Annotated in this window: 57 protein-coding genes (2 of these 57 only partly in view); 22 read left to right on the top strand and 35 right to left on the bottom strand. The window is 49.0% G+C overall.

What is annotated here, in order from left to right; all coding sequences use genetic code 11:
* On the top strand, positions 1 to 98 hold the 3' portion of the coding sequence (locus B153_RS0111890; RefSeq protein ID WP_020596934.1) for a 3-keto-disaccharide hydrolase. 694 nt of this gene lie to the left of the window's left edge; 98 of the gene's 792 nt are visible here — the last part of the coding sequence; the start codon falls outside the window, past its left edge; its stop codon occupies positions 96 to 98.
* A 345-nt stretch (positions 99 to 443) separates the two neighbouring features.
* Positions 444 to 878 (top strand): VOC family protein, encoded by a 435-nt coding sequence (locus B153_RS0111885; protein ID WP_020596933.1) that lies wholly within the window; start codon positions 444 to 446, stop codon positions 876 to 878.
* 79 nt (positions 879 to 957) lie between these two features.
* Here B153_RS0111885 and B153_RS0111880 read toward each other — a convergent pair whose 3' ends face one another.
* Positions 958 to 1260, bottom strand: a complete 303-nt coding sequence (locus tag B153_RS0111880) for a hypothetical protein (RefSeq protein WP_020596932.1) — start codon at positions 1258 to 1260, stop codon at positions 958 to 960.
* Positions 1261 to 1440: 180 nt separating this feature from the next.
* Here B153_RS0111880 and B153_RS0111875 point away from each other — a divergent pair, with 180 nt between their 5' ends.
* Positions 1441 to 2757 (top strand): MFS transporter, encoded by a 1317-nt coding sequence (locus B153_RS0111875; protein WP_020596931.1) that lies wholly within the window; start codon positions 1441 to 1443, stop codon positions 2755 to 2757.
* Here B153_RS0111875 and B153_RS38550 read toward each other — a convergent pair whose 3' ends face one another.
* On the bottom strand, positions 2758 to 3249 hold the full coding sequence (locus tag B153_RS38550) for a DUF6169 family protein (protein WP_020596930.1): 492 nt from the start codon (positions 3247 to 3249) through the stop codon (positions 2758 to 2760).
* The gene (locus B153_RS38215; RefSeq protein WP_211221667.1) at positions 3182 to 3337 is read right to left on the bottom strand and encodes a hypothetical protein; all 156 of its coding nucleotides are present in this window, start codon (positions 3335 to 3337) and stop codon (positions 3182 to 3184) included. The genes B153_RS38550 and B153_RS38215 overlap by 68 nt, the downstream gene beginning before the upstream one ends.
* A gap of 311 nt (positions 3338 to 3648) precedes the next feature.
* Between B153_RS38215 and B153_RS0111865 the strand changes: the two genes are divergently transcribed.
* The 3 genes from B153_RS0111865 to B153_RS0111855 all read left to right on the top strand — a co-directional run bounded on the left by B153_RS0111865 (position 3649) and on the right by B153_RS0111855 (position 7039).
* On the top strand, positions 3649 to 5445 hold the full coding sequence (locus B153_RS0111865) for a M61 family metallopeptidase (protein ID WP_026262093.1): 1797 nt from the start codon (positions 3649 to 3651) through the stop codon (positions 5443 to 5445).
* Between the two features lie 251 nt (positions 5446 to 5696).
* On the top strand, positions 5697 to 6401 hold the full coding sequence (locus B153_RS0111860; RefSeq protein ID WP_020596928.1) for a glycine zipper domain-containing protein: 705 nt from the start codon (positions 5697 to 5699) through the stop codon (positions 6399 to 6401).
* A gap of 182 nt (positions 6402 to 6583) precedes the next feature.
* Positions 6584 to 7039 (top strand): YybH family protein, encoded by a 456-nt coding sequence (locus B153_RS0111855; protein WP_020596927.1) that lies wholly within the window; start codon positions 6584 to 6586, stop codon positions 7037 to 7039.
* A 70-nt stretch (positions 7040 to 7109) separates the two neighbouring features.
* On the opposite strand, the gene B153_RS0111850 is transcribed toward B153_RS0111855, so the two are convergent.
* A complete protein-coding gene (locus B153_RS0111850) occupies positions 7110 to 8345 on the bottom strand; it encodes a Bcr/CflA family multidrug efflux MFS transporter (protein ID WP_020596926.1) in 1236 nt (411 codons plus the stop codon).
* 216 nt (positions 8346 to 8561) lie between these two features.
* Between B153_RS0111850 and B153_RS34965 the strand changes: the two genes are divergently transcribed.
* Positions 8562 to 9440 carry an arylamine N-acetyltransferase family protein gene (locus B153_RS34965; protein ID WP_020596925.1) on the top strand — a complete coding sequence of 293 codons (879 nt, stop codon included), beginning with the start codon at positions 8562 to 8564 and terminating at the stop codon, positions 9438 to 9440.
* On the opposite strand, the gene B153_RS0111840 is transcribed toward B153_RS34965, so the two are convergent.
* From B153_RS0111840 to B153_RS0111815, 6 genes are all read right to left on the bottom strand, one after another.
* Positions 9397 to 11274 (bottom strand): M1 family metallopeptidase, encoded by a 1878-nt coding sequence (locus B153_RS0111840; RefSeq protein ID WP_051097267.1) that lies wholly within the window; start codon positions 11272 to 11274, stop codon positions 9397 to 9399. The two genes, B153_RS34965 and B153_RS0111840, sit on opposite strands and share 44 nt — an antisense overlap.
* Before the next feature lie 160 nt (positions 11275 to 11434).
* Positions 11435 to 12073 (bottom strand): YciE/YciF ferroxidase family protein, encoded by a 639-nt coding sequence (locus tag B153_RS0111835; protein WP_020596923.1) that lies wholly within the window; start codon positions 12071 to 12073, stop codon positions 11435 to 11437.
* A 181-nt stretch (positions 12074 to 12254) separates the two neighbouring features.
* Positions 12255 to 12989, bottom strand: a complete 735-nt coding sequence (locus B153_RS0111830; protein ID WP_020596922.1) for a hypothetical protein — start codon at positions 12987 to 12989, stop codon at positions 12255 to 12257.
* Positions 12990 to 13054: 65 nt separating this feature from the next.
* The gene (ggt, locus tag B153_RS0111825) at positions 13055 to 14797 is read right to left on the bottom strand and encodes a gamma-glutamyltransferase (RefSeq protein WP_020596921.1); all 1743 of its coding nucleotides are present in this window, start codon (positions 14795 to 14797) and stop codon (positions 13055 to 13057) included.
* 40 nt (positions 14798 to 14837) lie between these two features.
* Positions 14838 to 16154: a gluconate:H+ symporter gene (locus B153_RS0111820; RefSeq protein WP_020596920.1), complete on the bottom strand. Its 1317-nt coding sequence runs from the start codon at positions 16152 to 16154 to the stop codon at positions 14838 to 14840.
* 46 nt (positions 16155 to 16200) lie between these two features.
* Positions 16201 to 16953, bottom strand: a complete 753-nt coding sequence (locus tag B153_RS0111815) for a DUF3108 domain-containing protein (RefSeq protein WP_020596919.1) — start codon at positions 16951 to 16953, stop codon at positions 16201 to 16203.
* A gap of 224 nt (positions 16954 to 17177) precedes the next feature.
* Here B153_RS0111815 and B153_RS0111810 point away from each other — a divergent pair, with 224 nt between their 5' ends.
* The gene (locus tag B153_RS0111810; RefSeq protein WP_020596918.1) at positions 17178 to 17546 is read left to right on the top strand and encodes a hypothetical protein; all 369 of its coding nucleotides are present in this window, start codon (positions 17178 to 17180) and stop codon (positions 17544 to 17546) included.
* 58 nt (positions 17547 to 17604) lie between these two features.
* On the opposite strand, the gene B153_RS0111805 is transcribed toward B153_RS0111810, so the two are convergent.
* On the bottom strand, positions 17605 to 18753 hold the full coding sequence (locus B153_RS0111805; protein ID WP_020596917.1) for a glycoside hydrolase family 5 protein: 1149 nt from the start codon (positions 18751 to 18753) through the stop codon (positions 17605 to 17607).
* Positions 18754 to 18962: 209 nt separating this feature from the next.
* Here B153_RS0111805 and B153_RS0111800 point away from each other — a divergent pair, with 209 nt between their 5' ends.
* A complete protein-coding gene (locus B153_RS0111800; RefSeq protein ID WP_020596916.1) occupies positions 18963 to 19826 on the top strand; it encodes a sugar phosphate isomerase/epimerase family protein in 864 nt (287 codons plus the stop codon).
* Between the two features lie 119 nt (positions 19827 to 19945).
* On the opposite strand, the gene B153_RS0111795 is transcribed toward B153_RS0111800, so the two are convergent.
* Genes B153_RS0111795 through B153_RS0111785 form a run of 3 tightly spaced genes read right to left on the bottom strand, consistent with a single transcriptional unit; the run spans position 19946 to position 22990 of the window.
* Positions 19946 to 20686 (bottom strand): M15 family metallopeptidase, encoded by a 741-nt coding sequence (locus tag B153_RS0111795; RefSeq protein WP_020596915.1) that lies wholly within the window; start codon positions 20684 to 20686, stop codon positions 19946 to 19948.
* A 25-nt stretch (positions 20687 to 20711) separates the two neighbouring features.
* Positions 20712 to 21767 (bottom strand): class A beta-lactamase, encoded by a 1056-nt coding sequence (gene bla, locus B153_RS0111790; protein WP_020596914.1) that lies wholly within the window; start codon positions 21765 to 21767, stop codon positions 20712 to 20714.
* A 41-nt stretch (positions 21768 to 21808) separates the two neighbouring features.
* Positions 21809 to 22990 carry a cystathionine gamma-synthase family protein gene (locus tag B153_RS0111785; RefSeq protein ID WP_020596913.1) on the bottom strand — a complete coding sequence of 394 codons (1182 nt, stop codon included), beginning with the start codon at positions 22988 to 22990 and terminating at the stop codon, positions 21809 to 21811.
* A gap of 217 nt (positions 22991 to 23207) precedes the next feature.
* Between B153_RS0111785 and B153_RS0111780 the strand changes: the two genes are divergently transcribed.
* The 4 genes from B153_RS0111780 to B153_RS0111765 all read left to right on the top strand — a co-directional run bounded on the left by B153_RS0111780 (position 23208) and on the right by B153_RS0111765 (position 26027).
* A complete protein-coding gene (locus B153_RS0111780) occupies positions 23208 to 24128 on the top strand; it encodes a serine hydrolase (RefSeq protein WP_020596912.1) in 921 nt (306 codons plus the stop codon).
* A 182-nt stretch (positions 24129 to 24310) separates the two neighbouring features.
* Positions 24311 to 25204: a helix-turn-helix domain-containing protein gene (locus B153_RS0111775; protein ID WP_020596911.1), complete on the top strand. Its 894-nt coding sequence runs from the start codon at positions 24311 to 24313 to the stop codon at positions 25202 to 25204.
* Positions 25205 to 25255: 51 nt separating this feature from the next.
* Positions 25256 to 25675: an ester cyclase gene (locus B153_RS0111770; protein WP_020596910.1), complete on the top strand. Its 420-nt coding sequence runs from the start codon at positions 25256 to 25258 to the stop codon at positions 25673 to 25675.
* Positions 25676 to 25679: 4 nt separating this feature from the next.
* The gene (locus B153_RS0111765; protein ID WP_020596909.1) at positions 25680 to 26027 is read left to right on the top strand and encodes a YciI family protein; all 348 of its coding nucleotides are present in this window, start codon (positions 25680 to 25682) and stop codon (positions 26025 to 26027) included.
* A 116-nt stretch (positions 26028 to 26143) separates the two neighbouring features.
* Here B153_RS0111765 and B153_RS0111760 read toward each other — a convergent pair whose 3' ends face one another.
* Positions 26144 to 27370 (bottom strand): heparan-alpha-glucosaminide N-acetyltransferase domain-containing protein, encoded by a 1227-nt coding sequence (locus B153_RS0111760; RefSeq protein ID WP_063672815.1) that lies wholly within the window; start codon positions 27368 to 27370, stop codon positions 26144 to 26146.
* An 11-nt stretch (positions 27371 to 27381) separates the two neighbouring features.
* Positions 27382 to 28497 (bottom strand): family 20 glycosylhydrolase, encoded by a 1116-nt coding sequence (locus tag B153_RS0111755; RefSeq protein ID WP_020596907.1) that lies wholly within the window; start codon positions 28495 to 28497, stop codon positions 27382 to 27384.
* A gap of 292 nt (positions 28498 to 28789) precedes the next feature.
* On the opposite strand from B153_RS0111755, the gene B153_RS0111750 reads away from it, so the two are divergent.
* Positions 28790 to 29497, top strand: coding sequence for a hypothetical protein (locus tag B153_RS0111750; RefSeq protein WP_020596906.1), 708 nt, complete (start codon positions 28790 to 28792; stop codon positions 29495 to 29497).
* A gap of 184 nt (positions 29498 to 29681) precedes the next feature.
* On the opposite strand, the gene B153_RS0111745 is transcribed toward B153_RS0111750, so the two are convergent.
* The 4 genes from B153_RS0111745 to B153_RS0111730 all read right to left on the bottom strand — a co-directional run bounded on the left by B153_RS0111745 (position 29682) and on the right by B153_RS0111730 (position 33651).
* Positions 29682 to 30092: a hypothetical protein gene (locus tag B153_RS0111745; protein ID WP_020596905.1), complete on the bottom strand. Its 411-nt coding sequence runs from the start codon at positions 30090 to 30092 to the stop codon at positions 29682 to 29684.
* A 114-nt stretch (positions 30093 to 30206) separates the two neighbouring features.
* The gene (locus B153_RS0111740; RefSeq protein WP_026262092.1) at positions 30207 to 31454 is read right to left on the bottom strand and encodes an MFS transporter; all 1248 of its coding nucleotides are present in this window, start codon (positions 31452 to 31454) and stop codon (positions 30207 to 30209) included.
* A gap of 92 nt (positions 31455 to 31546) precedes the next feature.
* Entirely contained in the window at positions 31547 to 32815 is a 1269-nt protein-coding gene (locus tag B153_RS0111735) for an MFS transporter (RefSeq protein WP_020596903.1), read from the bottom strand.
* 71 nt (positions 32816 to 32886) lie between these two features.
* Entirely contained in the window at positions 32887 to 33651 is a 765-nt protein-coding gene (locus B153_RS0111730) for a sialate O-acetylesterase (RefSeq protein ID WP_020596902.1), read from the bottom strand.
* A 162-nt stretch (positions 33652 to 33813) separates the two neighbouring features.
* Between B153_RS0111730 and B153_RS0111725 the strand changes: the two genes are divergently transcribed.
* From B153_RS0111725 to B153_RS0111715, 3 genes are all read left to right on the top strand, one after another.
* Positions 33814 to 35004 carry a hypothetical protein gene (locus B153_RS0111725; protein WP_157634651.1) on the top strand — a complete coding sequence of 397 codons (1191 nt, stop codon included), beginning with the start codon at positions 33814 to 33816 and terminating at the stop codon, positions 35002 to 35004.
* Between the two features lie 18 nt (positions 35005 to 35022).
* On the top strand, positions 35023 to 35733 hold the full coding sequence (locus tag B153_RS0111720) for a glycosyltransferase family 2 protein (RefSeq protein WP_026262090.1): 711 nt from the start codon (positions 35023 to 35025) through the stop codon (positions 35731 to 35733).
* A gap of 483 nt (positions 35734 to 36216) precedes the next feature.
* Positions 36217 to 37596, top strand: coding sequence for a hypothetical protein (locus tag B153_RS0111715; protein ID WP_020596899.1), 1380 nt, complete (start codon positions 36217 to 36219; stop codon positions 37594 to 37596).
* A 29-nt stretch (positions 37597 to 37625) separates the two neighbouring features.
* Here B153_RS0111715 and B153_RS0111710 read toward each other — a convergent pair whose 3' ends face one another.
* The 9 genes from B153_RS0111710 to B153_RS0111670 all read right to left on the bottom strand — a co-directional run bounded on the left by B153_RS0111710 (position 37626) and on the right by B153_RS0111670 (position 43515).
* The gene (locus B153_RS0111710) at positions 37626 to 38567 is read right to left on the bottom strand and encodes a hypothetical protein (RefSeq protein ID WP_020596898.1); all 942 of its coding nucleotides are present in this window, start codon (positions 38565 to 38567) and stop codon (positions 37626 to 37628) included.
* A gap of 89 nt (positions 38568 to 38656) precedes the next feature.
* Positions 38657 to 39151: an NADH-quinone oxidoreductase subunit B gene (locus B153_RS0111705; protein ID WP_020596897.1), complete on the bottom strand. Its 495-nt coding sequence runs from the start codon at positions 39149 to 39151 to the stop codon at positions 38657 to 38659.
* Between the two features lie 2 nt (positions 39152 to 39153).
* Positions 39154 to 39759, bottom strand: coding sequence for a hypothetical protein (locus B153_RS0111700; RefSeq protein ID WP_157634650.1), 606 nt, complete (start codon positions 39757 to 39759; stop codon positions 39154 to 39156).
* Positions 39760 to 39814: 55 nt separating this feature from the next.
* Positions 39815 to 40330, bottom strand: coding sequence for a hypothetical protein (locus tag B153_RS0111695; protein ID WP_245564872.1), 516 nt, complete (start codon positions 40328 to 40330; stop codon positions 39815 to 39817).
* 136 nt (positions 40331 to 40466) lie between these two features.
* Entirely contained in the window at positions 40467 to 41027 is a 561-nt protein-coding gene (locus B153_RS0111690) for a hypothetical protein (RefSeq protein ID WP_020596894.1), read from the bottom strand.
* A gap of 83 nt (positions 41028 to 41110) precedes the next feature.
* A complete protein-coding gene (locus B153_RS0111685; RefSeq protein ID WP_020596893.1) occupies positions 41111 to 41680 on the bottom strand; it encodes an LSm family protein in 570 nt (189 codons plus the stop codon).
* Positions 41661 to 42128 (bottom strand): NADH-quinone oxidoreductase subunit A, encoded by a 468-nt coding sequence (locus B153_RS0111680; protein WP_020596892.1) that lies wholly within the window; start codon positions 42126 to 42128, stop codon positions 41661 to 41663. Before B153_RS0111680 ends, B153_RS0111685 begins: the two co-directional genes overlap by 20 nt.
* An 86-nt stretch (positions 42129 to 42214) precedes the next feature.
* Positions 42215 to 42826, bottom strand: coding sequence for a porin family protein (locus tag B153_RS0111675; RefSeq protein WP_020596891.1), 612 nt, complete (start codon positions 42824 to 42826; stop codon positions 42215 to 42217).
* 128 nt (positions 42827 to 42954) lie between these two features.
* Positions 42955 to 43515 carry a YqgE/AlgH family protein gene (locus tag B153_RS0111670; protein ID WP_020596890.1) on the bottom strand — a complete coding sequence of 187 codons (561 nt, stop codon included), beginning with the start codon at positions 43513 to 43515 and terminating at the stop codon, positions 42955 to 42957.
* A gap of 241 nt (positions 43516 to 43756) precedes the next feature.
* On the opposite strand from B153_RS0111670, the gene B153_RS0111665 reads away from it, so the two are divergent.
* Positions 43757 to 44995, top strand: a complete 1239-nt coding sequence (locus tag B153_RS0111665; RefSeq protein ID WP_020596889.1) for a sulfite oxidase — start codon at positions 43757 to 43759, stop codon at positions 44993 to 44995.
* The gene (locus B153_RS0111660) at positions 44996 to 45412 is read left to right on the top strand and encodes a hypothetical protein (protein WP_020596888.1); all 417 of its coding nucleotides are present in this window, start codon (positions 44996 to 44998) and stop codon (positions 45410 to 45412) included.
* 99 nt (positions 45413 to 45511) lie between these two features.
* On the opposite strand, the gene B153_RS0111655 is transcribed toward B153_RS0111660, so the two are convergent.
* Together B153_RS0111655 and hemA are read right to left on the bottom strand one after the other, a co-directional pair.
* Positions 45512 to 46105 carry a DUF4230 domain-containing protein gene (locus B153_RS0111655; RefSeq protein ID WP_020596887.1) on the bottom strand — a complete coding sequence of 198 codons (594 nt, stop codon included), beginning with the start codon at positions 46103 to 46105 and terminating at the stop codon, positions 45512 to 45514.
* Positions 46106 to 46192: 87 nt separating this feature from the next.
* The gene (hemA, locus tag B153_RS0111650; RefSeq protein WP_020596886.1) at positions 46193 to 47479 is read right to left on the bottom strand and encodes a glutamyl-tRNA reductase; all 1287 of its coding nucleotides are present in this window, start codon (positions 47477 to 47479) and stop codon (positions 46193 to 46195) included.
* A gap of 241 nt (positions 47480 to 47720) precedes the next feature.
* On the opposite strand from hemA, the gene B153_RS0111645 reads away from it, so the two are divergent.
* The gene (locus B153_RS0111645) at positions 47721 to 48929 is read left to right on the top strand and encodes a sensor histidine kinase (protein WP_020596885.1); all 1209 of its coding nucleotides are present in this window, start codon (positions 47721 to 47723) and stop codon (positions 48927 to 48929) included.
* An 81-nt stretch (positions 48930 to 49010) separates the two neighbouring features.
* Here B153_RS0111645 and B153_RS0111640 read toward each other — a convergent pair whose 3' ends face one another.
* A complete protein-coding gene (locus B153_RS0111640) occupies positions 49011 to 49553 on the bottom strand; it encodes a hypothetical protein (RefSeq protein WP_020596884.1) in 543 nt (180 codons plus the stop codon).
* A 38-nt stretch (positions 49554 to 49591) separates the two neighbouring features.
* Between B153_RS0111640 and B153_RS0111635 the strand changes: the two genes are divergently transcribed.
* Positions 49592 to 50698 (top strand): hypothetical protein, encoded by a 1107-nt coding sequence (locus B153_RS0111635; RefSeq protein ID WP_020596883.1) that lies wholly within the window; start codon positions 49592 to 49594, stop codon positions 50696 to 50698.
* Positions 50699 to 50773: 75 nt separating this feature from the next.
* Here B153_RS0111635 and B153_RS0111630 read toward each other — a convergent pair whose 3' ends face one another.
* A complete protein-coding gene (locus tag B153_RS0111630; RefSeq protein WP_020596882.1) occupies positions 50774 to 51925 on the bottom strand; it encodes a sigma-54-dependent transcriptional regulator in 1152 nt (383 codons plus the stop codon).
* A gap of 148 nt (positions 51926 to 52073) precedes the next feature.
* On the bottom strand, positions 52074 to 55349 hold the full coding sequence (gene lacZ / locus B153_RS0111625; protein ID WP_245564871.1) for a beta-galactosidase, LacZ type: 3276 nt from the start codon (positions 55347 to 55349) through the stop codon (positions 52074 to 52076).
* A gap of 136 nt (positions 55350 to 55485) precedes the next feature.
* Between lacZ and B153_RS0111620 the strand changes: the two genes are divergently transcribed.
* Positions 55486 to 56433, top strand: a complete 948-nt coding sequence (locus B153_RS0111620; RefSeq protein ID WP_020596880.1) for an alpha/beta hydrolase — start codon at positions 55486 to 55488, stop codon at positions 56431 to 56433.
* 100 nt (positions 56434 to 56533) lie between these two features.
* Here B153_RS0111620 and B153_RS0111615 read toward each other — a convergent pair whose 3' ends face one another.
* Positions 56534 to 56914, bottom strand: partial view of a DUF2911 domain-containing protein gene (locus B153_RS0111615; protein ID WP_020596879.1) — the 3' portion only. Its footprint extends 147 nt past the window's final position; the window shows 381 of its 528 coding nt (coding positions 148-528); its start codon lies beyond the right edge, outside the window — the gene reads right to left on this strand; it ends in the stop codon at positions 56534 to 56536.

Below are 56914 nucleotides of genomic sequence, written 5' to 3'. Positions count from 1 at the left end.
CCGGCGGCTTGAAACTACAGGCCGAAGGCCATGACGTATTCTACCGCAACATCTGGATTAAGCCAATCGAACTGAAAGCTGCGAATACGGATTTTTAATCATACTCTGGTAAGGAGGGCGTATAGGAGAAAATATGCGTCTGCAACTCCTATTACGCCCTCCTCGTCTTTATACCAATACCCGTACACACCCGACCCGATACTACAAAACTACTTGTTGGCTATGAAGGATGGTTGACAGGTTTGTTGGGTATTGTACAATGGCATCGCAAGGTTCGCTGAGGATAGATGATGGATTCTGGAGATGCTGGTTCCTACAAAATAAAGAGTAAAATTCGGCGCTGAAAGGTTGCCGCAATCGACCCGGTTATTGCCGCATTTGCCCTCCTCCGATGGTCGCTTTTCGGTGTATTTTTGTTGTGTAAACAGCAAACACTAATACACATGGCAACGAAAATTTTTGTAAATCTGCCCGTTAAAAACCTGCAAAAATCCGTCGAATTCTTCACGCAGGTAGGCTATACCTTCAATCCTCAGTTTACCGACGAGAACGCTACCTGCATGATTATCAGTGAGGATATTTACGTCATGCTGCTGGTTGAGCCATTCTTCAAAGGCTTTTCAAAGAAAGAAATCGCGGATACCACAAAAACCGCTGAAGCCATCATCTGCCTGTCGGCCGATAGCCGGGAAGATGTCGATGAACTTGTGCGCAAAGCGGTTGCGGCTGGTGCTACCACGCCCAGTGAGCCCGATGATCGGGGCTTTATGTATGGTCATGGGTATCAGGATCTGGACGGGCACTTGTGGGAGGTCTTTTATATGGACCCCAGCGCGATTCAACAGGAGCAACCAGCCGCCGAAGCCCGCGTTTCGTAACAGAACAGTACCCGTACCAGCCCTGCTGATGGTATAAAAGTGAACTCCCCCTAACAGAATTGGTTAGGGGGAGTTCACGTTAGCAGTCAACAAATTCCCTTTCTTCCAGAATCTGCACAACTTCAATAAGGGATTCGGTTTCCAGGTCATCCCAGGTGAAAAGTTCATCAATCGTATTATCGACCATATACGCCAGTCCCTGCTCTGTAATCGCGTTTAATTCCTGGCCCTCATATTCCCATTCTTCCGTCAGGGCAACTTCAGCCATTACTTCACCGTTTCGGTTCGTTACGTTCGCACGATACAACTGGTGAATCATTGTTTTGATTTTTGCCCGGAAAACGTCGAGTTCTTCCTGCAGCATGGGTGTGTTTTTTTTCATGATCGTAAAGGTTGATTGTGAACTAATTGCTTTCGTAAGTAGTAGCTTAGACGGGCTACTGGAAGAATAGTTTCATATACGCTGTACTATTTTCTGTCTTTTAACTGGATCGCATCTGGCGACATAGGAATCCCTCTGTTTGGCTCTACGTTTGCGAAAAACTTGGTATAATCGGGTATCATGAGAACATTTTATGCCGTACTCGCCAATTCGCTAACGGCTTCCCTAACGAATAACTCGGTTTGGTTTGCCGTTACCTTCTGGGTGTATCTGGAAACCAAATCGGTGGTGGCAACGTCCGTCATGGCAGGGGTTTATTCGGGTACAGTAGCCCTTTCGGGCTTTTTTCTGGGCTCCCTGGTCGACCGATACAAAAAGAAGCGAGCCATGTTTCTATCAAGTCTGGCCTCGCTCGGACTCTATGTGCTGGCGCTGACCATTTATTTAACCACCCCACAAGCTGTGTTTACGAATCCATCCAGTCCGATTCTGTGGGCCTTTGTGGTGGTATCATTAATGGGGGCCATTGCTGGAAATATTCGTTCGATTGCCTTATCAACGCTGATTACAGTGTTGATTCCCGAAGAAGGCCGGGATAAAGCCAACGGCTTGGTCGGTACGGTCAACGGGGTGTCGTTTCTGGTGGCATCGATCTTCAGCGGATTGATTATCGGGTTTTTGGGTGTATTCTGGATGCTGGTGCTGGCTATTGCCCTTACCCTGGTGGCAGCCACGCATCTCCTTTTGCTTACTATACCCGAGCAAGGGATTGCGCATGTGGACGGGCAAACCAAACACATTGATATTCCCGGAACGATACGGGTGTTGCGGGGGAGTCAGGGGCTGTTTGCACTTATCTTCTTCAACATGTTTAACAACTTCCTGGGCGGGGTCTTTATGTCGTTGATGGATGCGTATGGGCTATCGTTAGTGACCGTGCAAACGTGGGGAATCTTATGGGGAGTTCTGAGTCTGGGCTTTATCATCGGCGGGTTAGTCGTGGCTCGTGTTGGTTTGGGTAAGCAGCCGCTTCGAACCCTTTTCATCAGCAACATCATTATGTGGACGTTGTGCGTATTCTTTACCATTCAGGCATCGATTATTTTGCTGGCCATTGGCATGTTTACCTATCTGTGTCTGATTCCGGTTGTGGAAGCGGCTGAACAGACGATCCTTCAGAAGTTGGTACCGCCCGAAAGGCAGGGGCGGGTATTTGGGTTTGCCCAGAGTGTAGAAGAGGCTGCCTCACCTATAACCGCGTTTATGATTGGCCCCATTGCGCAGTATGTATTCATTCCATTTATGACTACCGGCGCGGGCGTTGATCTGATTGGCGGTTGGTTTGGTACGGGTAAAGACCGGGGTCTGGCTTTGTTGTTTACCGTAACGGGGCTGATTGGCTTGCTGATTACGATCCTGGCCATGCGTTCCCGCGCGTATCGGCTATTGTCCGAAAATTACCAAAGCCAGGCTGTTGAATCGGTTGTGGAGGAATAGCTATTTTGTGAAGGATTCTGCAAAAAGATTCCGTATTTCTGCTTCTGCCGGGTGGTTACTTCGAAAAAGGACTGAGGTATAAATTCTGTTTTCGTGATCTGTAAAATCAAGCTTGATAAAGTGAGTGGTGCCCGCCTTAAGGTACCATCTATGGAATAATCGGCTTCGCGCTATTTGCTGATCATTGTCCAGGCTACAAACATAATTGATAACAGCATCAGGCAAAGTATCAAACGTTAAAAGGATGGCTCTAATAACAGTTTGTTCAACACGTGGATCTTTTTGCCTGACCTGACCAGCTATAGGAGTTATTGAAAACGAGAATACTTCATGCGCAAATGACGATTCCGATACATAAACTGAATCATCAGCAAAGCCTATCTTATAGGTCACGCCAAGCTCAGTAACGAAAATTAAGCCATCTTCAACGCTCCTCAGTGGGTATGGTAAAGGGTTTGACGAATTTGACTCCGGCTGGTTTTTTTGACTCATCTCCACTTTTAAAATATTCTTCGATTAGCTTTTTGCGCTCTAACATCTGTTTGGCGATGTTTTTCGGGCGTTCTACTGTCGTTGCCATGATGTTTAGCTGGTTATGTAACTTAATTTATGTTAAAGGTATGAATTTAAATTAAAAAAGCGAAACTGCAGTGTTTGTTAATGCCGAACATAAAACGGCAGTATAAGGTGCCGAAAAGAAAACTTGCCATCCATCCCCTCATACTTCCGTTAACGAACAGGCCATTTTATAAGGCCGTTGACTTGCTGTATCTTGCTACTTCTTAACAAGTTTTAGCAACCAACCGATATCAAATCAAACCGGAAAGGACGTTATAAACGAATACATTTAACTACAGTAAATCGTCCTTCATCAATCGAATAGTAAAGTACATGAAGATCGTACACCTTCTTATGCCGGCTATTGCAGCCTTATTTTTTCAGTCAGCGATTGCCGACCCAACCACACCTTTGCGCTATGAGGTGAACCTCAACGACCGGGCAGATGACCAGTTTAAGGTGACCCTGCACGTCAGTGGTTTAACGGATGGGAATGCCGTTTATCAGTTTGCCTCCACGGCTCCCGGAACCTATCAGGTTATGGATATTGGCCGATATGTTCGATCCTTCAAAGCCTTTGACGCCAAAGGGCGCGAGGTGAAAACGGAACAGATTTCGACTAATCAGTGGAAACTGGACAAACCTGCGCAGGTGCGGACGGTTCAATACAGTATTGCCGAAACCTGGGATACACCCGTGAACGAGCACAAGCCCTACAATATGTGCGGTACCTCCATCGAGCAGGATCACGTACTCATCAACGGACAGGGCGTGTTCGGGTATCCGACGGGTATGCAGGGAACGCCACTGGAAGTAAAACTCAACTACCCGGCCGACTGGGCTGTAGGAACAGCCCTCGACAAAAACGAAAAGGGCAATTTCGTAGCCGCCAACTACGACCGGATTGTCGATTCCCCGATTCTGCTGGGTCGATTGACCAAAGCCAGCACGACAGTAGCCGGTGCTCAGGTAGATGTGTATACCTACTCAAAAACCGATAAGATCAAATCAGATCAGCTACTGAACAACATGCAGGCGATGCTGACGGCCGCCGGGAAGTTCCTGAAACAGTTGCCCGTAAAACGCTATACGTTCCTGTATCATTTCGAAGATCAGGACTGGGGTGCCTGGGAGCATTCGTACAGTTCAGAATACGTGATTCGGGAGGAAGAGTTCTCGAAGAAACTGGCCGATAACATGACGTCGATTGCCGCACACGAATTTTTCCATGTCGTCACGCCGTTGAATATTCATAGCGAGATCATTCAGCAGTTCAATTTCGTAACTCCCACACCTTCGGAGCATTTGTGGCTTTACGAAGGCGTAACGGAGTGGGCCAGCGATGCCATGCAGTTGCGCGATAAACTGATCGACTTGCCTACGTACCTGAATGAGCAAACCCAGAAAATTGTTTACGATAAGAGCCTGGATACTACATATAGCCTGAGTAAATTAGGGCTGACCTGTTATACCGACGAAGGGCAGCGGCAATATGGGAATATTTACGCGCGTGGGGCACTTGTAGCGGGTTTGCTGGATATTCGTCTGCTGGAGTTGTCGAACGGAACGCGGGGCTTGCGGGAGGTAATCAACGAATTGGCCACGGAATATGGTCCGAACAAGGCGTTCCCGGAAAAAGAGTTCTTCGACATTTTTACGAAGAAGACCTATCCCGAAATTGCTGACTTCTTTAATCGCTATGTGAAAGCCGCCGAACCCCTACCGTTCAAAGACTATTATGGTAAGCTGGGAATTTCGTACTTGCCTGCTATTGCTACCGGAGAGAAAATACCAACCCTGGGCATGAAGGCTTCGTTTAACGGGTCCAAATTTGTCTTGTCGAAAGTGCCTGAGCCGCTTCAAAAGGTTGGCATTCAGGAAAATGATGAATGGGTTGCCTTCAATGGTATTGCCGTTAATATGGATAACGTTGCAAAAATTCAGGCTGATATAAAACAGTTGAAAGGGGGGGATCCCTACAAAATTACGGTTCGGCGCAATGGGCAGGACAGCACGGTTGAAGCTACTATGCAGGAAAAAGCCAACGTCAAACAATTCGTTTTTGAAGTTGATCCACAGGCAACCCCTCAACAGGTGCAGCTTCGCGAAGTCTGGATGCGGAACTTGTAAACCATAGCCCGATTTCGATTCGCCGTAGTTACCTGATCGAGTAGCTACGGCGATTTTCTTTTTTGGGCTGTTTATTGGTTTCAGGCGTTTTTTTGCCGTAAAGCAATTGCGGAGGGTCAGCATGAGGATAGATACGATGGATCTTCTGATTAAACCTTTAAGTGCGGAAAGAATCTTACCGTAAACAATGATGTAGTAGTCTACGTTATTTGGAAATTAACATCCATCGTATCCATTAAACAGAAACCGTTATGAAAACCATACATCAGATTGTTGCCCTGGTTGGGCTTGCAGTCGTGCCCTTCAGTCAGTTGGCCGAGGCCCAGTCCGTAAAAGGATGGGGGTCAGGTACAAAGGGAGCCGTAATTGGTGCTGGTGCAGGAGCCGCCCTGGGAGCCATTATCAATAAACAGAACCGCGTTGTTGGCGGAGTAGTAGGTGGTGTGGCAGGTGGTGCAGCCGGGTACGCCATCGGCAAAAATGCGAAACGTCGCTGGAGCCCTCAGGCTAAAGGAACGGCCATTGGTGTCGGTGCTGGTGCGGCTGCAGGCGCCATTATCAACAAACGCAATCGGGCGGTTGGTGGCGTCATTGGTGGGGTAGCTGGGGGCGCTGCCGGATACGCCATTGGTAAGCATATCGACAATAAGAAAAAAGCAGAAGCGGCCCGAATTGCGGCTGCTGAACGGGCCGCAGCCCAAAAAGCGGCTGCCGACCGGGCGGCTGCTAACCACGCTGAACAGGCTAGAGCCGTAGCTCAGAAAACGGCACCGACCCAGTCTGTCAGACCCGGTATGGAAGCAGTGGCTGGTGCCCAGGGGCAACCCGTTAGTCTGGTCGATACAACGCAGGTTGTTGCGTCTTATGTACTTAAGTCGGGTTTTCTGCCCAATGATACCTACGGTGACCCTTCATCGCCGTATCCTACCTCCGAATACCGTCGGAAAAGCTGGTAGGCTCTTTTCAAAAACAGTAGCTTGCCGTTAGGAGTTGTCAGATGTGATCAATTCCTAACGGTATCTGATCATACCTGGTCCATTAGGAATAGGTACGTTATCCGTCATGCACGATGAGCCAGTGTTCAGAACAGACTACTGGGCCGCGTGTCTGACTCATCATTCACCTAAAACGTTATGTTATGAAAGCTTTTATGTGCACACTGTTCGCAGCTGTGCTGTTTACATCTTGTTCAAAGTCTGGAGAAACGGTTAATATTCAAGAACTTAATCGCCAGTTTATCAATGCCTGGAACGATAAGGACTCGTCAAAAATCATTTCCTTTCTGGCCGACGATGCCCATTTTCTGCAAGGCAACACGCATTTCAAAGGCAAAGGGGAGGTTGCTGATAAATGGGTACGCGAAACCTTACCTACACTGTCTGATCTGAAAACAAATGTGGTTAGTTCGGGCACCGATACCCAAACCGCTTACGAAGCCGGTACTTTTTCCGTCGATGTGTTGCCGCTGAATCCGAAAGACCCGCATGCGTATGGCGAAGGGAATTATATTCTGCTCTGGAAAAAAGGAGCTGACAATACCTGGAAACTTAGCTACGCCCAGCTCGAAGATTTACCCGTGCAGGTGAAGAATTAGTGGTGAAGCTTTTTGCTCTTCCGACGAAGCTGAATGTATGGCTTCGTCGGAAGAGCAAAAAGTGAAGAAGTTATAGCATTACCTCGGCCATTGGTTCATCGACATTCGTTCGTTTGCGTCGGTGCTTGATCACCTGACTACCAAGCAGGAGGATGAATAGGCTACTGACCACACAGGCCGTCATAACACTGACCATCGGAATGGCGGTATGGTTATGAAAAAAGCTGACGGCTCCCGAAACACAGGCACCAATACCCATTCGAAAGCTACCCATCAGGGCGGCAGCACTGCCTGCATGACGCTCAAACGGAGCCAGCGACAGGGCCGAGGCATTGGGACCCGTTATGTTTTGGCCGCATAGAAACAGAAATAAGATCGTAATGAGGCCGTATTGGCCATACCAGCCTGCCCAGGTTCCAAAGACCATTATCAGACCAATAACCGACTGATAAAGTAGCGTAGCAAAAATGATTTGCTCACTGGTAAATCGTTTCAGAAAAAAGCGATTCAACTGAGTGGGTGCAATGACCGCTATGGACAAAAACGCAAATATCCATCCGTACTCTTGAGGACTCGTATGGTAAATGTTGATGAACACATCCGACGAACCCGCCAGATAGGCAAAGGGGGCGGCTGTTGCAATACCACCTACCAGGGCATAGGTCAAAAATTGCGGTTGCCTCAATACCATCAGAAAGCTGCCTAACACAGCTTTGGGCCGAAGCGATAGCGAAGGATCGGCAGGTTTCCCGTCGGGCAAGGCAAAGTAGGAACTGACCAGAATCAGAACCGTAATAACGGCCAGGATGATAAAAATGGAATGCCAGCCCAGTAATTCAGATGCGTACCCGCCCACCGTAGGGGCTATCATCGGCGACACAGCAACAACCAGTATGAGCAGGGAAAAGATCTGGGCAATCTGATTCACCGGAAACAAATCACGAACCAGCGCCTGCGCAGCTACCAGCCCAACGCAACCCCCCAGCGCCTGAATGAGCCGCATCGCGATCAGTGTTTCGATCGAAGTGGCCATGGCACAACCAACGGAAGCCAGTACATACACCACCAGACCGGCATACAAAGGGAGTTTACGCCCGAATCGGTCCAGTAGAGGGCCATACAGAAGTTGCCCCAATGAAATGCCAATCAGATAGGCCGTCAGGGATAATTGTACCTGGGCAATGGATGTATGCAGATCGCGGGCAATGGCAGGAAAACCCGGCAGGTACATGTCGATGGAAAACGGACTGATCGTGGACAAGGTGCCCAGAATCAGGATAATAACAAAATGCTGTCGGCGAGTCATACGCTCAGGAGGAGGGGGACTTATTGGTATAGACGCTCAGACGTTACCGATTGTTCCACCTTCCAAAATATTGTTAGGTTTTCCTGAAGAAAGGGTAGCGACGTCTGAATAGCGTAATTGGGCAGTTGAACCATCGATTCGTACACTTCAGGCAATAGGGGATAGGCAACCGTTTGAGAGCCGGCTAATTTGCAGACTGTAATCCGAACAACACCGATGAACGTCAGCGCTTATCTAACCCGAATTCAGTACAACGGCCACCTGGAGGTTTCGATTGAAACCCTACGAAAACTCCATTACCAGCATCTGTTGCACATACCGCTCGAAAACCTGGACATTCACTACGGTCGGGATATTGTGCTGGATGCCGATGCTCTGTTTACGAAACTCATTACGAAAAAACGGGGTGGATTTTGTTATGAGCTAAATGGGCTTTTCTGCGAACTATTGCGGGCTATAGGGTTTACGGCCAAACTGGTTTCGGGTCGGGTGTATGAACCGGAAAAGGGGTTCAACGATGAGTTTGATCACGCGGCCATTGCTGTTCGTCTGGACAATACAGACTGGCTGGTCGACGTGGGGTTTGGCCGTCGGTTTCCGCTCCATCCAATCGCGATTCGGCCGGGGCAGATTCTGGAAGATCGAACAGGTAACTACCTGGTCAGTCCCTACAACACCGACTACTGGGCCATCCATCAACAGCAAGAAACGGGTAGTTGGGTACCTTCGTACATCTTTACCACTGTGTCGCGGCAACTGTCCGATTTCAGAAGTATGTGCCGCTATCACCAGACCTCATCCGCATCGTACTTCACGCAGAACATGCTCTGTACGCTCGTAACGGCAAACGGACGGATCACGCTCACCGACGATACGCTAAAAATTACGGAGCACGGTCGGATAATGGAACAGCCCGTCGACGATGCCGATGACTTTGAATACTTACTGGAAACGCACTTTGGTATTCGGATGAATTGGGATATTTACGCGCTTCGCCCCGAGGTGCTGCTGTTCGCCGTACAGGCCAGTGAATCGAGTTTTCGGACGCCGATCAATGGACTGGCCAACTATTATTTTTCGCATCCGCATCCATAAATACCCCGCTCGTTAAACTTACCGACTGAATTTTCTTTTTGATCGGAAGCTTTACAAGTGCCTGTTTTTGATTGGCCTGCCAGATAGCCGGAGTCTGGTGGAAAGTGCCTTTCGTACCATCAACAAAGGTGACCACCACATCGACCGGCACGGCAAACCCACCGATATTCTGAAGCGTGACGGTGGTCTGTGAGGCCGAAGACTCTACCTTCTGAATGGCCAGGTCGATGTAGTTATGGCTGAAGAACCAGTTGTTCCAGAACCAGTTGAGGTCTTTGCCCGATGCATTGTTGAAGCTGAAAAACATGTCCCAGGGGGTTGGGTGTTTACCATGCCAACGGTCGATAAAGGTGTGCAGGCTTTTCTTGAATTCAACTTCACCAAGCAAATCCTTGAGGGCCAGATACCCCAGTGCCGCTTTACCGTATTCGTTATTGCCTAAAGCCGCACCGCTCAGAATATTGGCTGGGGTGATGATAGGCAGGTCCTGCTCGGCCGATGGATCTTTGATCCAGCTATTGACCCGGAAATTCAAAAAGTTTTTCGTGGCCTGCTCATACCCCAGATCGGCCTGACTAATGAGGTATTCGAAGGCGGTGGTCCAACCCTCGTCCATAAATCCGTAGCGAGTTTCATTGATACCCATGTAAAATGGAAACCAGGTATGAGCCAGTTCATGCTCGGCCACGAAGCGCGAGAAATTCAGATCGGGTGTGCTGCTGTCGTTGACCAGCATCGGGTATTCCATATCGGCAAAGCCCTGCACGAGGGTTGTTTTGGGGTAGGGATAAGGAACACCGGGCAGGTTGTTCGAAAACCAGTCGAGCGCATGACGGCCGAAGCGGACCATCTGGTGAAAATCGGCCGCATTGTCCAGAAAAGCCGCCTGTACGCTGGCCCGGCGGTTTGTCTTTTTATCAACGACCACACTGGACGCATCCCAGACGTAGTGATCACTGATACACAGCGCCATATCCGGTACATCATTGGCCTTCCATTGCCAGCTATTAGTGGTTTGCTGGGCCGTAACCTGCCTGCCAGTCATATCGGCCAGGGTGGCTACGTGGATAATCGAGTCCGTCGTCATCGACTCGTTCAGGCGTTTGGCAATGGCCGGTTGCAGTACCTCAGAGGCATTCTGCAAATCGCCCGTAGCCCAGACCACATAATCTTTCGGGACGTTTACGGTCAGGGTGTAGTCGTTGAAGTCGTTATAAAACTCCTGCGCTTCGGTGAATGTGGTGCGATCCCAGCCGTAATAGTCGTCCATCACGGCAATACGGGGGTAGAAATAGGCCAGAAAGAACGTGGTTGAGTCGAGCATACCTTCGCGGTTGCTTTCCAGCGATATGTCGAAGTGCCAATCGAAGGAGAGCTTTACCGAATCGCGCGGCATCAGTGGTTTGGTCAGTACAACCTGCCGCCAGGTGGCTGAACCAGCATTCCGCCAGTTTTTAGCAGTACCATTTTCACTGTATCTGTCGATATGAATGCCCGACGTCAGGTAGTCGGGCGAGGCTGGTGCCTGTCGGATCGCACCCGGCTGGTGACTATTAAGGATCAACTTAAAAACAAGGAGGGTTAACGTATCGGGGCTATTGTTGGTGTAGGTAATATCTTCCGTTCCCCGCACGGTCCGATTGGGTGGGGTTGCCGTAATGGTAATGGCATAGCGAGCCGAGTTCTGCCAGTAGTTTTTGCCGGGTTTTCCATCCATTGAACGAGTACCTTTTTGGTAGGCCTGTTTAATATTTCGCGGCATATACAGACTTTGACTCTGCACAACGCTTACGCTGGCGACTATCAACAGGGTAAACAGCAACGGCCGTATCATGAAAAAGGGAATGATTCGCATATTGATTCTAACTAGCAATGAGCGCAAACTACTAAAAAACAGGTAAGTTGTCCTTTAAATTTAGAAGAGCGGTAAGCACAAACAAAAACCGGGAATACGAGTTCATCGTATTCCCGGCGAAAATACCGTATGTATCAACTTAGACGCCCAATGGGCCCCCTAGCGTAACGTCTGAGCCTGAACCGAAATTGGAATTCAAGCTAGCGTGATGGCTACCCGGATGATGCTCCTCTTCTTCTTTAGACCCACTGTTAATAAAGGATTCGGCCAGAGCGGTCAGTTTTCGGTCGGTTTCCTTTTCTTCTTCCAGTGTCACAGCCAGAAGCTCAGCCGATTGCGTAAAATCGAGCACATGAGCCAGTGTTAGAAGTGAGCCGTAAATAGCAATTTCGTAGTGTTCAATAGCCTGAGCCGCAATAATCAGCCCGGCATCGCGGGTAAGCGAACCGGGTTCCGTATTGGTAATGACCCAGTGAGCGTCATGGATCAATCCATCTATGGCGCCAGACTTATGCTCTTCGGCCCGAATGCCGATAATTCTAAATATTTCTTCCAGCCGTTCAACCTGATTTCGGCTTTGCTGTTCGTGATTAATAAAAGCCTGCCCTACTTCGTCGGTCGTGCTGGCCTCTGCCTGATCTGCCAGTGCATCGACCGCTCGCTTTTCGGTATAGTATACACTTTTCAAGTTGGTAATAAACAGGTCACGGAGCCCTTCATCAGCCGTGGAGTCGTTCCCGCTAAAAAAACTCGCAATTCGTTCTCCCAGAGAGGCCATATCGCTTTGTGGTTAATATAAATTAGTTGATTAGCAATAATGGTATCTAAATCTGTGCCATATTCTGACTATCAACAGGATACGGATTGATACTTATCAGAATGGTACTATTTTTCTACAGTTTTTGTGGGGAATTGTCGCTTTGGGATAAATACGTGCAAAGTGAATGATGTCTGACGCTCTAGTTCAGCTGTGATTTGATCGAAGCTAATATGGCCTTGCCTAACCGGAGCGATTGCTGGTAGTCCTGAAGTAACTCCTCTCGCGTTGCCCGACGTACCAATACGGCGTTTTGGTAAGCTGTCTCGGTCATGACTGCCGTCCAGTTCGATTTCGGTGGTTGACTTGCTTGCTCGGCCAGTGGAAGGCGGGCAAGCAGATAGGGACCTATAATTGTGTTCGTTGTTTCCAGTTCAGCCGTTTCCACCCGACCGATCGTTTCATATTGCTTGTAGTAATCAAACAGGGCTTGTTTTAAGGGGAACTTGCTGATAACCTGCATATTGCCCGTACTTTTTAAGTCGGAGAAAGTCGCATCCTCAGCAACAAACCGGGGCCGTTTAAAGATGAACCGCACATCGCTAACAAATTGATGATAGTCGATGGTAGGGGATTGGGGAGTTACCGTAGTGAGTTTGGTAGCTATCTGAACAACCTGTTTCGTTTCAGCAATTACTTCACCGAGTTGGCTTATATCGGTCTGAATGTCACTGTAAAGTCCTTTCAGGTAGGTTTGCTCCAACTCACGTTTGTGTCGCTCGTCTTTCCATTCATCGAAGGCAAATGAGATGGTTATACTGAAAATAATGACAACGACTTCCAGAACATATTCCGGCCATTTTTCACGGATAAGTTGAAGGACTTTGCTCGGGCTTGTAGTAGGCTTAGGGTCTGCGGAAGTTGATTTCTTCGCCATATGGAAAGATGGAAGCGTTTGCAGGGCTCAGTTTGCTGTAAATCAAAACGATACGAATGTACGGATTAATAGCCTGCTGCCTGCCCGTCTTTCCGCATTTCGGATGCCCCCCGATAAATTCGATTGACAGCATCCCATTGAATAGCCTGATAGCCTCCAAAAAAATCGGTTGGTGCCAGATGGTGCCCCCGTTTTTCCAGCTCATCGCGGACCTCCTTGCTGATACCACTTTCCAGGGCCAGTCGACCACCGTCGGTCATGAGCGTGCCAATGGGTTCACTGCTACCCGAGTGGCTGAACCGGGCCGCATCCCCCGCTTCCTGCACGTTCATACCAAAGTCGATGATGTTGCACAAAACCTGCAAATGGCCCTGAGGCTGCATAGCCCCACCCATAACCCCGAAACTCAGAAACGGCTCGCCATTTTTCAGGACAAAGCCGGGTATGATGGTGTTGAAAGGGCGCTTCCCAGGTGCATATATATTCGCGTGGCCGGGTTGCATCGTAAAGCTGGTGCCCCGGTTGTGCAGAACAAAGCCAAGTCCATCCGGTACCAGGCCACTGCCAAACTCCAGCATGTTGCTCTGGATCAGTGATACCATATTTCCCTCATTATCAGCTACGGTTAAGTAGACGGTATCGCCCGTACGAAGGGCCGGATCGCCAGCGTCGAGATGTTCAGAGGCTTTTTTCGGGTCAATCAGTTTCCGTCGTCGGGCTGCGTAGTCTTTCGTGAGCAGCCACTTTATAGAAGCTTTCGCAAAATCAGGGTCGGCATAGTATCGGGCGCGATCTTCAAAGGCCAACTTCTTGGCTTCAACCAGCAGATGGAGGTAATCGGCGCTATTGTGACCCAGTTTTTTCAGGTCATACCCCTCCAGTATATTCAACATTTCCAGCACCGAAATTCCCTGGCCATTGGGCGGCAACTCATACACGTCATAGCCCCGGTAATTCACCGAAACGGGCTCGATCCAGGTACTTTGGTGAGCCGCTAAATCCGCCTTTCGCAGGTACAAACCCGCTCGTTGCGCGTAGCGATCAATTGCGTCGGCAATGCTTCCTTTATAAAAGGCATCCCGTCCACCTGCCACAATTTTTTCGTAAGTAGTTGCCAGATCAGGGTTGCGGAACAACTGCCCTTCAACAGGTGCTTTGCCGTTGATGAAAAAGGTTTTGCGGAAATTATCGAACGACTGGATAATGGCTTCACTGGCAGCCAATCGGTTGGCGGCTACCTGCCAGGAATAGGCAATTACCTGCGGCACCGGAGCCCCTTCGCGGGCGTAGCGAATGCTGGGAGCCAACAAGGTACGCATGGGCAATTTGCCAAACCGCTGATGCAATTGAAACCAACCATCCACTGCGCCCGGTACCGAAACCGATAACGGGCCGTAGAGCGGAAGCTGTTTTTTATCGCCCAGTAATTTCTGCAAGGCTTCGTAGGTCAGTCCTTTAGGAGATCGGCCACTGGCATTCAGGCCGTACAGTTTCTTGTCTTTTGCCGCCCAGACAATAGCAAAGAGATCGCCACCGATGCCGCCGTTATTGGGTTCTATAACACCTAGAGCAGCATTCGCGGCAATGGCGGCATCGACAGCTGTGCCGCCCTGTTTCAGAATATCAAGGCCGATTTGCGTAGCCAGTGGATGACTGGTCGCCACCATACCATGCTGTCCTAATACCGGGCTGCGGGTGGCAAAATTAGGGCCTGTAATCCGATCCCCTTTCCCAATTGATTGACCGTAAAGCGAAAGGGTTGATAGCCAGATGATTGCTATAGAGAAAGAAATGCCAGGCCGGTTCATGGTTCTGAAGACTGTCGTTTCAATGAGAGGTTTAGTTACTCTACTGTAGTACCCAATTTAATACCATCACGCCCGCCAGTCCGGATACGGAGACCAGGGTTTCCATGATCGACCAGGTTTTGAGTGTATCGGCCATCGACAGTTGAAAATACTCCCGAAATAGCCAGAACCCCGTATCGTTTACGTGGGAAAACATCATGCTCCCGGCCCCGATGCTTAATACCATCAAATTCGGCTCAACGCCCGAAGTGGCCAGCAGTGGGGTTACGAACCCGGCGGTAGTGATGCCCGAAACGGTCGACGAGCCAACACAGACCCGAATGAGGGCTGCCATACCCCAGGCCAGTACATAGGGATGCAGCGTTGAGTGTTGCATCAGATCGGCAATCGACTGATTTACACCCCCGTCTGTCAGGACTTGTTTAAGGGCCCCCGCACCACCAAAAATCAGAAACAGCATAGCCACATCCTTGATGGCATCGCCAAAGAGCGCAGTCACATCGGGCATCGTCTTCCCGCGCCATAGCCCCAGGGTGAACGACGCCAGAACAACCGCAAGAAACATACTCACGATGGGTTCACCAACAAACACTACCGACTGTTGGAGCCAGGAGTTGGTAGGTAGAAATGGGCTTACCAATGTGCTGATGCCAATAAGCAGAATCGGAAACAAAACGGTCAGGAAACTTACAGCGGTCGAAGGGGTCTGATGGTTTTCCAGATTGGGAGCGATGAATGCCGGATTGGGTAAGTTGGTGTACCGCTTTAAGGTGGCCCCGAATAGGGCGCCCGAAACCAGAATGGCCGGGATAGAAACCAGGATGCCATAAAAAAGTGTCAGCCCCATGTTGGCGTTGAACTGCTTTAAGATAGCTAGTGGAGCCGGATGCGGTGGCAAATACCCCTGCGTAACGGATAAGGATGCCAGCATGGGCAGGCCAATGTACAGAGCGGGCAGCTTATACCGATAGGCTACCGTGATAACCAGCGGAGCCAGCAGCATGAATCCTACCGAATAGAAGAGGGGTAAGCCAACGATGAAGCCGGTAACCATAAATGCCCAGCGGGCGTGCCGGGTGCCCACCAGCCGCATCATACTACTGGCAATGCGTTCGGCGGCTCCGCTTTGGGCTACCAGTTTGCCCAGCATAGCCCCCAGAGCAATGATGGCCGTAATGGAGGCTAACGTGCCGCCAATCCCTTTCTGAATAGCCTCGACAATAGCCAAAGGGGCAAGACCCAGTGCCAGCCCGACACCAATCGAAACGGCCAGAAATGCCAGAAAGGTATGTAAGCGAACCCATGAAATGAGCGCAATCAGCGCCAGAATACCAAGCAGGGTAATGGTTAAGGGCATAAGGAGAGCGGGAAGGTCATCCAGGTTTGTGTTGGAAAGGCATTGCTTAATAGATTTTAACCTTGTATCGATAGCGACCTCTAAAATACTCCCTCATCTTGACCACTTCCCGATTTTGGTCCGAAATCCAGAACGTTGCATACACGCCTTGCTGACCATAGTCGATTTTTAAAATCCAGCAGTTGAGTTTAGCGTCTCCACCAACTTGCAAATCTTCTTTCCCGGTTACTGTCAACCGATAATAGCTGGCCGACGGACTCCCTGGTTCATAGAAGGCAATCGCAAATTCCTGACCAATTCGTTTGAAGGGAAGCAGCGGAAAAATTTCCAGATCCATCGGAAATAAAAAGGCCGGAGGATTCATAATCACCCGGAATGAGCTGTCTTTCGCCGTACGCTGATCGGCCACGGGAACTGTTACGGTTGTACCATTAAAGACAAAACGGCGATTGCCTCGTTTGGTGTAGGTAGCTCTGTGGGTAAGAGGGGCCAGCGAGGGCAACAGGCCGGTAGCAGATACATTGGCCAGCAGGGAATCTTTCTGAAACCACTGCCAGTCGAACTGGTAAATTTTTTGTCCACTGGGCGTAGTGGTCAGACGAATGCTTCGATCCCAGAGATCGGCCGAGGAGAGCCGATGGCCAAGACTGTCTTCAAAAAAGACGGCATACGTGCGCTTCGCTTCCCGAAAAGCAGCCAGGTTCAACTTTAAGGTCGATGTATTGATGGTGTCAATTTGCGCACGAACTGTACAGACTGAGCTACATAGTACAATGAAAGCCAGGAAAAATCGATGCATGGTCAAAGCCAGAGTTGAGGAAAGGTCTAAGTTACCGTTTCACACCTTATTTTCATCCATTTTCGTTTTCAAACCGGGCTGAAGATAGACTGGCTATAACGTTCGAATTTGTGAAGAATATGTTAAAATTTGACTACTATAAAAATAGTTTAATAAATTATTTGTTATTTATTCTCAGATTATTCTCATCATTGCTATTAGCAAAACCACAGATATTTATAGTTATGAGTAACTCGAATCAACTTCAATATTTTGTTTCACAATCGTACCGACAGGTTCAACTATCGGTTAGCAAAGGTGAAATACCGTATCCATATAGCGATTTCTCCACGCAATTTGCCAACTTACTCCAAGCCTCTGGCGATGAAGCGTATGCCCGTAACCTTACAATTCAGCTAGTGGAAGAGGCTGCGCAGTACCGGCAGACAACGGATTATTTGCGCCAGGAAATGGCTTTTGAAGGGCAGGCCGCCAGCGTAAGCGACCGTACAACGGCTGTTGCGCTCGATCAGCATCACGATACTGCGTTGGTTGATCGCCGTATGCACAGACACGCCCCACGCACAAATCAACTGGTAGAGGAATTAGTGTGAGAAGCCACAACGGGTTTAAACAAGAATGGGCCAGTGTTCAGCATCGGCCCATTCTTGTTTAAACCCGTCGAATCAAATCCAGTAGTTTACGGTCCAGTTTGTGGCCGTACCAGTCTTCATAGACTATGTCCGTTCGGCCCGAGTCCAGAATACCGAACGAACCCACGAACTCCCAAAGCGCAAAGCCGATTCCATGACTGGACAGAATGTCGAGCACATCGCTGAACCACGCCAGAAATACAGGGTGGGGCGTTTTGTTCCAGCAGCCACATTCGCCACAATGAACCCCCACACCGTTGTTGACCAGGTCGATCCAGGGCTGATAAAAGGTTTCGAGCATCGCCCGGCTGAGGTATTTATCACCCACCTGCCCCGGCCATTTCGGTTCGGGCAGATGATCGGGATCTTTATTGGCCCAGGGGGCTTTGTAGTGCGAAATAATGCCTGGATTATAGCCCCGACAGCTCTGGGCAATATCAAGATCGACCAATTCGGGGATCACTGAGCTACCCGTATTGTTGCCATCGGCAATGATCAGATGCTTCGGATTTTCTTTACGAATGGCCTTAGAGGCCGCCATCGCTACTTTTCGATATACATCACCGGGCACTGTGCTGTGGGGCGAGTGCTGATCGTTCATATCAGCCCGCATACTGGGCTCATTCAGCAGGTCGAAGCTGATTTTCTTAGAGGATACGGTCTTATATCGCTTCGCCCACATGTTCCAGTGGAAGCAGAACGCGTCCAGAGCGGCCTGATCTTTCCAGAGGTTATACGGTTCATGAAAACCCGCATTCACGCAGTAACCTGGTGCCCGGTGGAGGTTGAGGCTCACGTGCAGGTTATATTTATGACCCATTGCTACTAATTGATCAATTCGGTCAACGGCCTGCTGGTCAATCTGGTACACTTCGTCGGGGGTAATGTTACGGCTTCGGTCGAACTTCAGGTACGACGGATAAGCGATGGGTATCCGAACAAAGTCAAATCCCCAGTCCTGCATCCATTTGAAGTAGTCTTCTTTTGTAGCGGGTCGGCTGTTGGCCGGATCGGGGGAGAAAAAATCCAACAGGTTAAATCCTTTCCACCTGGGGAGTTTGTTTTTGACTTGACTGGTCGGCTGCGGAGTAGTCAGCAGGTCGGAACCTGCCGTACCCAGCGTTGCAGCCACCAGGCTAGTGTTCCGAATAAATGTCCGTCGTTCCATAAGCAGAAGAGCGGGCGTAGCTTTTAATCTACTCTAAAATCCTGGTGTGTCGGCAGGGGGACCATCGTGCCTGCCATCGTAAAACCGTCGGATCAACTCCGCCTGATGTATTAACCCGAGGCTATTCAATTTGTCTGTCAAGTAAAACAGGGGCCTTGACGCCTTATAAGGCAAATCTTGCATGTTGACGATAAATAGAACCGATAACCATGAAAAAAGACCTTGTCGCGTTGGGCCTGGCTACTCTTTCACTCCTGGGTGTTTCCGATAGTTTTGCTCAGAAAGGAAAGCCGTTGTACACGTTTCCGATTGGTGTTGAGTCGTATACCTACCGGGCGAGTTTCCCCAAAAATGTCATTGCTACGCTGGATACCATCAAGGCATTGGGCATTACGGATATGGAAGGTGGCGCTCCCAAAGGGTATACTGAAGCCGAATTCAAGAAGCTGTGCGACGAACGCGGCATTAAAATTTCGGCTACGGGCGGGGGATACGAACAACTGGCCAAAGACCCTACCGATGCCATCAACAAAGCCAAAGCCCTGGGCGCATCTTACATCATGTGCGCCTGGATTCCTCACGAAAGGGGGCATTTCAACCTCGATAACGCTAAAAAAGCCGTGGAGGATTTTAACCGAATCGGCAAAACGATGAAGGACAATGGTATCACGTTCTGCTACCATAACCACGGCTACGAATTCCATCCGTACGAAGATGGTACCCTGTACGACTACATCGTGAAAAACACCAATCCCGACTACGTTTCGTTCGAGATGGATATTTTGTGGGCGCAGCACGGCGGTGCCGATCCCGTTGCTCTGCTGAAAAAGTACGGTAGCCGTTATAAACTGATGCACCTGAAAGACCTCAAGAAAGGGATAAAAGGCGACCTGACGGGTGGTACTCCTCCCGAAAATGACGTGGTTCTGGGCCAGGGGCAGGTTAACATTCCCGAAATTTTACGTCTGGCGAAAAAAGCAGGCGTCAAGCACTACTATATTGAAGATGAGAGCAATAAAGAATACGAGCAAATGCCGAAAAGCATTGCATATCTGAAAAGTCTGAAGGAATAAGTGTCTGGCTTATCGCTGGCGTATAAACTACATTTTGCCATCACGACCAGCAACCCGGTCGTGATGGCAAAATGCTTTATAGACAACTGATCAATAGCCAACCAAGGGGCCAAGTTGTCTTAGTTGCCTTTCGCTATCTTCTTATTGGCTTTTCGGATGGCGTCGAACCACAGATCGTAGGTGAAGCAGTTTTCCCAACCCCGGAAGTCGTAATGCCACCACTCCCATGGAAAAATGGCGAAACCGACCTGCTCCATAGCTTTCCGTAACAACGTCCGGTGTGCCAGCGACGCACTATCCGAATCCATGTAGCTATGGTAGGCGCGCGGGGTCGATTCGTCGTAGGCGGATGGCATCGATAGGCGTTTGCCGGTCTTTAGCTCATACAACGACAGATCGATAGCCATACCCCGGTTGTGTTTAGATCCTTTTCGAGGGTCGGCCACAAATGTGGTGTCGCCATGTTCTTCGTAAAAGAGCATGGTAATTGCATAGGGTCGGTATCCGTCAAATAAGACCAGTCCATAGCCCTGTTTCTTCAGATTTTCGGCCACCTGTCTGAGGGCTAAAGCGGCTGGTTTGCGCATAAATACATCGGCTGTGGGGTATAGCTTCCGTTTTAGAAAATTAGTGGTATCGGCATAGGTAACGTCGTACTGGGCATCCGGCAAAATCTGGTGCATATCGACCAGCTCATTGTCGGGGTCAGCCGCCACAATTTTCTCGTAAATTCTCACATCACCAACAACCGGCAGGCCGTACTTGCTTTTGGGCAAATCGAATTTTAGTTGCTGAGCCGGGAGGGATATGCTCACCGATAAGCAAAGAAGGAATGTGCTCAGGCAGGTCGATTTTTTCATGGCGTTGCAGGGTATTTATGGGCAATTAGCGGGCTGGGATGGAGGGCGTTGGGGGTTGGTACAGGAAAAAGTCATAAATCGCACGGGCCGATTGGGCAATGACCTGTTCACGGTCGGCCAGCGGCATGGGCGAATCACCAACAAAAACCGCAATGGCGATATGCCCTGCCTCATCAGGTAAAGTGATAATGCCCACATCATCGGTAGCAATGCCATTCAATGATCCGGTTTTATGCGCGATGACCGTGTTGGGAGGTAAGTAGCCTTTAAGCCGGGCCGCTCCACCCCGGCAGCGTTCCATGACACCCAGCAACAGAGCCCGACTTTCGGGTTTAAGGGCTGTACCCCGGTAAATTTGCGTCAGTAAATTGACCATTGCTTCAGGAGTGGAGGTGTCGCGGGGGTCGGTTGCGAGTTTGTGGGAGGCTTTCTGCTTTATATCGGGCGTGGTGGCACTATCCAGACGAGCATAAAAGCCCAGGGTCCACTGATGAGCAGGGGGTAAGGTAATGCCATCAAGGTCGGCAAGCAGTTGAATGATGGTTCGGTCGATCGACATGCCCTGAATCCCCAACGCATTTATCCGCTTCTGAACGGCCTCGGTGCCGCCAACCAACCGCAGCAGGATGTCGGTAGCCGAATTGTCGCTAATGACCATCATCAGTTCCAGCAGATTCTGGACCGAAAGCTGCACCCCCGGTTTGGCAAACAGTACATCCAGCGTACCACTGCCCGGATGCAGATCGGACGGTTGTAGGTCGACCATCGTCATCAGCGAGAGCTTACCTTGTTCGATGAGCGTGAACAGTTGTACGGCAATGGCTACTTTCACCGTACTGGCCATCGGAAACCGTTCCTGCACATTCAGGCTGACCTGCTTACCTGACTCCAGGTGAAGAGCGCAAATGCCGACTTTGCCCTTCGCGAGAGTGGCAATCCGGTCGAGTTCGCGCTCCAGCCGCTGGGTGGCAATATCCGCCGGTTTACTGATCGACTGAACGGGTTGCGCACATATCGAAAGGCTACCAAACAGCCATGTATAGATCAGAAGGAAGGGGAGTTTCGGGAAAGTTGACAGCATCGATTGGGTTGTTTTAGGAGTGAGATTAGTTGGTCAGGAGATTATACCAGAGCCAGGGCTTGTTCCAGATCAGTGATCAAATCACGGACGTTCTCAATGCCGACAGAATAGCGAATCAGGCTCTCGGGAATACCTAACAGGCTCCGTTGCTCTTCCGTAAGTTCGACGTGGCTAGTGGTTCGGGGAGGGCCAGCCAGTGTGCTGACGGACCCCAGGCTGGCAGCCAGGTGGACAAACTGGAGTCGGGGAAGAAACTGCTTAACCTGTTCATAACCGCCCTTCAAGGAGAAACTCAGAATGCCCCCAAAACCTGACATCTGCGCTTTGGCAATACCATGACCCGGATGACTGTCAAGCCCCGGATAAAACACCTCACTCACTTTGGGATGCGCTTTTAAATACTGAGCTACGGTTAGTGCCGATGCGTTTTGCCGTTCGATGCGCAGTTCCAGGGTTTTCATGCCACGGGCAATCAGGTAAGCTGGATCGGCCTGTAAGCTGGCACCGTTGATTTCCCGGAATTGAAAGACTTTCTGGATCAGGTCTTTGCGCCCGCAGAGTACACCTCCCATAGCATCCGAGTGGCCGCACAGAAATTTCGTAGCACTATGCAGCACCAGGTCGGCTCCTAATGCCAGCGGATTTTGATTGATGGGTGTGGCAAACGTATTATCGACAACGGTGACAGCCCCCACACTTTTAGCCGCAGCCGCCAAACGGCGCAGATCAACGATTTTAAGTGTTGGATTCGTGGGGGTTTCCAGATAGAGCAGGTCGCAGCCTTTCGCTATTTCGGTTTCGAGGGCATCGAAGTCGGTTGTATCGCAGAGGGTAACGGCTACCTGATAGCGCGGCAGAAAATCAAGAAAAAGGCGACTGGCTCCTCCGTAGGTGTCTTTCAGGGAAACCACCCGTTTGCCGGGTTCCAGCAATGCAAACAAGGTATTGCTGATGGCTCCCATGCCTGTAGCAAAGGAGGTGGCTGCTTCGGCACCTTCCAGAATCCGTATTTTCTCTTCGAGGACATGAACGGTTGGATTGGTGTTGCGGCTATAGATGTAGCCGTCGGCATTGCCCGTGGCTACCTGATGCCATTCGTCCAGGTCATTGTACCCAAAAGTGACACTTTTAATGATGGGAGGAGTAATGGCCCCTTCGGTAAACAAATCGGTTTCGCCCGCCCATACCGATGCGGTACCTTTCTGGTGATTCGCAAAATCCATAGTTATCAGGTTGTAATTGATTGAGGTCTACCTGGTAATGATACATAAAAAAGGAATTAGCCCTAATCCGATAGCGCACAGATTTTTAGGATATACGGGATTTTTAAGATCAGTCGGTAATTGTCGGCCCAGAATCCTAATGATCCGTCTTCTATTCGGATAGAATGCCCCGAAATGATTAACTTTTGCCGGATTCATCAATACAACCTCCAGATCTATGCGATTTTTAAACAAAGCCAGTTGGCTTATTTTTCTGATTGGCTTTCTGCCCGGTAGTGGGTCATTCGTCTTGGCTCAGTCCCGCCCGTCTCTCTCCGAATTACGGCAGCAAATCGAGCAGGAGTTGGCCCGCCATCCGGGTGTGTTTGCCGTTGCGTTTAAAGACCTGACCACGGGCCAGGAACTACTGATTCGGGAGAAAGAACGATTTCATGCCGCCAGTACCATGAAAACGCCCGTTATGATTGAGGTGTACAGGCAGCAGGCACAGCACAAACTAGCGCTTACGGATTCGATTCTGGTCAAAAATGAATTCAAAAGTATTGTCGATGGCAGTCCGTTCAGTTTACCCATCCGTGTGGACGATGATACGGTTACGTACAAACAACTGGGTACGAAGCGAACGCTGGCTTCCCTGGTTTACGACATGATCACGGTGAGCAGCAATCTGGCTACGAACCTGATCATTGAAAAGGTTGATGCCCGAAAGGTTACTCAAACCATGCGTGAACTGGGGGCAAAGGATATTGAAGTTTGGCGGGGTGTAGAAGATGCAAAAGCGTTTGCCAAAGGCCTGAACAATACCACAACTGCCTACGATCTGATGGTGATTTATGAGAAACTGGCACAAGGGAAAGTGGTAAGCCCCGAAGCTTCGCAGGCCATGATCGGTATTTTGCTGGAACAGAAGTTCAACGAGTCGATTCCGGCTAAACTACCGAAGGATGTGAAAGTAGCTCATAAAACCGGGTCAATTACGGGTGTCCGGCATGATTCGGGAATTGTGTACCTACCCGACGGCCGGACGTATGTACTGGTCATTTTGTCGAAGCAGATCAAAGAAGACCTGGAAACACAGAACGCTATGGCAACCGTATCAGAATGGCTGCACCGCTATGTGTCGCAGGGAGGCAAATGAAAGGGCGTAACTCCTTGATTATAAGAACTTAATTTTGTGCGTGAGCGCTTTTGTCGGCCTAACGAAAGTGGCCTGCTGTATATTTATTAACCTGCTTCTTTATTGTCGCGTTAATAAATGGTATGGGCGATCCTCTTACCGCAATGTTTACACCCAATACACTATACTTAACGACTCACGCGATGATTGCTCAGGGAAAAGATACAGCCATTCCAATTTATTCGCTTCAGCAAAGCAGTAGTCTGGGGAGTTCTCAATTCGAAGTGATCGAGTCGAACGGAGAATTCCGGCGTCATCGGTCCAATTTTCTGATACCCCATCGGAAAGACTATTATTTTCTGTGTTTCGTGCGCCATGGAAGCAGTCGGCACTGGGTCGATTTCGTACCGTATACCTTGCAGCCCAATACGTTCTATTTTTCGGTGCCGCAACAAGTGCAGGTTAAAGAAAAAACGGAACCGCTGGAAGGCATTATGCTGTCGTTTACTGAAGAGTATCTCCAGCTCGACGAAAACCGCTCCTTACGGCAATTGCCCATTATTCAGAACCCCGACGATGCCCACGAACTGACGCTGCTTCCTGAACATGTACAGTTTCTGGAAGACCTGCTAAAAAAGATATTGATCGAGTTTAATACTGACCGAAACTGGCGGAGCAAAATGCTGCAATCGTACGTCAGTATCTTATTGATTTATGTAAGTCGGTTGTATGTTCAGCAGGTGAAGGCAAAGGGGAGTTTGGCCGATCGGGGCTTGCTGAAACAGTTTCGGGCGTACATTGATGAGCACTATGCTACGCTTCATCAGGTTGCCGATTATGCCGGGTTGCTTCATCTGACACCGGGGCATCTGAACGACCGAATCAAGCAGCAGAGCGGGAAAACGCCCATCGAGCATATTCACGAGCGGCTGGTGCTGGAGGCCAAACGATTGCTGTTGCATACCGAACTGTCGGCCAAAGAGATTGCCTGGCAACTGGGTTTTGAGGATGCCGCTTATTTTCATCGGTTCTTTAAGCGGCTGACTGGTGAGACACCAACCGCATTCCGAACCGACATCCGCGAAATGTACACCTGAAACCGATAAACGGTCAATGACAGCCGCTCGATAGATCTGTAGCTTTGCGGTATGAACACAGAAACCGAATCGAATAAACAGATCGTTGCCCGTTTCAACAGGGAAGCCATTGAGCAGGGGCGAATCGAAGCCTTTGACGAATTGATTGCTCCCGATTTCATCAATCATACGGCTCCTGCCGGTATGCCCAAAGGCCCGGAGGGCATGGTACGGTTTATTCTGGATGTGATACGACCCGCTTTCCCCGATTTACGCGTTACAATTTACGATCAGATTGCCGAAGGCGATAAAGTGGTGACCCGCAAAGCTTTTCACGCGACTCACTCCGGCCCGTTTATGGGTATTCCGGCCACTGGCAAATCCATTGTCTTTCCCATTATCGATATTGTACGGTTGCGCAACGGTCAATACATCGAACACTGGGGTATTCGCGATACGCATACTGTTCTAAAACAACTTACTCAGGAGTAAGATTATGAAGACCTACCTCGTATTAGTACGTGAGCCCGATGGGCGAACCGTTATTCCACCCGCCGATGCCATTCAGCAACATCAGCTTGCCGTGAAGTCGTGGATAGGTGAACTCGGTGCCAAGGGGCATTGGCTGAGTGGGCAGGCCTTAACCTTGTCGGGACGGGTTATTCGACCCACTACCGACGGTAGACAGGTATCCGATGGCCCTTACCGAGTGGATGGGCAGGAGATTGTTGGCGGCTATATGCTCCTGAAGGCCTCCAGCCTTGAAGAGATTACGGCACTGATGAAAACCTGCCCGGTGCTGGATACCGACGGTTTTGTTGAGATTCGGGAGATAATGGAATGATCCCAAGCCCAAAAAACGCAGTACGGTCAGGCTCTAAAACTGACTGGAGAAGTTTCTCAATTATGGCTCTGGATTAACGGGGTCGCTAAAAACAGCTGTATCGATTTCTGGAGTAGCTATAGTTTTAGCTTGATGGCAAGTCTGCCCAGAATTGCCGTAATACCAACAATGAGCAAGGCAAACAGTAAAGATTTAACTAAGCCAATCAGTCCGGTTGTTAGAAAAGCGGGCAGCGAGACACCGGATAACTCTGCCACACTGTAATACACATACGGAATCAGGTAGCAGGTTAAGGTACTGGTGCCCGCAGGTTTGACAAAATCGAACCAGTGGGCTTTCTGCTTCAGATCGACTAGCCAGTAAACCCCAGCGTAGACGATATAGGCTATACCGGAGCAAAGAAAAATCCAGGTGGGTGTGGCCTGAATCTTGGAGATAATGAAAGCATTTCGGAGCAGAAAGCCCGCAATGAGCAACGCAATGCCAATACTGGTAAACAGCAGAGGCAATTGCTTTTCCCGACTCAATTGTTGCCAGCGCGTTCGCAAACGGGTTGCCACAATACCCTCAAAGGCAAATACATTGAAAGCGCCATTGTCGGGAATCCAGTTGCGGGGGCCAGTGGGCCATAGGGCATGCAGCCAGCCCGCATGACCAGCTATGTTTAGCAGCGCAAAAAACAGCCCACCTAGTACCAACAGAATAGGCTGCTTGTGAAGAAACAAATAGAGAAGGGCACAGGTGAGGTAAGTCCAGCCGATCAATCCCAGAATGCCCCACCATTGAGGGGTCATACCCGTCAGATGCGCTTCGTCGCCCCCTTTGAATTTGAATGCCAGGCAAATAAGAATACCCACTCCCAGCGCTTGTAAGCCTATAAATAAGGCGTTTGTCGTGCCCTCTCGTTTAGGATACTGGTTCCAGATCAGAAAGAAGCCCGTAACCATCAAAATCTGAAACCAGGCTGAGCGCATACCGGTTGCCTGTGCATTCAGATCGGGCAGATTGACAATGAACACACCCATGATCAGCAGCGCGGCCGACCGGAGTACGATATGTTGGATGAGTTGCCCGTACGAATCGCCCTTGCTGAGTCGGTGCTGGATCGCAAACGGGATCGACATCCCGACAATGACCAGAAAGCAGGGGAAGACGGTATCCGCAAATCCCAGAAAATCCTGATCTCGTTGTGCATGTTCGAGCCAGACAGGTATGTCTTTTAAGGTCCATAAGTCATTGACGAAAATCATGGTTAGCATCGTCAAGGCTCTGAACACATCAATCGAGAATACGCGTTTCGTCACCATACTGGTGCGAGTGGGCGAGGTTTCAACGGACAACATTGCTGTACGAATTAAGGGGTGGTACTTAATTTTCCGATCTCGTCAAACATAGCTCTAAAGCAGTTGGAGGGTGTGTTCGCTCCGGCTTCGGCTGCTGCGTTTTTACCATAAAATTCATCCAGAAACGGCCCGGCTCCCGACCATACGGTTTGCATCATGCCCTGGAATCGTTCTCTCATAACCGGCGTCACCGATTTTCGAAATCGCACCATATCCTGCGTTTGGGTAACGGCAAAACCGGGTTTGCGCCACGGACAGGTGATCACGCTCAGCCCTTTTGTGGCGAAATAAACGGCCGTCTGGTCGGGTCGTTCGTAATGCCAGTCGCAAATCATCACATCTTTAGGAATCAGGTCGATGGCGCGGTGAGTGTTATTGAAACTACCTTCCCACATACCGATCCCCGTCGTTTTGCCGTCGATCAGTCGGTCGCCCCACATCCAGAGCTTCCGATTGTTTAGTGCCAGATGGTTTCGGATTTCGGTTACTTCACCCGCAAATAGTTCGGCCTTATCGCGGCCTGAACAGCGCGGACATTTGTCATGACCAATGTAAAACACTTCATCCAGACCCGCATGAAATGCATCGGCTTCGAACGCATCACAGATTTCGTCGACCAGATCGAATACGACCGCATGAACGCCCGGATGCAGTGGGCAATAGCTTTTGCAATAGAGTCCGTCCTCGTTCGGCCAGATATACTTTTCGGGCATCTTTACGCTGGGGGTTTCGTCGAAGTCGGGGTATACTCGAAGCAGATTCCCGGTTTTACTGGCCCAGGACTGATGCCCCAGCAAATTGATTTGGGGAATGAGCCGAATGTTATGTTTCTGACAGGCTTTTACTATTTTTTTTACCTCCCGTTTCGACAAGGCAAGGCTATCGCGCAGTTCGGGGTGGCTGCCGAACTGGTAGTTATAATCGACCCGAAGAATCAGCGTGTTAACTTGCCGGGTGGCCAACTCCTCGTTGATAAACTGAATAAACGCATCGAGTTGTTTGGGGAGAGGAGCCGCTATGCAAAACCCACGAACGGGCAACAGGCTGTCGAGCTTTGTTTGACCGATGCCAGGTATAGTAGCGAATAAGCTTATAAACAGGCAAATCAGTGGAGCGATTCGGGCCATCAGAGCGAGCTTACAAATAAAGGTGACTAGTTGTGTAAAGCGAGTTGATCCCGGAAAATACCGATTCGTGGGCAGCTATAAACGGATACACCATAGGAGGAGTATAGTTTACAGAGGTAATAATTCCTGATAGGAAGAAACTCGCTTCTGATGTAGCCACAGCCGTGTATAGTATTCATTCGTTAAACCTGCTAACTTGAGGGCGTCTGCACTAGCTGGAAGGGGCCCACTATCGCCGTCACTAGTGCCCGTTATGTCGGACGTATCATACGGTGTGTTATTATTCTGAACTATGAAATTTATACTATTTTCTGGCTTCCTGTTGATTGGCGTTTGTTCGATAGTCGCTGCTCAAAGCAATCAATATGTTCGGGTAAAAGCGGGGCAGAATCCGACTAATTCTATATCGTTCAGTGAACGCTACCAATACCCGGAATTTACGATGGGGAAGATTATTTATGCGTCCAGCAAGGTGTCAGCGGCTCGGTTCAACTATCATCTATTTTTGGGTGAGATGCATTTTATCAACGCTACGGGCGATACGCTGGCGCTGGAAAGTGACCCTACCATTCAACTGCTGGTTATTGGAATCGACTCATTTTACTACGAGTATCCCAAGACTTACTGGCAACTGGTTTCTACGTATCATTCGGCTCAATTGCTGATCAAACGGACCATGGTTTTGATTGACCGTGAAAAAGAAGGCGGCTACAAACAATCGATGGGTGCTTCTGCGATACGGACCACGAGTACGTATGCAGGGGGTAATGGATCATTAGCCCGATTGGACGCCCATAGTGATATGCTATTTTCAAATAAAGCGGAGTTTAGACTACGGGATAACAATGGTAAATTTCATCCGGCAAGCCAGGCTGGATTCCTGCATATATTCGCTAAAAACAAGGCGGTGGTTAAACAATACCTGAAGGAAAATTCGATCAATTTCAATCAGGAAGCTGATCTGAAAAATAGCCTCGCCTTTTGTACGACTCTGCTCTAGCCAGGTAAGTAGGGGAGGGACCTGATACAGCGCCTTGTTGCTAAGCAGATGGTTGTGTGTCTGGGATCGCGCTGTAGCTGTTGGATACCACAGGTTTTCTTACGGCTATAAAAAATCCCCCCAGCCGAAGCCGGGGGGATACCTGGAAACCGTGTTTGCGCTGGAGTGATGGATGCGTAAGGGTTTATTTAATCGCAACGAGTCGGCTTGGAGAAGACTCTACACTGGGCGTTGCGAGTTTAAACGAGAATTCTTCGGTTTGCGAGCCAGCTGAAATACGGAAGGTGTAGTTACCATCGGCAAGCTGGCTCATATCGAATTGCTGGCGGAAGGTATTGCGTTTGCTGTTTTTGCCGACGACAATTTCATCGAATACAATATCGCCCCGTTCATTAACTAATTCAAGACGGACTTTATTGGCTGACTGGTATTTTTCAAGGCATAACCACAGTTTGGACGCGTCGGCAGCCGGAAACATAACGGCTGAAAAAGCTTTCGCATTGGCGTGGTCATCGATTGCCAGAACGGGTGTAGCAACCGATACAGAAAGGGCCAGAAGTAAGGCGCTGGAAAGGAGTTTAATGGACGTTTTCATGGAGTTGATCAGGATTGTTTGAGAACCTTTAGCTGTCAACCCAATGATGGTTACGCAAAAATGAATCGTTGCCGTTCGGGAAAAACGGTTGAATCGAAGGATAAACGGCAGAAACTAATCGACAAAGTCCAGGTCTTTGCCGAAGGTTTCGTCCATCCGGCTAAGTGACCAGAACGCCAGACCATATACAATCAGGGCCAATAGACCGGCGGCCACCAGAGCACCCACTGTTGGTTTTAAGGCCTGAAAGGATAGGGTCATCAGAATCAGCGTGCCACGTACCACACTGGGTACCGATGTGGTGGCTGTATTCCGAAGATTGGTGCCATATAGTTCGGCTACCATGGTTAGGTACATGGCAATATAACCCGTGCAGAAGCCCGCCATCAGACAGATCAGGTACAGCCCATTGGCTGTTTTAATACCGCCAAACAGGTAAATGCCACTCAATAAAGCACTAAAGACAAGCAGCCCCGTTATGGCCTTTATGCGCGACTGTAACCACTGACTTAGGGGTCCGCTGAGCAAATCGCCCCCGGCCAGTCCGACGTAAACCAGCATCACACAGCGGCCTGGCTTTACGATGTCGGCAATCCCAAGTGCCTGCCCAAACTCGTTGGCGAAGGTGGCCAGAATCCCTACAATAAACCAGGTTGGCATACCGACCGTAACACATCGGAAGTATTTAATGGCCTGTTTTCGGGTTCTGAAAAATTCCAGAAAATTGCCTCGGCTAACCCCTTTGTGCTCTGCTTTCATCCGGCTAAAGAGGCCCGATTCAAACACACTCACCCGGAGCAGCAGCAAGGTCAGCCCCATACCGCCCCCCACCCAGTAAGCCGTTCGCCAGTTGAAATACTCGACGGTCATATAGGCCAGTCCGGCACCCAGGTAGCCAATGCCTGCCACCATGGCCGATCCATAACTTCGGATTTCTTTCGGGAGAATTTCGGAGATGAGTACCATGGCTGCACCAATTTCGCCCGAAAGTCCTACGCCAGCCAGAAACCGCAGCAGGGCATAGGTATTCACATCCTGCACAAAACCACAGGCAATGTTGGTGAGCGAGTAGGTAAGAATACTGCCAAAGAGTACCGACATCCGGCCGCGTTTATCGCCCCAAACTCCCCACAGAAACCCGCCGATCAGGAGTCCTGCCTGCTGGAAATTGATGATAAACGTTCCAGCTTTTGATACCTCTGCTTCCGACAAGCCGAACGACTGCAGACTAGGAACGCGGACAATGCTGAAAATGAGCAGATCGTATACATCGACAAAAAATCCTAATGCCGAAACAATAACGGGTAATGTAAACAGCGGCCGCAATGAGGTGCGTTGGGGCGTAGGGGAAAGGGTATGCATTGAAAGCAGGGGGGAGAGGGAGGAAGGAAGAAAGGGAGGAGGGGGAAGAAGGGGAAGAGAGAGTTTAAAAAGACCCTTTCCTCCTTATTTTGTTATTCTTCCAGATAGTTCAAATCCTTGCCGTGGGTTTCGGGTATGGTCAGGATGGAGTAAAAGCCAAGCGCAAATGCAATGATCCCCACTACAGCGCCAGCGTTGATAACACCCAGCGAGGGCTTCAGGTCGCCGTACAGACTTGTCATCAGGATAACCATACCCCGCACCATGTTGGGTACCGTTGTGGCGGCCGTAGCCCGAAGGTTCGTCCCGAATTGTTCGGCGCCGATCGTAACAAACATGGCCCAGTAACCGATCCCAAAACCCATCGCCAGACACAATCCATACAGTACTGCGGCACTTTTTATTCCCATGTACAAATAAATTAAGCCGAACAGTAGCGAAACTATCATGAGTAGTGTGACTGCCTTCTTACGTGACGCCAGAGCCTGGCTGATAAAACCACTGGCCAGATCGCCTACCGCCAGGCCAACATAACACCACATGATGGCTAAACCCGGCTGGATTTCTTCGCTGATACCCAGTGCTTTGCCGAACTCGTTGCTGAACGTAGCCAGAATGCCAATGACGAACCAGGTAGGCAAACCGATACCTATGCACTTGAGGTAGCGTTTCAACCGATCCCAATTCGTGAAAAAAGAAAGAAAATCGCCCCGGCTTACATGCTTTTGATCCGATACATCTTTAAACATGCCCGATTCTACTACACCTACCCGCAGGAGTAGCAGCCCAAAACCCAGACCACCGCCAACAAAAAAGGCCATTTGCCAGTCGAAAAGTTTAACCGTGAAATAAGCCACTACAGCACCGAACAATCCGATACCGGCCACCAGCGATGTACCAATGGCCCGTTTTTCTTTTGGCAACACTTCGCTAACCAGGGTAATACCCGCGCCTAGTTCACCCGCCAGCCCGATACCGGCAATGAAGCGCATGAGGGCATAGTAGGTGATGGGGTCCATGAAAGTAATGTTCTTTATAAACCCGCAGGCAATATTGGCAATGGAATAGGTAATAATGGAGCCGAACAGGACTGACAGGCGACCACGCTTATCGCCCAGAACGCCCCATAAAATGCCCCCCAGGAGCAGACCACCCATCTGCCAGTTCAGAATAGTAGCACCAACCGTTGAAATTTGATCGGGTGATAGGCCAAGGTCTTTCAGGCTGGGTACGCGAACGATGCCGAACAACAGGAGGTCATAAATGTCGACAAAGTAACCTAATGCCGCAACAATAACCGGCAGGCTGAATAGCCCAACCGTAGGTGATTGAGATTTGGAGGAAACAGTAGGAACGGCCATGCGGCAGTATCTGAGGTTAAGAGAGCGAAACAATTCTGCAATAATACAAAATGGCCAAAGAAGATTAGGCTTTATTTGACCTTCAATAATTTATTCTGAATGAACGCATCAGCGTAGCGCTGGCCCAGAATACGGGCCGATTCGGTGTCGAAATGAGTAGCATCGCCTTTATCGGTCAGTCCCGCCGAGAGCACATAGTAGGCATTGGGAAGCTGTTTGGTCGCTTCCATAATAGCCCCATTGACCGTTTTGGCGTCCGGGTTACGATTCACCACAAAGTCGCCCAGGGTCCCGGCTACGAAAGGTACATTGGACGCATTAAGGTCTTTGCGTAACCGTTGAACCAACTCTGTAAGTTTTTCCTCGTATTCAAGGGCTTTTTCCGGATCGGAGTCCGATTCACCCTGATGCCAGATAAAACCAGCCAGCTCGCCATTTTCAAGGGCTTTTTTTGCCCGGAGTAGCATGTCATCGTACGGATGCGATTTGGTAGGCTCATAGTAAGCCCCCGGTTTCCAGACATTGATACCAGACCCGCCAACGGCACAGGGAACCAGGCCGATGTTCAGTTCTGGATACGTACTGGCTAGTCGCTTCGCGAAACTCAGGCCAGGGCCTACGCCTACAATGTCTGGTTTGTCGAAATGCATCGGGTCCTGTGCAGGTGCCCAGTTTAGCGCTTTGTCGAGCATCCATATTCGGGGATTGGTTTGCTTCGATTCGGCGTCCAGATCGCCCCGGCCTGCCATGTTCGATTGGCCGATAAGCAGAAAGATCTGGAGCCGGGGAGGTGTGTCCTGTTTGAGGGTGAATAAGGTCATGAGAAGACCGCTCATTAAGAAAATTAGATGAGTTGACATATTTTAAATTGTTTATTAGTCAGAGGTTTGCGAATTTGTTGTTTATTCATTGGTTAAAAGGGTTACTTGTTTTTTTATGAACTGTTGAAAAAGCTTTTAATTTAGTTCCAATTTAATCGGCCAATGTTGTTAAGTAACTTGAGTCCTGCAAACGTCTCTATTCTTGAATCGCGAAAAGCGGAAGCATTCGTTCGGTATGGAATACTGGTTATCACGTTTTTTCTGTTGCTGTATTCGGCCGTTACTCAGCAGGCTAAAGGCGACGAAGGCGGGGCTTACTTACCTGCATTTGATCAGGCTTTTTCGCTCTGGCCTGCTTTGGACTTGTCGCCCTATTGGTCAATTTCATCATTTTATCTATGGGTTGTAGCAGCCTTACAGGCAGTTGCTGAGTCTTGGGCCAGCGGCAAAATTCTGGTGACCGGACGTTTACTGTCGTTAGGTTGCTGGCTTATCCTGGTAGGGGAGCAGGCTCGTTCGGGTCGATATAAATCGCTGGCTGTGCTGTTCAATCCGTATGTACTCATCTATAGTGTTCGGGCTCATCCTTTATTGCCTGGCCTTGGTCTTTTCTACTTGTTCTGGATACTGGTGCGTCGACAGAAGAGAGTGGGATTGCTGATTCTACCGTTTGCGGTAAGTTTTCAGGTTTTTATTGGTGGAACCGTTGGGCTCTTTATGCCTAAATTCCCTCTACAAAAAAATGAGGTCATTCGGGCACTGGTTATTGGTGTACTGGCCCTTTCAGGGGTCTTGATAACCTGGTTGACCTGGGGGGGAATGTACCCGCCAAAATTTGCCAGTCATGTTTTTTTTCAGGAATACCACGTTCATGGCAAGCCTTCATTTGGGTATTTGGGTACCGTTTTTATGGTAGCCGGAGGCCTGTTCTGGGTCATTGGCAACCGGACAGTTGAGGATATAAAACAACATCGGACCTATTCGCTGATCGTTGTCGGTTTGCTGATACTGGCTGCTGTGCTTCTTTACAAAACTGCCACTATTGTTGGTATTGCCCGCCAACTTAGTCAGGCAGCATTGGCTAATGGCCAATTAGGTTGGGTAATAAGCTACCTACTACTTGGCTTAGGCTGGCTACGACTTCACCGCGACCACTACCCACTCTTTTTTGGTTTGTTGGGCGCAGCGGTCTTATTAGTTACGCTCCCTTACCTCTACGAGCGAATTTCGGTTTTTGCGACTATTGCCCCCTGTTTGGCCTGGTGTAGCCTTCAACAGTCAGAAAAGCAGCAGAAAGGGCTGGTTTTAACGATATGCTGCGTCTTTGTTCTTTTGTTTATTATGTATCAGCGTTACGGTTCCCTTTGATCTACAGTGGATTAGACTATGAAATTGTCAATAATTATACCTGCTTATAACGAAGAAAATACAATTAGAAAAATTTTAGCCAGGTTATTGGAAATTCAGTTGCCTGAGTCAGTCAGTAAAGAAATTATCATAGTGAATGATGCATCCAGAGACAATACGGAGGGTGCCGTCTTACAGTTTATTCAGTCTCATTCTGACGCCAACATCCACTATGTCGCCCATGCGGTCAACCAGGGAAAAGGGGCGGCTTTGCATACAGGCATTCAGAAAGCGTCGGGCGATTACCTGATTGTACAGGATGCTGACCTGGAATATGATCCAGCCGAATTTAATGTCCTGTTGAAGCCGGTGCTGGATGGTTTTGCCGATGTAGTGTATGGTTCGCGCTTTATGGGTGGTAATGCCCATCGAATTCTATTCTTCTGGCATACTATTGGCAACAAATTTCTGACTTTTCTAAGCAATATGTGTACGAATCTGAATCTGACCGATATGGAAACGTGTTATAAACTCTTCCGAACAGATATTATCAAGCAGATTCCCTTGCACGAAAGACGGTTCGGATTTGAACCCGAAGTGACCGCTAAACTGTCGAAAGTACCTGGTATTCGTATTTACGAAGTCGGTATCTCCTATTATGGGCGAACGTATGAAGAGGGAAAAAAGATAAACTGGAAAGATGGCTTTAGGGCCATCTACTGTATTGTTCGCTATGGCCTGTTTACTTAACTGAGCCGATGTTTGTGAACGTGCCTACATTGATAACTCCTTTCTTTTTCTAAGCTCCTGTTAATCAGGGTAATGTTGTGCATTCGGGCTTTGCCTGATTCTGGTATGCTCAGCATTTGAACTGCCATATAGTTTTTTTCTGCTTTCTGATCTATCTAAATTTCACGCTGTTTGGCGAAAGGGGCATATTTTTGCCCCTCAGTTTTATCTTTTGAGAAGAAACTGGTTTCGTTGGAGAGGGTACTTAATACGTTTCCTGGGGTGGTTACCTTTCGGCCTTTCCTGAATGCTGGCCGGTTGATAAACAGGTTTAGGTAGTTGATTTAGCGCCTACGCAGCTTCCGGTTAACCGTATTGGCAAACTTGCCTGATAAGCAGTGAGCTAACAATCCCCGAATGTAGTTGGGCTGTCTCGGGAAAATGGTTATGTAGTTGTACATAGCTGGCCGGGTGTTGGCTGGAGCTTCTAAAATAGGCTATTGAATGAAATTTTTTGTGACTACTGACCGTCTGTCTGCCTTTTCGGCCCCTGTAGAACAAACTAAACTGTATCGACAATACTTTATTGCGATCTGTGCGTTGTATCTGCTCATTGCTGCCTGGCTGGCTGTTCGAATTAAGTTTGGCGTAATGGATGAGTCATTCCATCTGGAATACAGCCTTCCTTTTGCCAAATTTGGCCTCAATAAAACGACTTTATATCGGCATGTACCACCAACGGGGGTGGCCAGTCATCTCTGGTTTGCCTTGTGGATCTGGTTGTTTCCAACAATCGACTACGTCGGCTTAAGGCTTATCACCTGCGTTGCACTGGCAGGGCTGGCTATAGCTACTTATTTTCATCTCAGGTCTTTATCGGGAGTATGGCAGAAGCGAATTGTAGCAGCCAGTGTATTTATGCTGGTCTGTCCTTATTTTTTTCTGAGTGTTTCAACCGTCATGACCGAGGGACCATCGCTGGTTTTTCTGTTTGCAGGTTTGTTGCTGCTGTCAGTTTCAAAGCTTGAGCGTCTCTATCCTTTTTTTCTGGCCTGTCTTTTCCTGGGCCTTACCACCATTGCCCGATTTTATTATATCCCTCTTTTGCCAGCGCTGTTTATTGTTCTGGCGGTAGAAGACTGGGAAAAATATCGCCAGATGGGAGCCAACGTATTGACAACCCGCCGGATACTGCTCTATGCATCGATTGCTGTCAGTTTACTTCCTTTAGCTGGTTTGGTCAGTTTATGGGGTGGATTTACGCCCCCGTTGTTTCATCAGTGGTCTAAACTACGGTCTGGGATCAGTTTCAATGCTCTACGGCCTGTCTCTGCCTTCGTGCTTACCGGGATATATATTGCCCCATTCGTATGGCTCGCTGGTTTTCGGTATATAAAGTCCACGCGGCCACTGCTGATTGGCTCCTTCGTGATCGCACTGATACTCGCTTTATTTCAGGTCAACCTGCTGCGTGACCCCGAATCGGTCAACGACGTATTCAGCGGGCCTATCGAGCATACATTAAACTGGCTATTAGCTAAAAGCCAACTCGCTCTCAAACTAGGTTTTCTGGCTGTTTACACTCTGAGCTTTGTGAGTCTGTCCATTGTGATTCGGCAACTTGTTGAGCTACTACGGGTAGAGGGTTTTGCCGACAAGGGGTTACTGTTTTCAATAGCCTTTATAGCCTTTTTTATAGCGTCTCAGGCATTTATAGGTGGAAATCACCCGTTTTTCGAACGTTATCTCATTCATCCCTGGCCTTTTATTGGCTACGGATTGGTAAGGATTTTCCCGGAATCGGCCAATATCAAAACATATATCCTGCTGGTAGCCTATACGGTGGCCTCGGTACTGCTTTTAACAAAATGGGGGTTTTCTTAACTGGTTTTTAGACAGTAATTCCTCCCTGGCTATTCAGGCGATAGGGGTGTCGCCGTTTCAGCGGTCGGTGGCGACGTGTAGGCCGGTATGGAGGTTTGGCTTAGGGGGAATGTCGGTTTGGGCAAGATCGTATACGTGACATACGCAGCTCCCAAGGCCCAGAATTTCAGGCCGATTCGCCCAAGAATTAAAAGTTGCTGGATGACAAACAGAAGCAGGATCGTCGACCAGTTGCTCATTAAAACAGCCTCGTCGATCAGGAAATAAATGCCGAATAAGCCGGAGCCGATCAGAATAAATAACCAGTAAAGCCCGTACGTACGAAGCAGATTCCTAAATACCAGTCGACCGGCCTGTCCAAACGCTTTGAAAGCCTGATGGCTATCTTCCCGAAACATCAGCACCTTGGCGTAATCGCCTATGCATAAAATGAGCGTGCCGGTGAGAGCGGCAAACGAAAAGAAAACAGCCCCAATCCAGAATTGCCCACGTTCGGTTACAGCGTCGTTGGCCAGAATCGCTACCAACGAGCCTGCCACCAGCCAACTACCGGCGCCGACTAACAAAAACAGGAAGGTAACCCCAAACAACCGTAGAAAACGCCCAAAATAATGGGTACAAGCCTGCCAGAACAGACCCGTATCGAACCGGGCCGATGGTTGCGAAAATCGGAGCAGAATACCGCCTGCAAAGAAAACACTCAGGAATAGATACAACGCTCCAATCCATCGACCTACGCTGATAAGGGGCAAAATGGCCTTCCGACTGCGGTGCATGAAATCGGAGTAAATGGTATAGTCAAATCCGTTCAGTAGGTTCAGAAAAGCCAGTGAATCCTGATCTTCAGCCAGCAAGGTACTATAAAATGGTAAGGCAACGACTAAGCCGAGAATCAGCGTGATGCTGTAAATCAACCCTACTGGGCGAATTGATCCAAGCGTTTGCCGGAACGATAAATTGATGGGAGTCACGGGTGTAGTGTTTCAGATGCCAAGTTTAACGTTTCCTGTTGGCTAACGCAAACAAAGCCGTAAACGGATCCAGTGGTCTGCCCGATACGTTAAGCGTTTCGTAGCGGATGCTCGGTTCGTATTTTTTCCTGTAACTTCAAAAAACCGTCGATAAGGGCTTCCGGGCGTGGCGGGCATCCCGGCACATACACATCGACCGGGATAATGCGGTCGACGCCTTTTACCACATGGTAGCCGTGTTGCCAGTAGGGCCCTCCACAGTTGGAGCAGGAGCCCATTGAAATCACATACCGTGGTTCGGCCATTTGCTCATACAGTCGACGGATTCGGTCGGCCATTTTATAGGTAACTGTTCCCGACACAATCATAATATCGGACTGACGCGGGGAAGGGCGCGGAAAAATACCAAACCGTTCGAGGTCGTAGTTGGAGGCCATGGCGCCCATCATTTCAATCGCGCAGCAAGCCAGCCCGAACGTCAGTGGCCAAAGCGATTTTTCCCGCGACCAGTTTAGCAAATCTTCAGAACGCATCAGAATCACACTGGCTTCACCTGATTTATCATGTAGCGGCTGAGGTGTCATAGTTATTGCTGAGGAGTTTTAGGCAAACGGTTAATTATATCTTGATGATAACGCCAGGTAAACGGTTCTAGTTGCCGAAACAGGCTCAGTTCCGGGTTTGCAAACATGGCGGGACGAACAACGATCTTTTTTAGATTCCCAATCCCGGAGCCAACCAACAAACCGGCGGCAGCACCACCGGTCGCAGCAAAGGTTAAGGTAATGCCGTAGTTGACGGCACTGCTGGGCTGGTTACGCTGAAGGGAATTATAGGAAGCAAATCCGGCTGCTAATCCACCAATAATAGCTCCCGTAATCATGGCATTCTTCTTACTATTCCGGCGTAGAACAATCTTACGAATATCGGTTAAGGCCACACGCCCACTAACTAATCGTTTTTCATACGCAACGTAGACGTTTGCATCGGTAACGTCGGATAGGATACCCTTATAATGCTCTCCGCTTTTTGTAACAACTTTGATATGATAAACAGTTTCGGCAGGTTGCTGAGCCAGAGCCGGGTAGGATAGCAGCACAAGCATCATGTCAATGGCGCAACAAGCCAGGCCAAACGTCAGTGACCGACTCTCTTTTTTTTGCGACCGATTTAATGATTCTTTAGAACACATCAGAATTATACCAATATCGCCTGATTTATTAGGTATGGAAAGAAAACCCATTGAATTAGCGATTTGGTGGAATTCGGTTAATTATATCCTGCTGATGACGAAAAGAAAACGGTTCTAACTGCCGGTACAGGGTTTGCTCAGGGTTAGCAGACGTTGAAGGACGGATAACAATCTTTTTTAGATTGCCAATCTCGTAACCTGCCAGCAAACCGAGTGCTGCGCCACCAGCCGTTGCAAAGGTAAGCGTAAGACCATAGGCCACGGGTGAACTGGTCGGGTTCTTTTGTAAAGACTGGTTTGTGACAAAACCCAATGCCAAACCACCTAGAATAGCCCCGGTTATCATTGCATTTTTCTTGCTTTTCCGGCGTAGCACAATCTTATGAATATTGGCAAACGGGATTCTTCCACTCAGCGACCGTTTCTCATGCTCTACATAAAGGGTAGAGGCTGTCACGTCCCAAAGTACACCCCGAAAGTGATTCCCTTTTTTGGTTACAACCTTGATATGGTAGACATTTTCAACAGGTTGCTGCGCTCTAACCGGGTGGGTTAGTAACACAAGCATCATGTCAATGGTGCAAAAAGCCAGGCCAAGCATCAGTGACCAAAGTGATTTCTTTCGCGACCAGCTTAATAAAGCTTTAGAACACATCAGAATTATACCAATTTAGACGGATTATCACTTATTGACCGGATCATGGTGGTTACTGAGGAATGTTAGGCAGACGCTTAATTAGATTCTGTTGGTGACGATAGGTAAATGGCTCTAGTTGCCGGTACAAACTAAGCTCAGGGTTAGTTATATCCAGTGGACGAATGACCCGACCAGTCACATTATTGATGAAAGAACCTACTACTAGCCCAGCGGCTGCACCACCAGCCGCAGCAAACGTTAGTGTAATACCGTAGTTAATGTCATTGCTGGTCTGGTTGCGCTGAAGGGACTTGTAAGAGGCAAATCCTGCGGCCAACCCCCCAATGATGGACCCCGTGATGATTGCACGCTTTTTACTGATCCGCCGAATCACCACTTTTCGGATCTGGCGTAGGGGAATCTCTTCGTCAATCCAATTGCCATGATAGCTAGTTAGGCGCAAATCGGTATCGCTCACCTCTTCCAATACCCCACGGTATCGTTCACCTGTCATAGTGATCACCCGTGCGCGGTATACATCAAACGTAAGCTTCTGCGCCTGTAACGTGGCTGATAATGAAGAGACAATAAAAATGGCCAGACAAAGGTAGGGTAAGGTTAAAGGTTTCAACGTTTATGATACTCGTTTACCTGTTCAACTAGATACGCAGAGAGTTTAGGGTGAGGTTATCGATTCCAGTCAAAAAATGTACTCTAGTTGGGACCATTGTTAAGTACATCTTTTTGAAATGTCTCACTGTAAGGCTCCAATAGATGGTAAAGCTGTGCTACTGATTTTGGATCACCGTTGGCACGAAAGACGAAGTGAGCGCGGCCTATACCCGCTGTAAATTTGCCCAGGAGCGCACCAAACCCAGCTCCTGCGCCTGCACCTAGTGCTATGCTAATACCGCCTAATACAGGACTTCTACTACCGCCGGGACTTCTGCTATTTCCCAAATAGGCAACATAGCCAATCACCAGACCACCTAAAATGGCCCCGATAATCATTCTGGAGGGTACATTGTTGACATCAATAAGCTTGGCTTTTCGAATAGCGGCTAGTGGTATTCTGATAATGTCTCGTCGTTTGTCTTCAACATACAGAGTCGATTCGCTGACGCCCGATAACATTCCTTTTAGTTTTTCACCCGAGTCCATAAGAACCTGGATTTTGTAGGCTCTTATTTCGTAGTGCTGGGCAAATCCTTCGCTGGTAGAAAGTAGTAAGTTCAGGTAAAGAATCAGCGTAAATAAAACTCTGTCAACGGTGGTATTTCTCATTTACTCTCCTGTATAACTCAGTAGGAACCTTTGTTTTCAGGATTGGTAGTTTTGGTTGAGGTTTTACCCAGTCAAGGTAGCCTTTTGCCCACACATAGGCAAGGCCTAAGGCCAGAATAACGACGAAGAGGAAAGCTTCGGCCAGGGCAAACCAGCCCCAAAGACCACCTGTTTCGCGAATGAGCCGCTCCTGACCAAATACGGTTGCCCACGGAAACAAAAAGACCAGTTCAACGTCGAACAGGACAAATACCAGAGCTACTACGTAGAAACGAATATTGAACTGCACATTCGCATTGCCAACGGGCTCTTCTCCAGACTCGTACGTACTGTTTTTTTCGATGTTCGGTCGGTTGGGCCGTAACAAACGTGCCACAAAAAGCACGGTGGCAATGAACGCAAACGCCCCCACAATAAACAACAGAATAACGCCGAAGTCGGAAAGCATAGTAGTTTCAGTATTGGGAGTGAGGAGCGAGTAGTAGGAGAGAAAGATGTGTCAACAACTCCTACTACTCACTCCCAATACTCTGTTTATTTCTTCTTCTTTTTCGGAAACAGATTGTACACCATCGAAATCTGGAGGTTCCGGTTGTAATAGGAAGCCGTAGCTTCGGGCGATACGTTGGTAAGGCCGTAAATAAACCGGGCGTGCAGACTGAAATTGTGCAGCATATCCAGAAAATCGTAATGAACACCAGCTGCTATTCCCAGGTCATTATTTACACCAGGACCACCCGTTTGTCCCGCATTTAACGCGTAACTGAACTCTGGCCCGGCTTGTATCGTAAGTCCTTCAGTAGGAATGTAGCCTAGCATGAGCGGAAGGCTGGCGTAGTAATACGAGATAGCCGTTGTGGTCCGGGTACCGTTGTTTTGCTCCTGCTGAAAATTGCCACCACGAATAGACAATAGCGCTTCGGGCTGAACGACCCAACGGTTGTACCGATACCGATACATAACTCCCAGGTGTGGTTGTAAGGTACGGTGAGGGATGTTGGCAGTTGCGCCTGAAATAGCGATCTGCGTAAACGAGGCTCCCAGTTTCAGGCCGAAATGACCACCTATGGGCTTATTGCTTTGGGCCTGGGTTAGGGCCGACGAGGTTACTAAAAAAATAAAAAGGAGTAATCGATAACTATGCATACAGGGCGATGGAAAGGAAGTGACCCTTTCGATAATGTTTTTTTGTCCGAAACGTCGGATCGGTACAAAATTGGTGAAAAAAAGTTAAGATGCCCCTGTTTGCGTGGTCGGTAGACTGTCAAAAAATGTTAATTAAGTCGAGGGTCGACTGGGTAGTGGGCAATGGATTTGTATTCGCCCCCCATACGCTTGAGTACGCCCCGCCAAAATTCTTTCGTTGGGGTATCGAACAGGAAGCTGGCATTTGTGCGGCTGACGATCCAGGCTTTCTGCGCTAATTCTGCATCCAATTGGCCTTCGCTCCAGCCCGAATAGCCAATAAAAAAGCGGGCATCGCGTTCGGTAAGGGTGCCTATATTGACAGCTTGCTTAATCTGTTCGAAGTCGCCACTCCAGTAAAGTCCGTCCAGAACCCGGATCGAACCGTCGATCAGGTCGGGTCGGCGGTGGATGAAATGTAGGGTATTCTGCTGTACAGGCCCGCCAACAAATAAGGGTAAATCGACGTGTATATCGTCAATCACATCGCTCAGGTGGATGTCGGTTTGCTGGTTTAGTACAAGTCCAAATGTACCGGCCTGATTATGCTCACAAACCAGGACAACACTGCGTTCAAAGTTGGTATCACCCATGAATGGCTCAGCAATCAGCAGATCGCCGTTCTTAACGGAGGTAGGAATCGTATTCATAGCCCATTGAGCAATTATAGATTTATGGCAAAACGCTTTTTTCAGATACTATATTCTTTAAAAACTGTTAAATACGCTACTGACTTCCTCAATACTTTGTATACGGCCAGACCCATAGAGCTATCAGAAGTATAACCTCGCCTTGGTTACCTACCCGGTCTTGCCGTAAAAAATTGTATGGGGGTATGTAGTAGGGTATAGCCCACCGGAGCGTTACTTTTACAGGAACAAAAATGACGCCATGAAAAAGCAGATTCATGATCGACGGGGATTTCTTCAGAAAAGTGCGCTGGCAACCCTGACCGCACTGGTTGGTACGGATGTCGTTTTCGCTGATCAGATTCCCCAATATCATACCCCACTGGCATTTGATAATGACCCACTTAAAGGGAAAATCCCGGATATGAAAGTGCTGGGTGATAAGCCCTGGAATGTCGAAGCGCCTATCCATCAGCTTGACGACGCTGTTACGCCCGTCGAAAAGATGTTTGTGCGGAACAATGGGTTGATTCCGTCAGAGCCTATCAACCCCGATACCTGGACACTGACCATTAAGGGTGAATCGGTAAAAGCCACGAAAACCTATACCCTAAACGATCTTAAAAAACGTTTTCAGCCCCATACCTATCAGCTTGTGCTCGAATGCGGAGGAAACGGCCGCTCGGGCTTTGAGCCGCAAACAACGGGTAACCCCTGGGATCAGGGCGCTGTTAGCTGTGCCGAGTGGACGGGGGTTCGGCTGAAGGATATTCTGGCCGACGTAGGTTTGAAAGAGGATGCTGTTTACATCGGTTATTATGGTAAAGACCCGCATTTGAGTCAGGACCCAACCAAAGTTTCTATTTCGCGGGGAGTACCCATAAAAAAAGCACTTGAAGCCGAAACGCTCATTGCCTGGGCCGTGAACGGGAAAGATATTCCGCTGGTACACGGGTATCCGCTTCGGCTGGTGATAGGAGGCTGGCCTGCGTCGGTATCGGGTAAGTGGTTGCACACGATTGCGGTACGTAATAAAGTGCACGATGGAGCCAAAATGGAAGGGCATAGCTATCGGATGCCTATTCGGCCCGTACAGCCAGGGGAGAAGATAGCCGAAACACCCGAAAACTTCCGCATCATTGAATCGATGCCGGTGAAATCGCTCATTACCTACCCCAAAACCGGGGCTATGTTCGAGCTGAAAAAGCCGCTGGCCTTGCGTGGGCATGCCTGGGCTGGCGACCGAATGGTGGCGGATGTACATACCTCGATCGACTACGGGGCAACCTGGCAGAAAGCAAAACTGCAGCCACCCAAAAACCGACTGGCCTGGCAGCAATGGTCAACCGAGATCACGTTTCCGCAGGCAGGTTACTATGAAGTGTGGGTACGGGCCACAGATAGTAGTGGAGCGACACAGCCAATGGTTATTCCGCAATGGAATCCGGGTGGTTATCTGAATAATGCCTGTCACCGTATTGCGGTTAAAGCCCTTGTCTAGATGATGAAAGCAGTAAAACTAATGGTCTTTATTGGCGCTGTTCTGATCGGTGCGTCGAGTTTTCGAGTCCAGAATTCGGAAGCTAATGTATATACCGTTGGCAACCAGATGATCGACACGTTGAAAATTGACACCGAAAGTGGTCTGGTGGCCGATGCCAATCTGATGATGGTGAAATCGCAGTGTACAGCCTGCCATTCATCGAAGCTTATTTTACAGCATCGGTTTACGCGGGCGGGTTGGCTTGACCGCATTCGCTGGATGCAGAAGTACCACAAACTATGGGATTTGGGCGAGTCGGAGAAAGTGGTTCTTGACTACCTCGAAAAATACTACGGCCCGTCGGCGATCGATTCCAAAGCAACTTTCCGAAGAGCTTCGTTGAACGATATTCAGTGGTATAAGCTGAATCAATAAAGTTTGGGTTAACTGGTTGCGATGCGGATGGAACCCCGTGATCTTAAACGGAATGGACCGGGTTTCTATCCGCATCACAACTGTATTGGGTCTGAAAACCTATTTTCGAACGATCAGACCTACTTTCTTTCCTGAAATACGCTCTAGGGTAGGTCGTAGAAGCTGATTGGCATTCTGGCGAGTTTGTTCGAGAATACCGCTGTTGAGTGCCGATGTTTTGATCTGTTGCTCTGCTTTTCGGTACGCATCGCTCACTAGCTGAGACTGATCCAGAAACGAAAAGTGCGTATCGTACACCCGCGATCGGTCGTGGTTGATTTTCCAGGTGCACAATTCCGGTTCAGGGAGTCGGACGGTTATTGAATCGCCATCGGCAGTTACGTCAGCAGCCGTGATTTTTGTTAAGTCAATACACCCCGTTGCTTCACCTTCCACAATCAGAATGGCATTGGCATTCGGCAGAAAGGTATTGACCTGTTCATGCTCTACGATGTCTTTAAAGGTATATTTCACCAGCTCCAGCTTGCCCAGCGAGGTTACTTCCTTCAGTACAATGCTCTGGGTCGTGTTGTCGCCTTTGCGAAATCGGCTCAGCAGGCTGTTGCCCCGAATTTGCTCCCAGATTGCAATCAGCCCCGCTACCAATATGGCAATCAGCAATAGGCGAAAAAGGGCATTGAGGAGTCGAGTCATAAGGCCGGGATTATAAAATAAAACTTCCCGAAAGTTTTAGCCCTTCGGGAAGCAGAGAAACATATAGCCAGATCGTAAATGTGTTGGTCAGTACGTGTGTTTTTCGTCAATAGCCGGCTGCTTTTCCAGGTCGAACAGATCGTTCAGCACGTCGATCAGCGTTTCGGCTTCGCCCCGTTTGCAGGCGGCTTTCAGTTGAAGAACGGGTAGCTTGATGATTTTCTGCATGATCCCCTTCGTAATCTTGTCTACTTTCTCCGACTCGTTGGGGGTAAGGTGCTTCATGTACCGGGCAATTTCGTCGCGACGAATTTGCTCCAGTGCATTTTTCAGTTTGTTGATAGTGGGAGATACCACCATTTCTTTCGACCAGTCACCAAATTCAGCGACAGCCTGGGCCACAATGGCTTCTACCTGTGGAATGGCAGCCAGACGCTGTTGCAGCGCTTCATCGGCCCGGTTGCGAATATGATCGATGTTGTAGACCAGTACACCCGGAATTTGCTCAACGGTTGCGTCAACACTACGGGGAACCGATAAATCGATGAAGTATTTGAAAGTTAATACCTCAACATGTTTCAGCAATTCGGGAGTGATCAGTGGTTCATCGCGCATGACGGATGAGATGATCACATCGGCCTTACGAATTTCATCGGTCAGGTTCTCGAAGTCAGCTACGCGGAAACCGCATTGTTCGGCCAGGGCTTCGGCTTTGGCTTTTGTACGGTTGCAGAGCGTGATGTTAGAGTTGCCTCCGCGAGCTTCAAGGTTTTTACAGACATCCGTACCAATTTCACCCAGACCAATCACCAGAATATTGGGTTGGCTGTGTTCACCCACCAACTCATCGATCAGCTCGACAGCGGCATAGGAAGAGGAAGCGGCTCCGTCGCGGAAGGGCGTTTCCTGGGCAACCCGCTTGTTGGTAAAGAAAATCGTATGCATCAGCCGGTGCAGGAACGGCCCAGCCATTTCCAGATCGGCCGACCACTGATACGACTGCTTTACCTGATTAGGAATCTGCATGTCGCCCACAACCTGCGAGTGTAGGCCTACGCACACTTCAAACAAGTGCTTAACCGCCTGGTCATTGGCGTCGAAAAACTGAAAATAAGGCAAATAGTTATCCGTATCGGTCAGCCCTTTTTCAATCAGCAACAGGCGGGCAATTTCGGTATTAAGATCTTGCTCAAATGCGTAATAAACTTCGGTTCGATTACAGGTCGAGATAACGAGCAGATCGCTCAGCCCGAAGAAGTCCCGTAACCGAAGCATGAGCCGTTTGGCTTCATCTTCGTTAAGTGCAATTAGTTCACGGACCCGCAGCGGAGCCATTTTGTAGGACAAACTAATTGCTTTGAAGGTATCTAACATGGTAAAAAAGCACCTTTACGGGCATATAGCCTTTACAAAATTACGGCATTATTATGGGATATGAATGCACCCAATTGCGAGTAGGATTCTATTTAGAATTTGTCCAAATAGATTGGTCGTATCTTTGATCAATCCTATTCAGGTTTGTAACATTCGTACCTTGTCAGACGTTCAACCTTTGCACGTTTACTGCATTTTTATCGTTAAAAAATTAAGCTGAACCTACGGCCAGCAAGACCACATGCTGAAGTCATTTGATATTTATAATCAGAATAATATTCTGAAAATCATAGTTGCTCTGAACCTGCTTCTGGTAGGAACGGGATCACTGCTGTACACCCGCCGATTAATCCTGAAGCTCGAAGATCGTGAAGAACAGTATGTTCAGCTTTATGTGAAAGCCATTGAATACCTGTATAGTACCAGCCGGCCTGATGGGGATAATGGCGATATAAATTTTGTGACGAGCGAAATTCTACAGGCTAACAAGACCATTCCGGTTATTTACCTGGATCACAATGGTCAGATATCCCAGCAGGTAAATCTGGATTTGCCGGAAGGCTTTGACAAACTTCCTGATGCGGAAAAACAGGCTTTTTTTCGACAGCGGATTGCAGAAATGCGTAAAAACCATCGGCCAATTCCGGTTGTGATGACCGATGGTCAACGGGGGTTGATGTATTACGAAAACTCGAAAGTACTGCGGCAAATCAATTACATCCCGTATGCCCTGATTGCCATATTAACGGCTTTGGGCGTTCTGGCGTATCTTTCGTTTAGTTCGTCGCGCAGGGCGGAGCAGAACCGGGTTTGGGTTGGGCTGGCTAAAGAAACGGCCCACCAGTTAGGCACGCCCATGTCGTCGTTGATGGCATGGGTTGAGTACATGCGGTCGGACCCTGATCAGTACGATGCCTCTATAACCGATGAGATTGAAAAAGATGTGCAGCGGCTGGAGACAATTACAGCCCGTTTTTCGAGTATCGGTTCCATCCCAACATTGAAGGAAGAGAACCTGAATGAAGTCGTCAAACAGTTTACCGATTACCTGTCGCGCCGAATCTCTACTAAGGTTAGTATGAGTTTTGTCAGTCAGATTCCGGCTAACCAGCAGGTGAAAATCAATAAGTTGTTGTTTGAGTGGGTCATTGAGAATATCTGCAAAAACGCCGTCGATGCCATGAAAGGCGTAGGCGAGTTACGGCTTAATATTTTGCCCTTACCGCACCACGAAGTCGCTATCGACATTACCGATACGGGAAAAGGAATTTCAAAAGCCAATATGCAAAAGGTATTCTCGCCGGGTTTCAGCACTAAAAAGCGGGGCTGGGGACTTGGTCTTACCCTCGCCAAGCGCATTGTCGAAGAATACCACAACGGGCAATTGTTCGTCAAGCACTCGGAAGTGGGCAAGGGCACTACATTCCGAATCGTGCTGAATACGGATTAGCAGAATTCAGTTATAGTTTGGGGTGAGTGGGTGCCTGTTTTATACGCACCCACTCACCCCAAACTATAACTGAATCCCGTCTTATCTTAGGAACGGTAATGTAATTGTATCGGTCTCGATTACATTGCTGGTATTTAGGTCGCGATCCCGAATTCGGATTTGAAATTTAGTCGGATAATAGACATTAACAGTTCCGTACTGAAACGTTTGATTGAAATCCAGCGATCCTTCTATAGCGCCCTTGGGTTTGTTTTTCGCTAAGTCAGGGAAGAGAAGAAAGTTGTAAATTGATAAAGGATACTCCACATACTGTTTGTTGATAAGCCGGAAGGCTTTAATTTCATAATTCCCCCAGCCCCCATTTGAAGCATAGCGAAGCGAGTCGGCTTTGGGTAGTGGGATGTCGTTTCCCAGATTACCGTCTCCATCTTTAAAACCGATGGTAAGCACAACCGAATCCCGTTTCGATTGGCCTACACCCTTACCGGCGGCAAGTGTGTATTTGAATATCCCTTTAAATTCAATTTCGGGAGTTGTTGAGTAGTTGGGTTCGGTGAAGCAGGCCGATAAACCGATGGCTACTCCGAAAACGAGGAGGTATGTGTGAATTTGTTGCCGTCGCATACTGTTGTACTCGTTGTGCAATAAACGCTTATTTTACTTTGTCTTTTTCTTTAACGCTTTCGGCCGCAGCAACTCCAGTTCGGGAGGGACTTCGGCAGCAGGTACTTGCCATCAGTTTGGCCATTCCTAATCCAGCTACGTTCGAGTCGCTGGCATTGGCGGTATTTCGTTACCAGGCTGTTCACAATCCCGTATACCGGGCTTATTTAAGCCACCTAAACTGCCATCCGGAGCGAGTCGATAATCTGCGACAGGTGCCGTTTATGCCGATTGGTTTTTTCAAAACGCACACGGTGTTAACCGGAATTGATACAACCACACCTGCTCACTTCGACACTACGCTAACGTTTGCCAGTAGCGGAACTACCGGAGAACAGACCAGTCGTCATATAGTGCCTGATTCTGCCCTCTATCAAGCCGTAAGTACCCGCATTTTCGAGCAGATGTACGGACCTCTTCGCGACTTCCATATTCTGGCATTACTGCCGTCCTATCTTGAACGAAATAACTCCTCGCTCGTGTATATGGTTCAGCAATTTATGGCCCAAACAGGACACTTGCAAAGCGCAGACCTGGCGGCCTCGGGTTTTTATCTGCACAACCATTCAGAGCTTACCGAACAGCTGAAGCAACTTATTGGACAGGAGGACGGAAAAAAGATATTACTGATTGGAGTCACGTTTGGCTTGTTGGATTGGGCAGAGTCGAGTTCAGACGTGTCAGAACTAGGGCAATCGCCCCGGTTGATTGTGATGGAAACGGGGGGGATGAAAGGGCGTCGGCGGGAGTTGCTTCGGGAGGAAGTGCATGAAATCCTGATGGAGCAGTTGGGCGTGCCAACGATTCATTCGGAGTACGGAATGACGGAGTTGCTTTCGCAGGCGTATTCGATGGGTAAAGGTGTGTTTAAGGCAGGTCCGACTATGCGAATACTACTGAGAGACATCAACGACCCGTTTTGCTTCTATCCAGACGATTATACACGGACAGGCGGAATCAATGTGATCGATCTGGCCAATCTGGATTCATGCTCGTTTATTGAAACGCAGGATCTGGGCCAGTATGTGGGTGGCGATGGTGCCTTCCGGGTCATTGGTCGGTTCGATAACTCCGACGTGAGAGGGTGTAATTTAATGATTGAATGACTGAATGGTTGAATGATTGAATAGATTGGCGCAAGCTTTATTATTCAATCATTCAACCATTCAGTCATTCAATCATTATGCATACAGCTTCACATCCTCAAGCGTGATGGTGTCGCCACACATGATGACGAGCCGTTCGATAACGTTGCGCAACTCCCGAACGTTACCTGTCCAGGGGAGGGATTGTAAATACGTCATCGCATCGGGTGTCAGCTCTTTGGGAGGAGCCCCGTATTCATTGCCAATGTCATGCAAAAATTTGTCGGCCAGCAGCGGAATATCGACTTTACGCTCGGCCAGGGGCGGAACGTTGATCATAATGACGCTCAGGCGATGGAATAAGTCTTCGCGGAAGTTTCCATTGATGATTTCCTGCCGAAGGTCTTTGTTCGTAGCGGCAATAACCCGAACATTGACTTTAATTTCCTTGTCGCCCCCAACGCGGGTAATTTTATTTTCCTGTAACGCCCGCAACACTTTTGCCTGCGCCGACAGGCTCATATCACCAATCTCGTCGAGAAACAGGGTTCCGCCATCGGCCTGCTCAAACTTGCCAACTCGCCGGGCCGAAGCGCCGGTAAAAGCTCCTTTTTCGTGACCAAACAGTTCACTTTCGATAAGCTCGCTGGGAATGGCGGCACAGTTGACCTCAACCAGCGGCTGATTGGCGCGACTCCCTTTTTCGTGAATCTGCTTGGCAACCATCTCTTTACCAGAGCCGTTGGCACCTGTTACCAGCACCCGCGCTTCGGTAGCCGCCACCCGGTTGATGGTATCCTTTACCTTTTTGATCGGTTCCGACTCACCAACAATTTCGTTCAGTTTGTAGATCCGCTTTTTGAGGGTCTTGGTTTCCTGCACCAGTTTGGCCCGTTCGATAGCGTTACGAACGGTAATGAGCAGGCGGTTCAGATCGGGTGGTTTAGTAATGAAATCAAAGGCTCCGCGTTTGGTGGCTTCAACAGCATTTTCAACATTGCCGAAGGCCGAAACCATGACAACCTGGGTGCTTTTTTCGGCTTCGCTTACTTTGGCCAGCACTTCCAGACCATTCAGCTTAGGCATTTTGATATCGCATAAAGCGACATCATAGCTGCCATTCAGAATCATGTCCAGTCCTTCTTCTCCGTCTTTCGCTTCGTCTACTTCGTAGCCTTCATACTCTAAGATATCGCGTAGCGCTGCCCGAATCGGTTTTTCGTCATCCACGATAATCAGTTTGGCCATATAACTAGGGTAAGTTTAAACGATGGATTAGTATACGCCCGAAAATAGGTGATTTTATATCGGCATACGTTATACCGACGGCTAAATTTGATAAAATCCATTTCTTTTTTCATAAATCAGGGGCTAATTATATCCATCGGTATCGTTCTTAGCGAGGCAGCGACAGATTAATAACGTCCCCTACATTCACTCGCGTATCGATTGGCCGCATCCGAAACGAGTAGGTGTAAGGCTTTGTAGCCGGAAGCAGATACTCGGGATGTACACGGGGCGACCAGCTATCATCGCCCCCCAGACCCATCTGTGCCATATCGACATTAAGGACCGTCACTGAACCGCGTTCCACTTCCTGCGTGTCGGGTTGTTTGGCTTTCAGCAGCGCATCATCGGTGTAATCGCGAGCATTGACAGTTAAAAGCGAGCTGGTCGCTAAATCACTGACAATAAGCAGGCTCTGGTTTAGGTCGTTGGTAAGCTGCACCCAGCGAACATCGGTTTTGTTCCCATTTTCCTGAGCCATCGTATATGGAAAGAACTGATCGGCCAGTTTACTGGTATAATGCCCTACTTTGGCGGCATCTTTCCGGTCAGTGTAACTTTCGAAGGGGCCACGACCATACCAGCTTACCGTATTGAAAGTGGCCGGGAGCTGCCATTGCAGGCCCACACGGGCGAGTGGAGGTAATTTGCCCGAAGGAGTATAGGTGGTTGTTACCTGCACATCTCCCGTACCATATACTGTATAATCTGTTTGTTGAACGATGCCGCCTTCCTTGCCCTCCCATTTGTTGGTACAGCTTACCCGTACCCATTGGGGGCGGGTTTCGACGTTGAATTCGACGGGGTGAAATTGGGCAGTATCCAGACCCGCTTTACGCCAGCGAGCCGCGAACGACTGATTGCCTCCGCCTTCATCATTATCCGTCGGGACGCGCCAGAAACTCGGTTTCACTCCCGTTTCAACTATATTCTTGCCTTTATAAAACCATTGACTCAGGGTCCCGAGCGTCTTATCAAATACGACGGCGAAATCTTTGCCCCGAATGGTGGCCGCAGTCGGGGTTTGGGTCAGTTTTACGGCCGGAATGCGGTTCATCCCGATCACAGGTACTGTAGGCGATTCCATTTTAATGGGAAACTGGCCCGAAGCTACCTCGTGATTGACTGGTGACCAACTGGTAGCCTGCTTCTGCCGGATACTTACATTCAGGAAGTATTCGCCTGCCTGAGCATTCTGTTCGGCCAGCTTAGCCGCTGAGGGCCGGGCGTTTCCATCGATAGCCCGTGAATCGATGGGCGCATTCAAGCGAACGGGCAAAGTGATAACCTGAGTTTGCCCCGGTTTGGCAACCAAGTTGGTTTCTGCCCCGCGCTGCACTACATCGCCGTTGCGTAGAAGTTCCCATTCCAGTCGGAAGGGTTCGAGCGATTGAAAATCATATGTATTCCGAACGTTGATTTTAACGGGTTGACCGGCTGAGAGTGGGGTAGAAGGCGTGAGTTTGATGTATTGGTAAATTAACTTCACCTCATTGGTTTCGGGCTGTGGTGTACGGTCGGGATTGACCAGGCCGTCGCAGGCGTTTGCGCCGTCGATGTAATTGATATGATCGGTAAATTCTTTACCCGCCTTATTTTTAATCCGAAGTCCCTGATCGACCCAGTCCCAGATAAAAGCACCCTGCAAACGTGGATATTTGTCGATGGCTGCCCAATAGTCTTTCAAATTGCCGACGCTGTTGCCCATCGCATGGGCGTATTCGCAGACGATAACCGGGCGTGAGGGATCTTTTTCCATCAGTTTCAGCATGTCGTCGACAGATGGATACATGGTCGAAATGATGTCGAAGCTGGTTAGTGAAGTTCCGTTGTAAGGCTGGCGGCCTTCGTAATGTATAGGGCGTGTTGGGTCGATCAACTTCATAATATCGGCCATATCCTTGAAGTTTTGGCCCATACCTGTTTCGTTGCCCAATGACCAGATCACAATGCTAGGATGGTTTTTGTCGCGTTCGACCATGGCTCGACCCCTGGCTACGAAGGCATCCCGCCATTCAGGTTTTGCGGCCGGAGTTTGGCCTTTGCCCCATAAATCATGGCTTTCAATATTCGCTTCGTCAATTACATACAGACCATATTCGTCGCACAGGTCGTACCAATCCGTGACATTGGGGTAATGAGATGTTCGTACGGCGTTGATATTCAATTGTTTCATCAATGTGATATCCCGAATCATGGACTCCCGGCTTATAACCCGGCCAGTAGTAGGGTCAAATTCATGCCGATTAACGCCTTTGTACGTGACGGGTTTACCATTGAGGAGCAGTTGCCCGTCGGTCAGGGTCATTTCCCGAAAGCCCACTCGCTGGCTAACAACTTCGGTAGGTTGCCCATCGGAGCCGATCAACTGAACCGTAAGCGTGTAGAGTACGGGCGATTCGGCACTCCACAAAGCGGGCGCTTTTATCTCTTTTCGGAACCGGAACAGGCTTTCCTGGCCGGTATCAGTCGCATTGTCAGAGTTGATCGTTTCGGTAAAAACGGGTGCTTTTTTTGAGTCGTATAAGGTCACTCGCAAACGGTAAGGCGCTTGCGTAGCTACCCCTGACAGGTTTCGAACCGACGCATTAATTTTCAGAACCGCGTCACGGTACTGGTCGTCTAGGTCCGTCACAACGGCCAGATCGCGGAGGTAGGTTTTGGGTGTCGAAACCAGAAATACATCCCGGAAAATTCCGGAAAGCCTCCAGAAGTCCTGATCTTCCAGATAACTCCCATCCGACCAATTGATGACTTCAACTGCCAGCAGATTCTCGCCTGCTTTTAGTTTGTCAGAAATTAAAAATTCGGCAGGTGTCATCCCGTCTTCATGATAACCTACAGGCTGACCGTTCAGATAGACCCGACAGGTCGATTGGACCCCTGCAAAATGCAGAAATATAGATCGGTCCTGAAAATTGGCCGGAGCTGTAAACCGGAGTCGGTACAACCCAACAGCGTTGGTATCGGCTATGATCCGTGGGGGAGTAGCCGGAAAGGGATGTTTAATATTCGTGAAGATGGGGCGGTCGTACGGACGACCTTCGCGGGCACCAACAACCTGCCAGTTGGATGGTACAGGCAGATTATCCCAGTTTTGATCGTTGGTAGAAGGTAAGTAGAAATTAGCAGGTATTAGGTTGGGGTGCTTCACCCACCGAAATTTCCAGGTGCCATTCAGGAGCGTAATGTTGGGCGATGTTCGCCAGTTGGTTGCGTTGAGGGCTTGCTGTTCGGTGGCAAATGGGACTAGGGTAGCGTGCGGTTTCTCGGTTTGCTGGCTAATTACCTGCGGGTCTTCCCAGTCGGGAAGGGTTTGAGCCTGGGTGGTATACGCTAATAAAATTGTTAAAAAGAGGAAGGAGGTTAAGCGTTTGGGCATCATGAACACGTTTAATGGATGACACAAGCGAAGAGGTCGGCCTGGAATAGTTGACAAAGAAACGGTCAATTTATACCGCAAAGGCGACGACTGGAAAAATTCGCATAAATTTAACCTCCTTTCATCGCCTTTTACGCTAATGCCGATTCGTAGTTTAATACTCTGGGCTGTTCTGGTTGCCTTTACGCTTACCAGCTCAGCTCAATCGCGTCGACGGGCGCAGTTAACTTCTTCGCAAACGACTGGGCCCGTCCCTGTTTTACCGGCACCACAGGCGCGGCTGCTGGAAAGTATGCGGTTTAATAGTTCGCTGTTGAATCAGGCGGTCAAGTTCTCCATTTACCTGCCTCCCGATTATTATACCTCGAATCGACGCTACCCGGTACTGTATCTGTTGCATGGGTATGGCGATGACGAAACCGGCTGGATTCAGTTTGGTGAAGCAGACCGAATTGCCGACGAAGGTATCAAAGCCGGTGATTTTCCGCCAATGATTATTGTCATGCCAAATGCGGGAGCAACTTTCTATGTGAATGACTATCAGAATAAGGTTCGTTACGAAGATATGTTTGTACAGGAGTTGATTCCGCACATCGATTCGATGTTTCGAACGCGTACCCAGCAGGAGTTCCGGGCGATTGCCGGGTTATCGATGGGCGGCTTTGGCGCACTGATGCTGGCGATGCATCATCCTGATTTGTTTGTCGCCTGTGCGGCCTTGAGTGCGGGGGTTCGTACCGATGAAGCGTTTGTCAGTATTCCTGACGAACGGTTTAATACCGTTTTTGCCCCCGTATTCAGTGGCCCTGTAAAAGGAGAGGAACGACTGACTTTGACCTGGAAACGAAACAGTCCCATCACATTGGCACGTTCGGCCCCTGAAGCCGATCTTAATAAAGTACGCTGGTATATCGATTGTGGGGATGATGATGCGCTAACTGTTGGCAATGCCATGCTGCATCTGGCGTTGCTGGAGCGAAAAATTCCACATGAATACCGCGCCCGTGACGGAGCACACACCTGGTCGTACTGGCGAACGGGCCTCCCCGACGCATTGAAATTTATCGGGCTAAGCTTTCATCGCTAATGTCAGAACCGGGATTTATGGGATTTGATTGACCGACTTTGATTTTGTTTTTTACGAAAGATGCTATTTAAAATGGTCAATCAAATCCCAATTCTGATCGTTACCGTTTCTGAATAGGTAAAACGGCCTCGGTTTGGTCCCAGGCCAGAATCATATCGGTGCCATTGGCCGACGGGGAGAAGCTGATATAAAACTGTTCGGCGGCCGGGCTATGTTTTCGGGAGACAATCGGTACCCGTAGTACGTCTTTCGTCTGGTCGTAATTGGTGCCCCACTGACCAGTTTCGCTGTTGAAAATGGCAATCCAATTATCCTGCGATGGAATGGTCCACAATGAATATTCACCTTTATCGAGCGGTTGTCCGGCTACAATGACATTCTGATCGAACTCGATCACGGTTGCTTCATTAGCCCCGGTGCGCCATACTTTTCCATAGGGAACCAGACCCCCAAAAATTTTGCGACCTTTCTTATAAGGCTG

It is taken from the genome of Spirosoma panaciterrae DSM 21099, from assembly GCF_000374025.1.
GTDB classification, from domain to species: domain Bacteria; phylum Bacteroidota; class Bacteroidia; order Cytophagales; family Spirosomataceae; genus Spirosoma; species Spirosoma panaciterrae.
This window is presented reverse-complemented; position numbering and strand designations above follow the sequence as displayed.

Bases quoted from the DNA above. Each gene is read 5' to 3' on its own strand.
- B153_RS0111660 (WP_020596888.1), top strand. From the start codon at position 44,996: ATGATGAAAGCAGTAAAACTAATGGTCTTTATTGGCGCTGTTCTGATC.
- B153_RS0111640 (WP_020596884.1), bottom strand. From the start codon at position 49,553: ATGCGACGGCAACAAATTCACACATACCTCCTCGTTTTCGGAGTAGCC.
- B153_RS0111685 (WP_020596893.1), bottom strand. From the start codon at position 41,680: ATGAGAAATACCACCGTTGACAGAGTTTTATTTACGCTGATTCTTTAC.
- B153_RS0111655 (WP_020596887.1), bottom strand. From the start codon at position 46,105: ATGACTCGACTCCTCAATGCCCTTTTTCGCCTATTGCTGATTGCCATA.
- B153_RS0111740 (WP_026262092.1), bottom strand. From the start codon at position 31,454: ATGCATACCCTTTCCCCTACGCCCCAACGCACCTCATTGCGGCCGCTG.
- B153_RS0111670 (WP_020596890.1), bottom strand. From the start codon at position 43,515: ATGAATACGATTCCTACCTCCGTTAAGAACGGCGATCTGCTGATTGCT.
- B153_RS0111630 (WP_020596882.1), bottom strand. From the start codon at position 51,925: ATGGCCAAACTGATTATCGTGGATGACGAAAAACCGATTCGGGCAGCG.
- B153_RS0111675 (WP_020596891.1), bottom strand. From the start codon at position 42,826: ATGCATAGTTATCGATTACTCCTTTTTATTTTTTTAGTAACCTCGTCG.
- B153_RS0111780 (WP_020596912.1), top strand. From the start codon at position 23,208: ATGCGATTTTTAAACAAAGCCAGTTGGCTTATTTTTCTGATTGGCTTT.
- B153_RS0111695 (WP_245564872.1), bottom strand. From the start codon at position 40,330: ATGATGCTTGTGTTACTAACCCACCCGGTTAGAGCGCAGCAACCTGTT.
- B153_RS0111645 (WP_020596885.1), top strand. From the start codon at position 47,721: ATGCTGAAGTCATTTGATATTTATAATCAGAATAATATTCTGAAAATC.
- B153_RS0111840 (WP_051097267.1), bottom strand. From the start codon at position 11,274: ATGATACGGCCGTTGCTGTTTACCCTGTTGATAGTCGCCAGCGTAAGC.
- hemA (WP_020596886.1), bottom strand. From the start codon at position 47,479: ATGTTAGATACCTTCAAAGCAATTAGTTTGTCCTACAAAATGGCTCCG.
- B153_RS0111855 (WP_020596927.1), top strand. From the start codon at position 6,584: ATGAAAGCTTTTATGTGCACACTGTTCGCAGCTGTGCTGTTTACATCT.
- B153_RS34965 (WP_020596925.1), top strand. From the start codon at position 8,562: ATGAACGTCAGCGCTTATCTAACCCGAATTCAGTACAACGGCCACCTG.
- B153_RS0111760 (WP_063672815.1), bottom strand. From the start codon at position 27,370: ATGTTGTCCGTTGAAACCTCGCCCACTCGCACCAGTATGGTGACGAAA.
- B153_RS0111785 (WP_020596913.1), bottom strand. From the start codon at position 22,990: ATGGATTTTGCGAATCACCAGAAAGGTACCGCATCGGTATGGGCGGGC.
- bla (WP_020596914.1), bottom strand. From the start codon at position 21,767: ATGCTGTCAACTTTCCCGAAACTCCCCTTCCTTCTGATCTATACATGG.
- B153_RS0111875 (WP_020596931.1), top strand. From the start codon at position 1,441: ATGAGAACATTTTATGCCGTACTCGCCAATTCGCTAACGGCTTCCCTA.
- B153_RS0111755 (WP_020596907.1), bottom strand. From the start codon at position 28,497: ATGGCCCGAATCGCTCCACTGATTTGCCTGTTTATAAGCTTATTCGCT.
- B153_RS0111665 (WP_020596889.1), top strand. From the start codon at position 43,757: ATGAAAAAGCAGATTCATGATCGACGGGGATTTCTTCAGAAAAGTGCG.
- B153_RS0111620 (WP_020596880.1), top strand. From the start codon at position 55,486: ATGCCGATTCGTAGTTTAATACTCTGGGCTGTTCTGGTTGCCTTTACG.
- B153_RS0111850 (WP_020596926.1), bottom strand. From the start codon at position 8,345: ATGACTCGCCGACAGCATTTTGTTATTATCCTGATTCTGGGCACCTTG.
- B153_RS0111800 (WP_020596916.1), top strand. From the start codon at position 18,963: ATGAAAAAAGACCTTGTCGCGTTGGGCCTGGCTACTCTTTCACTCCTG.
- B153_RS0111810 (WP_020596918.1), top strand. From the start codon at position 17,178: ATGAGTAACTCGAATCAACTTCAATATTTTGTTTCACAATCGTACCGA.
- B153_RS0111730 (WP_020596902.1), bottom strand. From the start codon at position 33,651: ATGAGCGGTCTTCTCATGACCTTATTCACCCTCAAACAGGACACACCT.
- B153_RS0111745 (WP_020596905.1), bottom strand. From the start codon at position 30,092: ATGAAAACGTCCATTAAACTCCTTTCCAGCGCCTTACTTCTGGCCCTT.
- B153_RS0111750 (WP_020596906.1), top strand. From the start codon at position 28,790: ATGAAATTTATACTATTTTCTGGCTTCCTGTTGATTGGCGTTTGTTCG.
- B153_RS0111715 (WP_020596899.1), top strand. From the start codon at position 36,217: ATGAAATTTTTTGTGACTACTGACCGTCTGTCTGCCTTTTCGGCCCCT.
- B153_RS0111705 (WP_020596897.1), bottom strand. From the start codon at position 39,151: ATGACACCTCAGCCGCTACATGATAAATCAGGTGAAGCCAGTGTGATT.
- ggt (WP_020596921.1), bottom strand. From the start codon at position 14,797: ATGAACCGGCCTGGCATTTCTTTCTCTATAGCAATCATCTGGCTATCA.
- B153_RS0111795 (WP_020596915.1), bottom strand. From the start codon at position 20,686: ATGAAAAAATCGACCTGCCTGAGCACATTCCTTCTTTGCTTATCGGTG.
- B153_RS38550 (WP_020596930.1), bottom strand. From the start codon at position 3,249: ATGAGTCAAAAAAACCAGCCGGAGTCAAATTCGTCAAACCCTTTACCA.
- B153_RS0111880 (WP_020596932.1), bottom strand. From the start codon at position 1,260: ATGAAAAAAAACACACCCATGCTGCAGGAAGAACTCGACGTTTTCCGG.
- B153_RS0111815 (WP_020596919.1), bottom strand. From the start codon at position 16,953: ATGCATCGATTTTTCCTGGCTTTCATTGTACTATGTAGCTCAGTCTGT.
- B153_RS0111770 (WP_020596910.1), top strand. From the start codon at position 25,256: ATGAACACAGAAACCGAATCGAATAAACAGATCGTTGCCCGTTTCAAC.
- B153_RS38215 (WP_211221667.1), bottom strand. From the start codon at position 3,337: ATGGCAACGACAGTAGAACGCCCGAAAAACATCGCCAAACAGATGTTA.
- lacZ (WP_245564871.1), bottom strand. From the start codon at position 55,349: ATGATGCCCAAACGCTTAACCTCCTTCCTCTTTTTAACAATTTTATTA.
- B153_RS0111820 (WP_020596920.1), bottom strand. From the start codon at position 16,154: ATGCCCTTAACCATTACCCTGCTTGGTATTCTGGCGCTGATTGCGCTC.
- B153_RS0111680 (WP_020596892.1), bottom strand. From the start codon at position 42,128: ATGCTTTCCGACTTCGGCGTTATTCTGTTGTTTATTGTGGGGGCGTTT.
- B153_RS0111700 (WP_157634650.1), bottom strand. From the start codon at position 39,759: ATGTGTTCTAAAGAATCATTAAATCGGTCGCAAAAAAAAGAGAGTCGG.
- B153_RS0111765 (WP_020596909.1), top strand. From the start codon at position 25,680: ATGAAGACCTACCTCGTATTAGTACGTGAGCCCGATGGGCGAACCGTT.
- B153_RS0111860 (WP_020596928.1), top strand. From the start codon at position 5,697: ATGAAAACCATACATCAGATTGTTGCCCTGGTTGGGCTTGCAGTCGTG.
- B153_RS0111865 (WP_026262093.1), top strand. From the start codon at position 3,649: ATGAAGATCGTACACCTTCTTATGCCGGCTATTGCAGCCTTATTTTTT.
- B153_RS0111720 (WP_026262090.1), top strand. From the start codon at position 35,023: ATGAAATTGTCAATAATTATACCTGCTTATAACGAAGAAAATACAATT.
- B153_RS0111835 (WP_020596923.1), bottom strand. From the start codon at position 12,073: ATGGCCTCTCTGGGAGAACGAATTGCGAGTTTTTTTAGCGGGAACGAC.
- B153_RS0111885 (WP_020596933.1), top strand. From the start codon at position 444: ATGGCAACGAAAATTTTTGTAAATCTGCCCGTTAAAAACCTGCAAAAA.
- B153_RS0111805 (WP_020596917.1), bottom strand. From the start codon at position 18,753: ATGGAACGACGGACATTTATTCGGAACACTAGCCTGGTGGCTGCAACG.
- B153_RS0111775 (WP_020596911.1), top strand. From the start codon at position 24,311: ATGATTGCTCAGGGAAAAGATACAGCCATTCCAATTTATTCGCTTCAG.
- B153_RS0111830 (WP_020596922.1), bottom strand. From the start codon at position 12,989: ATGGCGAAGAAATCAACTTCCGCAGACCCTAAGCCTACTACAAGCCCG.
- B153_RS0111735 (WP_020596903.1), bottom strand. From the start codon at position 32,815: ATGGCCGTTCCTACTGTTTCCTCCAAATCTCAATCACCTACGGTTGGG.